54 protein-coding genes are annotated in these 56,063 nt (G+C 62.2%); 20 read left to right on the top strand and 34 right to left on the bottom strand.

Annotated features, from left to right (window positions below; translation table 11 throughout):
* Positions 1–288: 288 nt before the first annotated feature.
* Together EJV47_RS26315 and EJV47_RS26310 are read right to left on the bottom strand one after the other, a co-directional pair.
* Positions 289–762, bottom strand: coding sequence for a hypothetical protein (locus tag EJV47_RS26315; RefSeq protein ID WP_126696202.1), 474 nt, complete (start codon positions 760–762; stop codon positions 289–291).
* Complete coding sequence (locus tag EJV47_RS26310; protein WP_126696201.1) at positions 762–1,529, bottom strand: ParA family protein; 768 nt, start codon at positions 1,527–1,529, stop codon at positions 762–764. Before EJV47_RS26310 ends, EJV47_RS26315 begins: the two co-directional genes overlap by 1 nt.
* Before the next feature lie 885 nt (positions 1,530–2,414).
* On the opposite strand from EJV47_RS26310, the gene EJV47_RS26305 reads away from it, so the two are divergent.
* The 5 genes from EJV47_RS26305 (at position 2,415) to EJV47_RS26285 (ending at position 8,013) form a co-directional block, all read left to right on the top strand.
* On the top strand, positions 2,415–2,972 hold the full coding sequence (locus tag EJV47_RS26305; RefSeq protein WP_126696200.1) for a BfmA/BtgA family mobilization protein: 558 nt from the start codon (positions 2,415–2,417) through the stop codon (positions 2,970–2,972).
* 7 nt (positions 2,973–2,979) lie between these two features.
* A complete protein-coding gene (locus tag EJV47_RS26300; RefSeq protein WP_126696199.1) occupies positions 2,980–4,014 on the top strand; it encodes a DUF5712 family protein in 1,035 nt (344 codons plus the stop codon).
* A 27-nt stretch (positions 4,015–4,041) separates the two neighbouring features.
* Complete coding sequence (locus EJV47_RS26295) at positions 4,042–6,294, top strand: type IV secretory system conjugative DNA transfer family protein (RefSeq protein ID WP_126696198.1); 2,253 nt, start codon at positions 4,042–4,044, stop codon at positions 6,292–6,294.
* An 82-nt stretch (positions 6,295–6,376) separates the two neighbouring features.
* Positions 6,377–6,649: an antitoxin VbhA family protein gene (locus tag EJV47_RS26290; RefSeq protein WP_126696197.1), complete on the top strand. Its 273-nt coding sequence runs from the start codon at positions 6,377–6,379 to the stop codon at positions 6,647–6,649.
* Complete coding sequence (locus EJV47_RS26285; RefSeq protein ID WP_126696196.1) at positions 6,649–8,013, top strand: Fic/DOC family protein; 1,365 nt, start codon at positions 6,649–6,651, stop codon at positions 8,011–8,013. The genes EJV47_RS26290 and EJV47_RS26285 overlap by 1 nt, the downstream gene beginning before the upstream one ends.
* A gap of 78 nt (positions 8,014–8,091) precedes the next feature.
* Here the strand turns inward: EJV47_RS26285 and EJV47_RS26280 are convergent, their stop codons facing one another.
* From EJV47_RS26280 to EJV47_RS26265, 4 genes are read right to left on the bottom strand one after another with little or no spacing between them, the layout of a single operon-like run.
* Positions 8,092–8,370: a DUF3892 domain-containing protein gene (locus EJV47_RS26280; RefSeq protein ID WP_126696195.1), complete on the bottom strand. Its 279-nt coding sequence runs from the start codon at positions 8,368–8,370 to the stop codon at positions 8,092–8,094.
* Between the two features lie 11 nt (positions 8,371–8,381).
* Positions 8,382–8,576 (bottom strand): hypothetical protein, encoded by a 195-nt coding sequence (locus EJV47_RS26275; RefSeq protein ID WP_126696194.1) that lies wholly within the window; start codon positions 8,574–8,576, stop codon positions 8,382–8,384.
* A 20-nt stretch (positions 8,577–8,596) separates the two neighbouring features.
* Positions 8,597–10,054 carry a CBASS cGAMP synthase gene (locus EJV47_RS26270; protein WP_126696193.1) on the bottom strand — a complete coding sequence of 486 codons (1,458 nt, stop codon included), beginning with the start codon at positions 10,052–10,054 and terminating at the stop codon, positions 8,597–8,599.
* Positions 10,055–10,071: 17 nt separating this feature from the next.
* Positions 10,072–11,220, bottom strand: a complete 1,149-nt coding sequence (locus EJV47_RS26265; protein ID WP_126696192.1) for a CBASS cGAMP-activated phospholipase — start codon at positions 11,218–11,220, stop codon at positions 10,072–10,074.
* A gap of 121 nt (positions 11,221–11,341) precedes the next feature.
* Here EJV47_RS26265 and EJV47_RS26260 point away from each other — a divergent pair, with 121 nt between their 5' ends.
* Both EJV47_RS26260 and EJV47_RS26255 read left to right on the top strand, forming a co-directional pair.
* A complete protein-coding gene (locus EJV47_RS26260; RefSeq protein WP_126696191.1) occupies positions 11,342–11,710 on the top strand; it encodes a helix-turn-helix domain-containing protein in 369 nt (122 codons plus the stop codon).
* Positions 11,711–11,725: 15 nt separating this feature from the next.
* Positions 11,726–12,319, top strand: coding sequence for an ImmA/IrrE family metallo-endopeptidase (locus tag EJV47_RS26255; protein ID WP_165903945.1), 594 nt, complete (start codon positions 11,726–11,728; stop codon positions 12,317–12,319).
* A 37-nt stretch (positions 12,320–12,356) separates the two neighbouring features.
* Here the strand turns inward: EJV47_RS26255 and EJV47_RS26250 are convergent, their stop codons facing one another.
* From EJV47_RS26250 to EJV47_RS26225, 6 genes are all read right to left on the bottom strand, one after another.
* Positions 12,357–15,017 (bottom strand): DEAD/DEAH box helicase, encoded by a 2,661-nt coding sequence (locus EJV47_RS26250; protein WP_126696189.1) that lies wholly within the window; start codon positions 15,015–15,017, stop codon positions 12,357–12,359.
* 10 nt (positions 15,018–15,027) lie between these two features.
* On the bottom strand, positions 15,028–16,683 hold the full coding sequence (locus EJV47_RS26245) for a site-specific DNA-methyltransferase (protein WP_126696188.1): 1,656 nt from the start codon (positions 16,681–16,683) through the stop codon (positions 15,028–15,030).
* 110 nt (positions 16,684–16,793) lie between these two features.
* Positions 16,794–17,324, bottom strand: coding sequence for a hypothetical protein (locus EJV47_RS26240; RefSeq protein ID WP_126696187.1), 531 nt, complete (start codon positions 17,322–17,324; stop codon positions 16,794–16,796).
* Between the two features lie 23 nt (positions 17,325–17,347).
* Complete coding sequence (locus EJV47_RS26235) at positions 17,348–17,881, bottom strand: hypothetical protein (RefSeq protein ID WP_126696186.1); 534 nt, start codon at positions 17,879–17,881, stop codon at positions 17,348–17,350.
* A 6-nt stretch (positions 17,882–17,887) separates the two neighbouring features.
* A complete protein-coding gene (locus tag EJV47_RS26230) occupies positions 17,888–19,099 on the bottom strand; it encodes an ImmA/IrrE family metallo-endopeptidase (RefSeq protein ID WP_227769194.1) in 1,212 nt (403 codons plus the stop codon).
* 272 nt (positions 19,100–19,371) lie between these two features.
* Entirely contained in the window at positions 19,372–20,385 is a 1,014-nt protein-coding gene (locus EJV47_RS26225) for a tyrosine-type recombinase/integrase (protein WP_126696184.1), read from the bottom strand.
* Between the two features lie 167 nt (positions 20,386–20,552).
* Here EJV47_RS26225 and EJV47_RS26220 point away from each other — a divergent pair, with 167 nt between their 5' ends.
* A complete protein-coding gene (locus EJV47_RS26220; protein WP_126696183.1) occupies positions 20,553–21,479 on the top strand; it encodes a toxin-antitoxin system YwqK family antitoxin in 927 nt (308 codons plus the stop codon).
* Positions 21,480–21,498: 19 nt separating this feature from the next.
* Here the strand turns inward: EJV47_RS26220 and EJV47_RS26215 are convergent, their stop codons facing one another.
* The 15 genes from EJV47_RS26215 to EJV47_RS26150 form a co-directional block, all read right to left on the bottom strand.
* Positions 21,499–23,979 (bottom strand): multicopper oxidase domain-containing protein, encoded by a 2,481-nt coding sequence (locus EJV47_RS26215; RefSeq protein ID WP_165903943.1) that lies wholly within the window; start codon positions 23,977–23,979, stop codon positions 21,499–21,501.
* On the bottom strand, positions 23,966–25,117 hold the full coding sequence (locus tag EJV47_RS26210) for a DUF2231 domain-containing protein (protein ID WP_126696181.1): 1,152 nt from the start codon (positions 25,115–25,117) through the stop codon (positions 23,966–23,968). The genes EJV47_RS26215 and EJV47_RS26210 overlap by 14 nt, the downstream gene beginning before the upstream one ends.
* Before the next feature lie 289 nt (positions 25,118–25,406).
* Entirely contained in the window at positions 25,407–25,616 is a 210-nt protein-coding gene (locus EJV47_RS26205) for a heavy-metal-associated domain-containing protein (protein ID WP_110980459.1), read from the bottom strand.
* Between the two features lie 187 nt (positions 25,617–25,803).
* Positions 25,804–26,145, bottom strand: coding sequence for a four-helix bundle copper-binding protein (locus EJV47_RS26200; protein ID WP_126696180.1), 342 nt, complete (start codon positions 26,143–26,145; stop codon positions 25,804–25,806).
* Between the two features lie 146 nt (positions 26,146–26,291).
* Complete coding sequence (locus tag EJV47_RS26195) at positions 26,292–26,912, bottom strand: helix-turn-helix domain-containing protein (protein ID WP_126696179.1); 621 nt, start codon at positions 26,910–26,912, stop codon at positions 26,292–26,294.
* An 11-nt stretch (positions 26,913–26,923) separates the two neighbouring features.
* Positions 26,924–30,151: an efflux RND transporter permease subunit gene (locus tag EJV47_RS26190; protein ID WP_126696178.1), complete on the bottom strand. Its 3,228-nt coding sequence runs from the start codon at positions 30,149–30,151 to the stop codon at positions 26,924–26,926.
* An 81-nt stretch (positions 30,152–30,232) separates the two neighbouring features.
* Positions 30,233–30,721, bottom strand: coding sequence for a YybH family protein (locus EJV47_RS26185; RefSeq protein WP_126696177.1), 489 nt, complete (start codon positions 30,719–30,721; stop codon positions 30,233–30,235).
* Between the two features lie 16 nt (positions 30,722–30,737).
* Positions 30,738–31,883: an efflux RND transporter periplasmic adaptor subunit gene (locus EJV47_RS26180; RefSeq protein WP_126696176.1), complete on the bottom strand. Its 1,146-nt coding sequence runs from the start codon at positions 31,881–31,883 to the stop codon at positions 30,738–30,740.
* Positions 31,884–31,896: 13 nt separating this feature from the next.
* Positions 31,897–32,520 (bottom strand): hypothetical protein, encoded by a 624-nt coding sequence (locus tag EJV47_RS26175; protein WP_126696175.1) that lies wholly within the window; start codon positions 32,518–32,520, stop codon positions 31,897–31,899.
* Position 32,521: 1 nt separating this feature from the next.
* Complete coding sequence (locus EJV47_RS26170) at positions 32,522–33,772, bottom strand: TolC family protein (protein WP_126696174.1); 1,251 nt, start codon at positions 33,770–33,772, stop codon at positions 32,522–32,524.
* 102 nt (positions 33,773–33,874) lie between these two features.
* Positions 33,875–34,408 (bottom strand): heavy metal-binding domain-containing protein, encoded by a 534-nt coding sequence (locus EJV47_RS26165; RefSeq protein ID WP_126696173.1) that lies wholly within the window; start codon positions 34,406–34,408, stop codon positions 33,875–33,877.
* A gap of 28 nt (positions 34,409–34,436) precedes the next feature.
* Positions 34,437–35,150: a DUF305 domain-containing protein gene (locus EJV47_RS26160; protein WP_126696172.1), complete on the bottom strand. Its 714-nt coding sequence runs from the start codon at positions 35,148–35,150 to the stop codon at positions 34,437–34,439.
* 50 nt (positions 35,151–35,200) lie between these two features.
* Positions 35,201–36,166, bottom strand: coding sequence for a heavy metal-binding domain-containing protein (locus EJV47_RS26155; RefSeq protein WP_126696171.1), 966 nt, complete (start codon positions 36,164–36,166; stop codon positions 35,201–35,203).
* Between the two features lie 65 nt (positions 36,167–36,231).
* The gene (locus tag EJV47_RS28995; RefSeq protein ID WP_262510241.1) at positions 36,232–36,363 is read right to left on the bottom strand and encodes a hypothetical protein; all 132 of its coding nucleotides are present in this window, start codon (positions 36,361–36,363) and stop codon (positions 36,232–36,234) included.
* Between the two features lie 129 nt (positions 36,364–36,492).
* Positions 36,493–36,987, bottom strand: a complete 495-nt coding sequence (locus EJV47_RS26150; protein ID WP_126696170.1) for a hypothetical protein — start codon at positions 36,985–36,987, stop codon at positions 36,493–36,495.
* 395 nt (positions 36,988–37,382) lie between these two features.
* Here EJV47_RS26150 and EJV47_RS26145 point away from each other — a divergent pair, with 395 nt between their 5' ends.
* The 11 genes from EJV47_RS26145 to EJV47_RS26095 all read left to right on the top strand — a co-directional run bounded on the left by EJV47_RS26145 (position 37,383) and on the right by EJV47_RS26095 (position 51,015).
* Entirely contained in the window at positions 37,383–39,713 is a 2,331-nt protein-coding gene (locus EJV47_RS26145; RefSeq protein ID WP_341539283.1) for a heavy metal translocating P-type ATPase, read from the top strand.
* A gap of 40 nt (positions 39,714–39,753) precedes the next feature.
* Positions 39,754–40,131 (top strand): cupredoxin domain-containing protein, encoded by a 378-nt coding sequence (locus tag EJV47_RS26140; protein WP_126696168.1) that lies wholly within the window; start codon positions 39,754–39,756, stop codon positions 40,129–40,131.
* A gap of 26 nt (positions 40,132–40,157) precedes the next feature.
* On the top strand, positions 40,158–40,763 hold the full coding sequence (locus EJV47_RS26135; RefSeq protein ID WP_126696167.1) for a helix-turn-helix domain-containing protein: 606 nt from the start codon (positions 40,158–40,160) through the stop codon (positions 40,761–40,763).
* Positions 40,764–40,880: 117 nt separating this feature from the next.
* A complete protein-coding gene (locus tag EJV47_RS26130; RefSeq protein WP_126696166.1) occupies positions 40,881–41,510 on the top strand; it encodes a DUF305 domain-containing protein in 630 nt (209 codons plus the stop codon).
* A 99-nt stretch (positions 41,511–41,609) separates the two neighbouring features.
* Entirely contained in the window at positions 41,610–42,608 is a 999-nt protein-coding gene (locus EJV47_RS26125; RefSeq protein WP_126696165.1) for a DUF4396 domain-containing protein, read from the top strand.
* A 137-nt stretch (positions 42,609–42,745) separates the two neighbouring features.
* Complete coding sequence (locus tag EJV47_RS26120) at positions 42,746–43,360, top strand: DUF305 domain-containing protein (RefSeq protein WP_126696164.1); 615 nt, start codon at positions 42,746–42,748, stop codon at positions 43,358–43,360.
* A gap of 384 nt (positions 43,361–43,744) precedes the next feature.
* Entirely contained in the window at positions 43,745–44,218 is a 474-nt protein-coding gene (locus EJV47_RS26115) for a DUF6122 family protein (RefSeq protein ID WP_207896004.1), read from the top strand.
* 170 nt (positions 44,219–44,388) lie between these two features.
* Positions 44,389–45,642, top strand: a complete 1,254-nt coding sequence (locus EJV47_RS26110; protein ID WP_126696163.1) for a hypothetical protein — start codon at positions 44,389–44,391, stop codon at positions 45,640–45,642.
* Positions 45,643–45,658: 16 nt separating this feature from the next.
* Positions 45,659–48,979, top strand: a complete 3,321-nt coding sequence (locus EJV47_RS26105) for a hypothetical protein (protein WP_126696162.1) — start codon at positions 45,659–45,661, stop codon at positions 48,977–48,979.
* A 71-nt stretch (positions 48,980–49,050) separates the two neighbouring features.
* The gene (locus EJV47_RS26100) at positions 49,051–49,590 is read left to right on the top strand and encodes a TlpA family protein disulfide reductase (protein ID WP_165903942.1); all 540 of its coding nucleotides are present in this window, start codon (positions 49,051–49,053) and stop codon (positions 49,588–49,590) included.
* Between the two features lie 96 nt (positions 49,591–49,686).
* The gene (locus EJV47_RS26095; RefSeq protein ID WP_207896003.1) at positions 49,687–51,015 is read left to right on the top strand and encodes an ATP-binding protein; all 1,329 of its coding nucleotides are present in this window, start codon (positions 49,687–49,689) and stop codon (positions 51,013–51,015) included.
* A gap of 182 nt (positions 51,016–51,197) precedes the next feature.
* Here the strand turns inward: EJV47_RS26095 and EJV47_RS26090 are convergent, their stop codons facing one another.
* The 3 genes from EJV47_RS26090 to EJV47_RS26080 are packed head-to-tail and all read right to left on the bottom strand — an operon-like array spanning position 51,198 to position 52,402.
* Positions 51,198–51,575 (bottom strand): hypothetical protein, encoded by a 378-nt coding sequence (locus EJV47_RS26090; protein ID WP_126696160.1) that lies wholly within the window; start codon positions 51,573–51,575, stop codon positions 51,198–51,200.
* A 1-nt stretch (position 51,576) separates the two neighbouring features.
* On the bottom strand, positions 51,577–51,906 hold the full coding sequence (locus EJV47_RS26085; protein ID WP_126696159.1) for a hypothetical protein: 330 nt from the start codon (positions 51,904–51,906) through the stop codon (positions 51,577–51,579).
* Positions 51,907–51,958: 52 nt separating this feature from the next.
* Positions 51,959–52,402 (bottom strand): hypothetical protein, encoded by a 444-nt coding sequence (locus tag EJV47_RS26080; RefSeq protein ID WP_126696158.1) that lies wholly within the window; start codon positions 52,400–52,402, stop codon positions 51,959–51,961.
* 545 nt (positions 52,403–52,947) lie between these two features.
* Here EJV47_RS26080 and EJV47_RS26075 point away from each other — a divergent pair.
* A complete protein-coding gene (locus EJV47_RS26075; RefSeq protein WP_126696157.1) occupies positions 52,948–53,208 on the top strand; it encodes a hypothetical protein in 261 nt (86 codons plus the stop codon).
* Positions 53,209–53,346: 138 nt separating this feature from the next.
* Here the strand turns inward: EJV47_RS26075 and EJV47_RS26070 are convergent, their stop codons facing one another.
* The 4 genes from EJV47_RS26070 to traM form a co-directional block, all read right to left on the bottom strand.
* The gene (locus EJV47_RS26070; protein WP_126696156.1) at positions 53,347–53,736 is read right to left on the bottom strand and encodes a hypothetical protein; all 390 of its coding nucleotides are present in this window, start codon (positions 53,734–53,736) and stop codon (positions 53,347–53,349) included.
* Positions 53,737–53,751: 15 nt separating this feature from the next.
* Positions 53,752–54,291 carry a hypothetical protein gene (locus EJV47_RS26065; protein WP_126696155.1) on the bottom strand — a complete coding sequence of 180 codons (540 nt, stop codon included), beginning with the start codon at positions 54,289–54,291 and terminating at the stop codon, positions 53,752–53,754.
* 6 nt (positions 54,292–54,297) lie between these two features.
* Positions 54,298–55,188, bottom strand: a complete 891-nt coding sequence (locus EJV47_RS26060; RefSeq protein WP_126696154.1) for a hypothetical protein — start codon at positions 55,186–55,188, stop codon at positions 54,298–54,300.
* A 24-nt stretch (positions 55,189–55,212) separates the two neighbouring features.
* On the bottom strand, positions 55,213–56,063 hold an 851-nt coding region (gene traM / locus EJV47_RS26055; protein WP_126696153.1), incomplete at its 5' end, for a conjugative transposon protein TraM.

The raw sequence follows: 56,063 nt of genomic DNA, 5'->3' as shown, positions 1-56,063 counted from the left end.
GGGCTCTGCAGCCGCCAACTAGCACGTTTTATAAGTGCAACCCCAAGGCCTTCGCCGCAGTAAAGCCCTCCTTTTGCCCCGAGCAGGCTGTTTAGGCCATCTGACAGAAAGCAGCCGCCGCGAACGAAACTGGTAAGACCCTGACGCCCGCCAGCCACTGCTTATAAAAAGTGAGCGTAGCCGAAAGCCAGCGGCCGCAAGCCCGGGCCTCTCCCCTCCCCCACCGCCCAAAACACCAGCAGCCCCCGAAGGAGCTGCTGGTACTCGGTCGACCAAAAGGCCCTTCCCCTACTTGGCCGGCGGCAACTTGCCGGTTTTGCGCAGGTGCGCATCGTAGTGCCGATGGGCTGCCTCCAGGTAATTCTTGATGGTAGTCGGCGTATCCGGGCCGGGCGTGACCAGCAGCAAACTCATCTTAATCTCCTGCACCACGGATTTGGCGATTTGCACCGTATGCAGGGGCACTTCGGCCTCCGGGACTGGTGCTGCGGCCGCAGCGGGCTTACGGCCCCGCGTGGAGGTACGAACGGGAGCGGCAGCCGGCGCAGCTGGCTGCGAGGCCGCCGCTACGGGTTCGGGTGCAGGAGCGGCAACTGCCGGAGCAGCTGCGGGCGTGGGGGGCGCCACGGGCTCCACCGGCGCCGGCGGCGTGGTGGCCGTGCGAGTGGCCTCCCCTCCCATCCCGGCCCGGGCCTGCTGGCGGGCTTCTTCGGGTACTTCAATGCGGCGGCGCGGCGTGATTTGCGGTTTCTCGAAGCCCATTATTTCGCGGAGGTTGAAGCAGTGGATACAGTAGTCGCCGCGGCGGGACGGCGGTCAGGCAGGCCGAGACGCTCGATGAGCTCCTCGCACACGCGGCGGATTTCCTCACTTGTGTCCTTGGAGCCACCGGCGTAACGCGACCAGGCCGGATTGAGCAGGCTGTAGAGCGTCGAGGCCCGGGTGTAGGCCTTGCGGTGACCCAGGTACGAGTTGAAGCGCGACAGGCCCAGTCCGTCGATGTAGTCGTCCATCTCTTTCTCCTCCCGCTGCCCCGCCACGCGCTTGGTGGGCAGGCCGTAGTACTGGAAGTCAATCTGGGCGTCGTCGGCGGCTTTCTTGATGGCCTCCAGGATGGTCATAAATTCGGCCGTAGAGGCCCGGTCCAGGTAATCCGACACCAGGGGCACTATTACCGCGTCGCAGGCCGTCAGGGCGTTGAACACGTCGTCGCCGTCGGCGCGGCCGGGCACGTCGATGATGATGAGGTCGTAGTTGTGCTCGGGATTATCGATGAAGTCAAAAATCTGGCTCAGCTGCCAGGGGTACACGTCGTAGGGATACTGGGCATCGGGGTTGACTTCGCGCAGCTTGGCGAAGTTGGCCGCGTCCACCTGCTCGCGGGTCTTGACAATGCTCTGTTGGTAGTCGCAGTCGAGGACGGCGATGCGCAAGCCATACTCCGTTGCCAGCGGGGCAGCGAGCACCAGAGCCAGCGTGGATTTACCGGAGCCCCCCTTCTGGGTGGCAAAGCTGATAACCTTGGACATAGTGGGTGTGGGGTTGAGGCGTAGGTGGGTACCGGGGCAACGCGCCGGCAGGACAATAAACCAAAAGTAATAGAAAAGCAGAAAGCCAGAAGCGCAGAACAACACTTTTGCTGAAAAGCAGAAGTGTTTTTAGCCAGAAAATCATTTCTGCTTTTCTGGCGTCATGCGGTTCTGTTAAGTTGCAGAAAAGTTAAATAACAAAGAAGCAGAATCACATAACAACAGAAAAACAGGTTTGCAGAAGTGTGTTTTTTCAGAACCGCAGCTAGATGGGACGGGTAGTTAGTGAGTGCGTGAATTTAACAGAAATACAAAACAACAGAACAACAGATTTGCACAAAAGTAGAAAGCAGGGAGCCGACGCGTAAGGGCACAACTTGTAGAAGTGTAGAACTACAGAAAAGCAGAATTGCGGCACAAGCGACCAGTTGGAGCTAGCAGGTGTCATATTTCAGCAACAGAAATGCAGAATTGCAGAACTGTTGATTTGAATCCAGCAGCTTAAAACCCGCGTCGGCGTGCCCTTGAGCTGCAATGCGGCAAAATTGAATCAAAGCCAGCAACCAGCAATTAGCCAAAGCAGGTGTCGGAGGAGCCTGGGTGCATAGTCTGTTGCAACGGGTTCGATTCAGAACCTAGATGGCAAATGAAAGCGAAGTGCCCCGGGAGCTAACACTAATGTTCAAAGCTCCGTACTAGCTTCTTACTAACTTATTGCTAACTGTAGAATGGTCTTAGCAAGAAGAACAACTCAGGCTTAGAGCTAACGCGCTATTCCTGAGTCGTTTATAAACCAGCAGAGCTGTTTTAGCGGGCCATCTGGATGTAAGTAATTGGTTTACAAGTGTAAATGTGGGCCGCGAGCCTGCCAACAACATACATGTCATGAGCACAGCGCTTCGCAAACGGGTTACCCTCGACAGCATTGCCTACCGCAAAGCCGACGCGGCGGCCGCGGAAGTCGGCGCCAGCCTAGGGGCCTACACCAGTGCGGCCGTGGAGTACTTTGCTACCCGAGGGCTCGACCCCCGCGCCACGGAAGCGCGCGAAGGGCAGCTCATCATGCAGCAGATAAAAAAGCTGGGTGACCGGGTCTTCGGCTTCATGCAGGAGCAGGAGCGCACGCTGCTCACGGCCATGCTGGAAGAAATGCTGCGTAGCCGCATCACGCTGGAGCGGGTGCTGCGCATGAACGAAATCCTGGTGAGCAACCTGAACGCGCAGCTGGAAACGCTCAGCGAAGTGCAGCTGCAGCGGCAGCAGCAGGCGCTCCAATTGCTACGCCAGCGCAACGAAGAAGCGGTAGACAGGCAGGTAAAAGAAGCGCTGCAGACCGCCCGCAAACAGGGCCCGGGAAAGCACCAGGCGCCAGTAGAAAGCCAGGTAGAGCCGGGGCAATCGGGAGAAAATGGAGCTGCTTCCAGCGGACTTAAAGCAGGTTAAAAGGCCGATGTACGTCAAACTTATCAACCCCAAAACGCACGGCAAAGCGGCGTATACCAATACCGGCAGCTGCGCGCAAACGCTGAATTATCTGCAGCACGAAGCGGTAGGGGAGGGGCAGGAAGCAACGTTTTTCAATGCCGATTCGGACGAGCTCGGCGCCGCGCAGCTGCTGCAACGCATCTACTCCAACGTGAAAGGACTGCGGGCTGCGGAGGCTAAATTTTACTCGCTGGTGCTGAGTCCCAGCGAGCAGGAGCTGGCCCACATCGGCAACGACCCCGACAAGCTCAAGGCGTACACCCGGCAGGTTATGGACCAGTACGCGCAGAACTTCCGGCTGCCCGGGGGGCGGCAGCTGGACAGCCAAAGCCTGGTATGGGGAGCCATCCTCCACCAGGACCGCACCCACCGGGGAACGGACCCCGAGGTGGTGGCGGGCACGGCCAAGGCCGGCGCCAAGCGCGCGGGCCTGCAGACGCACGTGCACATCATTGTCAGCGCCCGCGACCGGGAGCAAAAGCTGACCCTCAACCCCGGCGGGCGCCGGCAGCGGTTTGACCTGATGCGCTGGCAAGCGGCGGCCGGCCGGCAGTTCGAGCAGCAGTTTGGCTACGAGGCCCAGGCGCACGAGAAGCTGCGGCCCCAGGCAGCCCGGCCACGCGACCCGGCTCACGATGCCGGCCGGCTGGATAAGATTGCCGGGCGCGTGGCTGCCATCAACCAGCTGGTGCCCCGGGAGCAGCACCTGGCGCCGGACCAGGTGCAGGCCATTGCCCAGGCCCGGCAGTTTGACAAGACGTTTTACCGGATGCTGCGCCGGGTGGAGGAGCGCGCCCGCGACGGCCGGCCCATCGACAACGCCCTGCAGCTGCTGCGCACCGGGCGGGAGCAGGCCCCGGCCCCGCAGCGCCAGGCGGTGACGGCCCTGCACGCGGTGCAACACCTGGTGCGCAACGCCCAAGCTACCCGGGACGAGCGCACCGAGCAGGTGGCCGAGAAGCCCGGGCGCCGCAGCGCCGAGCTGGATATCGAGATGTAAGCCCGCCCTATTCTTTTTCCTACCCCCATGCTACACCAACCTCCTCGGCCCGCGGCCGCTTCGCAATCCGTCTTGCTCATCCTGGCCCTGCTGCTGCTAGGCCTGCTGGCCGGCGAGTGGTACGTGCTGCTGCACCCGGCCGAGCTGGCCGCCGCGCGGGCCGCGCAACGCCAGGCCGCGCAGGCTCCCCGGCTGACGCCCGGGCAGCGCCTGGCGGCCCGGCTGGCCGTACTCAACCGGCAGCGGGCCGAAGCGCGGCGCACGCGGCTGCGGCGGCAAGCGGCGCCCGTGGTGGGCAAGCCGGCTGCCGAGCTGGCCACCGCTACGAGCCAGGCCGGCGACCAGGTAGTGCATACGGGCGGGGCGGCGGCCCTGCGCGTGGCCACCGCCGGGCAGGGATTTCAACAGAAGGTGCTGGTGAAGGCCGGCCGGTTCTACGACGCGGCCGGCGTGTACCTGCGGGGGCTGCTGCTGCTCGTAGCCCTGGCGCTGATATTCCTGCAACCGGCGCCGGCGCGTAAACCGGGGCAGGCCCGCCGCAAGCCGCCGCGGCCCCAGGCCGTGCGCATCGTCGTGGCCAGCTGCGCGGGCCTGGCCCTGCTCAGCGCCTACGTACTGCTCGGCATCGCCTCGTACCCGGCCGGCTTTATCCGGGTAGGCTACCCCGTGACGGCGGCGCTGGTGCTGGCCAGCGGCTTTGTGGTGGGGCTGCTGCGGGCGCTGACCAAAAGCCCGGATTTTGGGCTGAGCGTGGAGCGCAAGAAGGTAGATACACCCGATGGGTTCAGCTTGCCCACGGAAGGGGGCGGTTGGGTGAACGTACCCAATCCCTACCGGGGCGTGCTGGTGCTGGGCGGCGCCGGCGCGGGCAAAACGTACTCCATCGGGGAGCCCGTGATTGAGCAGCTGGCGGCCAAGAATTTTGCCGGGCTCATCTACGACTTCAAGTTTCCGGTGCTTGCGGAAACGGCGCAGAAGGCGCTGGAGCTGGCCGGGCGCCAGCAAGCTGCGCCGCGGCGCCTGCCCAACGGGGAGCCTGAGCCGGCGGTGGTGCTGCACGTCATCAACTTCCGCGACCTGACGCGTAGCGAGCGGGTTAACCCCTTGCGGGCCGAAGACATGCCGGTGGTGGCTTTTGCCGAGGAATACTCGCGGGCCATCATCAACAACTTAAACCCGGCCAGCATCCGCAAGATGGAATTCTTCGACATCAGCGCGGTGGCTTACCTGACGGGCATTATCTGGTTTTACAAGAAGCACTTCCCGCGCTACTGCACCATCCCCCACGTAGTGGCCACGGCCATCCACAAGGACTTCAAGCACGTGCTCTCGATGTTGGAAACCGACCCCGAGTGCGCCGGCATGGTGCGCAGCATTGTGACGGCGGTGGAGCAGCGGGCTGAGAAGCAGGTAGCCGCCGTGGTGGGCACGCTCCAGGTGATTCTGAACCGCATCAACTCCCCGGAAATTGTGTGGGTGCTCACGCCCGACGAGGCGAAAGGGGAGGGGTTCTCGCTCAACCTGAACGACCCCAAGCAGCCGGCGCTGCTCTGCATCGGCAACGACCCGACACTGAAGGAAACCTTCTCGCCGGTAGTCAGCTGCATCATCACAGTGGCCATCAAGCTCATGAATCAGCAGCACAAGCACCGCAGCTACGTGTTCCTCGACGAGGCGGCCACGGTCTACGTGCCGGGGCTGGAGCTGCTGCCCGCCACGGCCCGCAGCAACAAGGTGGCCACCATCTACATGACCCAGGATTTGGCGCAAATGACCGATGCCTATGGTCCTGAAAAGATGAAGGTTATGGTTTCCAACCTCAACAACCAGTTTTTCGGCAAGGTCAACTCGCTCGACACGGCCAAGTTCATTTCCGAGCTCGTGGGCCGCGAGGACAAGCAGATGCACAGCACCAGCACCGGCAAGAGCCAGGGCGGAGCCGGTAGCCACGGTAGTCATAGCTCCAACCTGAGCACCAGCTACCAGGAACGCAACCTGGTGCGGGTGCAGGACGCCATCAGCCTGCAGCAGGGCGAGTTTATCGGGCAGACCGTGGAAACGGAGCGCACCTTCTTCCAAGGCGTCATCTCCCGGGCCGATGCCACCCCGGAGCGTTTCCCGCTGTACCCGGTGGCCACGTTCGGCGACAGCGAAGAAGATAGCGCCGCCACGCTCTCGGTGGTGGTTCAGGAGAACTACCGGCAGGTCAGCCAGCAGGTCAAAGAAACCCTGGCCCTGCACGCAAATACTTTAGCAGGAGCCAGCAAGAATGAGGTCTAATAGCCTCGGAAACCCCGCAAAAAGGGACGTTAAGCCGCTTTTTGCTGTTGAGTAAGTACCCAACACCTAGACTTCCATTCCGATGATGAAGAGCTTTTTTACGCCGGCCCCGGCCGGCCTGGACCCCGAGCAGCTCGCGGCCCGCCAGGAGCGGGAGCGCGGCGCCAACAACTCCATTGCCATCCTGATGAGCAACGGCCCGGCGCCGAGTCCGGAGAGCGTGGCCATCATGCAGCGGTACGTGGACGGTGAGTTGAGCATTGACGAGGCCATTGAGCTCAACGACGCGCTGCTGCTGGCCCGCTACCAGCCGGGCGCTGCCTCGGCCAGCCCCGAGGACCAAGCCACCCGCTAATGGTAGCCGGCGACCGATTCAGCGACGAAAACGGCGTACGGATAAACCGGCTGGGCATTACCGACCCCCAGCAGCTGGCCCAGGCCGAAACCGACTCCTCGCTGCTGCGTCTGCAGCGGCTCAACCTGCAGGGCGGCATCCCCGGCGGGCGCTACGACCACGCCCACCTCAAACAGGTGCACCAGAAGCTGTTTGAGGGCGTCTACCAATGGGCCGGCGAAACCCGGGCCGACCGGGAGTTTCAGGGGCACAAGCCCACGTACGTTACCGGCTTCAAGGAAACGATGACCTACGCGCCCTACAAGGAGATTGAGCAGCGGCTGAACGCCATCGGCGCGCAGCTGGGCCAGGAGAACTACCTGAAGGGGCTGTCGGAGGAGAAGTTCGCCGAGCGCGCGGCCTACTACCTCGACCAGTACAACCACACCCACGCCTTTCGGGACGGCAACGGCCGCACGCTACAGGCCACGTTTGTGCAGCTGGGCCAAGAAGCCGGCTATCAGGTCGACTTTGCCCGCATTGACCCGGCCACGCTCAACCGGGCCCGTGACCTGGCCATCGTGCGCCCGCATGCTCCTGAGGAGGCAGCGAAGAACTTGCAGGCCTTGAAAGCCATGTTTGAGCAGGTCATCAGCCCGGCGCCCGGCCTCGAAGCCGAGAAACGGCGCAACCCCAGCCAGGCGCGTCCCCTGGCCGCGTTGTCCCCGGAGATGAAAGCTATGGATGCCCGGCGCGAATTGGAGGTAACCGGCTACCGGGTGATGGACATCGTGGCCAACATGCCCGGCGCTGGCAATTATGAGAAGGGCGTAGCGGTAGGGAAGGGGGTAGAGGCAACGAACTTAAACCTCGCGGCAATTCAGAGCCACTTAAAGCAGTTTCAGCAGGCAGCGGAGAAGATTACCAAGCATCCGGCGTTGCAGGGCCCAGATGCGCGGCAGGACCAAACGGATGCCAGGCGGTTTCGGGTGGCGGCTGAGCAGGTTCAAGCATTAGCCGTGATGAAAGAATCTAATGTTGAAAAGGTGCTCGGGCTGCCCAAAACTCACGAAGAGGCTCAGGCCGTTTTCAAGCAGGCTGCTGAGCAAGTAGCACTAGGCCTGCGCGAGCACGGGAAAGGGCTGGACGCGGCTAGGCTTCAGGAAGTAGCCCGGCACGTTGAGCGCACACCCTTTATCGGTGGGTTGAACCGGGAAAATGTTGGTAAGTCCATCCACGCGGCTGACCGGATTCCGGCACTGAGCGGTAGTAGTCAACTGAGCGAACTAAAAAGTGCAGTCGGAATTATGGAAAAAATGCCCCTGGAGCAGGAACGCCGGGAAGCTAGTGTTCAAAGTCGCGGGACCGGTGGCATAGACCGCTAGAGTTACAAATCAGCTTAAAATGAGTAAAGCCCTGGCCGTTTACGGCCAGAGCTTTAGAGATTAGCACCAGCAATTCAATTAAAATTGCGGCAAGCTCAACAGGTTGTCTTTTGTTGTGGAATCCGGTTCCGTTTTGATGTACTCGTTGCCGGCCGCGCTTTTCTGATGGGTTACGTTAATCGTACGTCCGGCCGCCTGCACGTGGTACTTGTAGTTGCCGGATTTGAGGTTGGCTATTACGACGGCGACGGTTGATTCAAAAACTTGCCCAGAGGTGTTTAGGCCTTTGATGTGGGTGATGTGCTCGTGAGAGCTGTTCGCGTTCGGCTTGCGAATGTGGGTAATGCGGTTAGACATAATGGCAAGGATTAGCGCTTGGTAGAGAAATAGTTGATGGCCCAGAGCAGGCCGCACACCGAGAGCAGCAGCACCAAGACGGCACGGGTGTCCCCTTTGAGCGAGCCTAAAAAGCGAAAAGCGGAGGTTGAAGCTTGCACCGCTTGCCCAATGGTATTGGTCACGGCAGCAAGCTCATTGCTGGGGGTTGGAAAATTGCGAGTCATGTAAAAAGGAAGTGAAGAAGTTAAAAAGAGGTGTTTTGATTGTGAAGGCGATGGTCCACGGCGGGGCCTTCCCATCGGCCCGTAATCTGATACAGCTCGTAGAAGACCAGCCATTCGGCAAGCCACGGAATGGTCTTGTCATACAGATGGTGTTTGTCAGACCAGGCTAGGTCGCCGGGATAGTAAAGGCACAGGCTATTGTCGGCCGGGTAAAAGTGCGTGAGGGCGTGGTGCCGGTATTCAATGTCTGGATTGAGCACGAACACTTTCGGGGGCCGGCCAGGAGTGTAGTCAATCTTGATATGGTAAGTGCCTTCGCCACCGGGCGAGGATACCTCCCCGCGGCAGGTCAATGCGTTTCGCTTCAGCTGGCACCGAAAAGCTGGATAGTGCCGCTCGACCAGTTGCTTTTCCCGATGAAACACGGCAAACCAGTCTTTGCCCTGTCGCGCCAGTGGATGAAATTGGCGCCCTCCATCGAAGCGGTGTGATTGGTTGGGCACTCCGTGGCCGCGGGTAGTGATACCAACGGCAGCTGTGGTGGCTGCGCGCCCGCTGTTGATGAGCACGGCCGAGGCGCGCAGCTTGGCTTCTTTGGCATCCACATCCTCATCGAGCCCGTCAGGGAAGCGTGGGCCCAAGTGGTGCCGCCAGAGTTTACTGGCGCTCAACTGGTTCTTTTCGTCGTCTACCGCCTCGTCGGCATCATCAATAAACTCGTCCAGCGCATCGAAGAAATTTCGCTTCAGCTCGTCGGAGTATTTGCTCAGCAAGTCATCCTGGGGCGTGGTGGGCATGGTGCACTTCCATTCCCGCTTTAGGTCGGTTCGAATGGCTTTGAGAAGGGCACGTAGGGCGCAGTCGTCGCGGTCATTAGCCACGAAGTTGCGTTCCGCCAGCACCGTCATGCACAACCCACTGGGCATTTTGTGGGCGCACCAGTCGCACCACGATTTCAGGTACTTCACCAAGCGCACCAGTTGTCCCTTGGTATCGCGCTGCTTGCGAAACCACGTGATAAACTCCTTCGGGTCGCTGTCCTGCCAGCCTTCGTTCTTCACCGCCAGATGAGGATGGTCCTCGTCTTCCAGCATGTAGTAAACAGGCAGGTCGATGTGATAATCGGCCTTGTAAGTCACCCGGATACACTTTTTCCGCCACTGGGCCGGCTCACTGGTGTGGTCTTCCACGGCTTCGTATACCCAGCGTTGCAAAGTCGTAGCTGTCACGTCGGGCTTGCACAAGAAGTACACGCCGTCGTCAAGGTCACAGGTGTCGTCGTGGATGCGAATTACTGTCCCCAGCTTCTGCGAGCCCTGCGTGAAGAACTTTGGCTTGTAGTCCGGGTGGTGCTCTTTGAAGTGGTCGGTAATTTTTCGGCGAAGCTCCTTTTTGGAAGTGCTGAGCTTGGTTTTCTTCGTGCTGAGCACGTTCAGGTTCTGGTTGAAGTCCAGAAACAGCTTGTTGCAGTTGGCCATAAAAACGGACTCAGTGGTTAAGCAGCTACCAGCGCGGGCTGGCTCAGTGAGCGGCAGGGAGCAAACGCAGCCGTTGGCTCGGCACAGAAAGTATCAATGATGCGCCGGCCCCGTTCGCGGAACTGGTTGCTGGCCCGCTCCTGCAATGCCTTGAGCTTTGCCGGGGAGGTGGTGTCTAAATCGACGTATTCCTGTTTGTTGAGAAAGTCGAACTGAACCCGCTCGTACAAAAAAGCTTGCGGAGCCTCGCGGCCGGCGCCCCGGCTGAGCACTTGGCAGACGCTATCGGTGTGGTCGGCCTGGGCATGAAGTATCATGTCCAGGATGCGCTTTTTGTTGGCCCAGTAAAACAGACCCCACCACCGCTGCTCGGGGCGCTCCGTGAAGGCCTGCCGGCCGGTGCCGATGGAGAGCAGCCGGATATTGGTCCACGGCACAGCCAAGCAGCCGTGGGCTTCGGTCAGGCCGATAAGGGCGGGGTTGTTGGCGAAAATGCCGCCGTCCACGTTGTGGCTAATGATAACCTCTTCTTCCGTTACATCGGCGAGATAACGCGGGCTATAGGGGTCAAAATAGGTAGGGGCCGCGGCCGTAGACATGCCAACTTGATAAGCCGGCATCTGGTAGTCCCGGATGAAATCTTTGTGGTGGCAGGTTTTGTACACGCTCACCTTGCCCGACACAGCGTTGAACACCGGAATGCAAACCCGGGTGCGTGCGTGTCCCAGTCGGGTATTGCCGTCTGGAGAGTAGGGGGCAAACTTCTCCTTCAGCAGCGCCTCCAGTTTCTTATTGGAGTACCGAGCTGTACCCAGCCAGGAAACGAGATTTCGGCCAGCACCGAAAATGTCCTTGGCGTGGTGCGAGTACAGGTGAACGAGTTCCCGAGCCGGCATGCCTAATGCCAGCGCCAACGCAATGATGCCGCCGGTAGACGTACCGCAGATTAAGTCGAAGTGTTGGTAGAGAGAAGTATGTTCTTGGCCGTCTCGTTGCAGTTGCGCTTCCAAGTCAGCTAAGAATCGAGCGGTATAAAGGCCACGGATTCCCCCACCATCGAGGGATAAAATGCGAAAAGGCCGGTCCGGCGAAGGAGGGGTAGAATTCATTTCAAGGGATTTAGGTTTGTTTTGTGCAGGAGAAAGGCCGCCGTTGCGTTTTGGCATGCGTATAAAAGGTACGCCTGTCTACTTTGCGAAACGACTGTTTCACGAACGAAACACCCCCAACAATTGTTCCATTGGTGAAACAAATGTTTTCTTTGCGCAACAATGTCACTAGCCCATCATGAGCGTACAACTTGACACTGACAAACTTGCCGCGATGGTGAAATCCAAGCGAGCGGGTCGCGGGCTACGAGCAGTAGCCCAGGAGATAGGCGAAGTCAGCGCCTCCACTCTCTCGCGAATTGAGCAAGGCTCCGTTCCAGACGTGAATACCTTCTTGCAGCTCTGCAAATGGTTAAACGTCCCTACCGATACATTCACCACTACCGACGAAACCGCTACGGCCGCCGAATCAGCCGCCGCTGGAAGCGATAAAATTGTGGCTCACCTGCGGGCCGACCGCGTTTTGCCCAAGGCAACGGCGCAGGCGCTGATAGAAATGATTCAGCTTGCCTATCGGCAAGTGAGCCAGGAGGCCCTTGGGCACTAATAAAGTAGCGTCCCGGTGGCAGCGAAGTCCAAACTCCCCCACGGTTTCCCCGCAGCCGCGGAGCGAAAAGCGGAATCCTTGCGCCAAGAACTTGGCTTGAAGCCGTATGAGCCCTTGTGTGCTTTCCGTCTGTGTGAGCACCTGCGCATCAAAGTCGTCGTGGCCCAGCAGTTGGTTGGGCTTTCATCGGAGAGCTTAACTACACTCTGCCATCCGAGCGGAAAGCACTGGTCGGCGCTTACTATGCCGTACCACCCGTCTCAGCAATCAACCCACCTTATTATTCACAACGGGGTGCATTCGCCGGCACGGCAGCAAAGTAATGTAATGCATGAGGTTGCGCACATTCTTTGTGGACATCAATTATCTGCCATCGATACAGGTAATGGGTTGCCCGATTACATGCGGCTTTACCCGGAGGAACAGGAGTTGGAAGCAGACTGCCTCGGGTGGACTCTACTATTGCCCCGAGCCGCGTTGCTGTACGCGTTGAGTAAAGGGTGGGATAACGCTGCCATCATGGAACACTATCAAGCCAGTGCCCAGATGGTACAACTGCGCATCAACCGAACCGGCGTTAAACGCCAATTGGCTTATATGCGGTCTTAACCTACATAGTCAAGCAGCACCCGAGGACACACGTCGTCTAAATTTCCCGTACGGTGTTCAGGAAGTCATCTAGCTTATAAGCCCCGTCTACTACTCGGCGCTCGTACACCATGAAGTAGCGGTAGGCATTACCAGCTTTTTGCGCCCAAGTGGCACCCAGCTTGATTTTCTGCTCCGCGTCCAGGTGGTCCCCCTTGGTTTCCACCACCAGCGTTTTGCCGCTTTTGGTCTGGATGATGAAATCGGGGTAGTGATTGAGGAATCCGTTGATGCGGAATCCCTTGCCGCGTTCGAGGTTGCGGGTCCAGAAGGCGATGTTGGGCAGGTTGGCTATTTCGTTGATAACCCGCTCCTCGAAGCCGTTGATTTTGCCCTCTTGCTCGTAGAGCGACTTGGTAATGTCCTTGCTGGTGTCGCCCGGCGAAATCTGCAGCGGGAAGGTGTAGGCCGGCTGGATAAAGGCCTTGTCCTGGTCCAGGAAGTCGCGAAACTTCTTGTAGGCGTAGTCTTCCGAAAGCTGCCGGATTCTGTCCTTGATTTTCTGGGTGTACGTGTATTCGTGGTTGGCGAAGTCGGTGAACTGCTCGTCGGTGAAGTCTTCCAGAATACGCTTCACGTAGCGCTCAATCTCCTTGTCGGCAATGGGGTAGAGGTTGCCGATGAGGTCGAGGATGCGGCGCGTGAAGTTCTTTACCCGGCTGTCTTTGCGGCTGGGGTCCAGAATGTAGGCCATGATGCGCTCCTTCGCGTCGCCGTCGATGCGCATGAAGGTGGGTGTGGCCTCCTTCTTGGTTTCGTCGAGGTCCACGCGGTAGAGCTCGGCCGACACGCCGTCGAACTTGATGTTGGTGTCGGCCTTGCCCAGCGGGAAGCCTTCGAGCAGGTACTCCTTTTCCAGCAGCACGGCCGGGCTGCCTTCGCCACTATCAAAAAGCGTAGCGGCGGGCTTCTTCCAGAAGAACTGGGGCAACACCAGGGCGGCGGCCTGCTCGCGGAAGATGTCCTTGATGGGATAGGTTTTCACGAGGGATTGGAGCGCAGTGGGTACGGGCGCAGCCCCGCCGGCGGTGCTGGCGGCCACGGTTTTCTCAAACTCAGCTTGCTGGGCCAGGGCGGCTTCGGCAATGGCCTGCACCGAGCCGTTAGCGGCCGGCAGGCTAGCTAGCGGCTCGGCTACTGCTACGGGCGCGGCGGCTTCGTCGGTAGTCGGTGCCAGTGGCGTGATGCGACGCATGTCGATGTCGGCCAGGTCGTCGGCCGCTGTAGGAGCTGGCGGCGCGTCGAAGTTCAGCGGGGCCTGCACGAAGGTGGCCAGCGGGTCGGGTTTGGGAGCCAGCGCTGCCGGGTCAGCCACCTTGTAGTCGCGGGCACTAAAACCGGCCTTGTTCAGGCCCACTACAATCTTGTCGAGCGTTTCCAGAAACTTGCTGGAGGCCGTCAGCACGTAGCTCATGTTGAGCATGGGCGCGGCGTGCGGAGCTACGTAGGGCTGGCGCAGCACCCGGCCCAGAATCTGCTCCACGTCCACGGCCGACGATTTATCGGCCAGGGAAGCCAGGATGTAGGCAAACGGAGCGTCCCAGCCTTCTTTTAGGGCGTTGACCGTGATGATGTAACGCACCTCACACTTCGGCGAGGCCAGGTCCTCGTTTTTGAGCTCGTTGAGGCTGGCCGTCTTGATGCGAATGTGACTTTCGGGAATTTTTAAGTCGAGGAGCTTTTTTTTCAGCTGCTCGAAGGTAGTGTTGTCGGCCGTTTTGGGCTGGGCCTGAAACAGCACGATGGGCCGGATGTAGCGCCCGCCGGCCTTCTGCTCCTGCTTAGCCTGCAGCTCCAGGTTGCGCTGCAGCTGCAGGGCCGAATTGATGACTTCCGTCCGGTCGTTGTGGTTGTAGACGATGACGGGCAGCTTCACCATGTGCTCTTTTTTGAGCGCCAGGGCGTCCACGAAGCTGATGATGTTGCTGTTTTTGCGCGGGGTGGCCGTCAGGTCGAGGATAAAGGCGGGGTTGAGGTTCTTGAGCATATCCACGCTCAGCTCGCTCTCGGCGTTGTGGCTTTCATCGACCACCACCACCGGGTTCAGGGCCTGAATCACCCGCATCAGCGTAATGTCTTCCTCATCGCCCAGCAGCGAGCCGAAAGATTGCAGGTTGCCGTTTTCCTGGTACACCTTGCGGTCTTCCTTGTTGCGGGCGCGCAGCGAGTCAAAGCTGAGCACCACCAGGCTTACCTGCTCCTGCACAGAGCTGGCCGAGAAGCCGCTGCCCTGCAACAGGGCCGCTTTGTCGTACACCTCCACCCGGCCGGCGAAGTGGGTGTTGATTTTCTGCCGGTAGGGGTGGCCGGGGTCTTTCAGGTTGCGCAGCGTCTGCTCCAGAATGGTGACGGAAGGCACCAACCACACTACCGCCTTGGGGCGGTCGGGCGGAAATGCCCCGAAGATGGTGCGCAGGGCGTTGGCAGCCAGGAAGGTTTTGCCGCCGGCCGTGGGCACTTTTATGGTGACGTGGGGCACCCCCGGCACCGTGTTTTTGTAGGGCTCAATGGCCGTGCCCGGAAACGGCTTCACCGGCGTGCGCGGATGCGTGGCCCAGAAATCGTGAAAGGCGTCGGGGAGGCGCTTGGTAGCCTGCACGCAGTCGAGGAAGCGGGCGAGGTCGGTGATGACCTCCTGTTGGTAGGGTTTGAGCTCCATCGGCAGGGGGCTAGAAGCGCGAAATGTCGCGGGGGATTTTCTTGAAAATAATGCCGTGCTGGGTCATGAACTCAGGCGTAAGCAGGCAGTTATCGGCGTAGATGATGTACTGGCTGGCCCGGGTACGCATAGTGGCCAGGAAGTCGTGGCCGAGGGTAGTGACTTCGTCGGGCGCGTAGTGGAAATAGTAGGCCGTATCGTCGTACAGGGCCAGAAAGGCAGCATTGTCTTCGGCCGAGAGGGCCGGCAAAGGCTGCTTGGTTTCGGCGTAGTAGATATACTGGCGCAGGCCCGGCAGGCCGGCCTGCTCGTTCAGCTCGCCGGTTTCGGTGAAAACGGCCGCGCCCAGGGTGTAGTAGTCAAAGCTGCCGCCGGTGCCGGGCTGGCCGGCGTAGCCATTTATCACGCGCTTTACTCGCTCGGCCGTGATGGTTTCGGCGTAGTCTTCCATTTCCGTCAGGATGAAGCGGCGGTTGCCGCCGTCCTGCTGGTTGAGCTTGAGCACGGCGTGGGCCGTAGTTCCGCTGCCGGCAAAGGAGTCGAGGACGATGGAGTCTTTGTCGGTGGCGATATGTATAATCTGCTGAATCAAATCAACCGGTTTGGGCGTGTCAAAGGCTGCTTTCTCACCGAATATTTTCTCTATATCTCCTGAACCGTGCTGATTGAGCGCAATGTCGTACCAGATGGAAGGAATGGTCATTCCTTGCCGGGTTTCAGACAGATACAGCTTACGCATGGGAGTTTTTGCTTCTCCTTTCACCCCCCAGTACAGCCGGTTCTCCTTTTCCAGCCGTTTCATTTCTTCCTGATTATGACGCCAGCAAGTGCCCTGCCGTGGAAAGACTTCTTCTTTGGTGTAGGGATTGATGATTCCATAAAATAAGCTTGCTACAAAGCGTCCGCCCTTTCCGTTGGCCGTTGTATCGATTTTTCGGAAGGGTCCTTTAGGGTCGGGGCCATTGGGCTCAGCAAATACCTTATAATCTGCATTCGACTTTTCGGTACGTTGGAGCAGGTTGAAATGCTCTTCTGCTAACGTCTTCTTGCCCGGTCCTGCTTTCGCCTTACCGTACACCAAAATGTGTTCATGGATAGAACCAATGGTTCTATCGTTTGGTGGACTGTCCCGCTTCTTCCAGATGATGTCTGCAATGAAATTATCAAGCCCAAAGATTTCGTCGAGCGTCATCTTCAGGTTGAAGCATTCAGTATCGTCAATTGAAATCCACAAGCTTCCATCCTCGCTGAGCAGTTTATGAAGCAGCTTTAGGCGTGGATATATCATGCAAAGCCATTTGTCATGACGCGAGAGGTCATCGACTCCAATGCCAGCATCCTTGCCTGCGGACTTTGCTTGCAGCGTAACCTCCAGCCATTTGCGAAGCTTCGGGTCCGAGACGTTGTCGTTATAAGTCCACCCTTCCTTCCCGGTATTGTAGGGCGGGTCGATGTAGATGCACTTCACCCGGCCCTCGTACTCGGGCAGCAGAGCTTTCAGGGCTTCGAGGTTGTCGCCGTGGATGATGCGGTTGCCGCTGCCGGCGGGCTCTGCGGTTTGCGAGCCGTCGACACGGGCACCGTACTGGTGGTCAAGAAGTCGGAACGGAACGTCCTGGTGGTGATTGATGACTTTGTCTTTACCAATCCAGTGGAGGGTAGGCATGGGGCAGGCGTAAGGCGAGTAAGCAAACAAAGCCACCCGAGACCGGGCGTTGCGCTTTGCAACTGGTGGTAAAAATTGCAGCGGCTAGGGCTGCGGGGTAAAGATGGGCGCTAGGTTGGAAGCTGTTTGCGGCGGCTGTCGAGGTCCTTTTTCATCTTGGCGTTCAGCTTGTGCAGCTCGTCGTTGAGCAAGGGCCGCAGTTCTCGCGCTTTTTCCTGATGCGGAAAGTCCTGCGTCGATACCATCGCAAGACCTGTATTGCCTACCAAGAGCGGTAAGCCTTGCCGGTATTCCGACGACCAAGCCGATAAAGCGTCGCAGGCTAGCTGCAGCTGCTCAAGCACTTCTTCAGGTGCCTTCAGCATGGCCCGTGACAGCAGCGACGACATCGACTGATAGTACTCGTCATAGTTCAGCCGGGCTTCCGTGTAGCGAATACCCTCGTGCATCATTTCCAGTAGGCTGGCATACAGGTCCTCCATGGACTTGTAGTGCTGCATCTGCTGTTCCTGCCGGAGCTTCAGCCGCTCGCGACGCCCGGTCAGCTTCCACGTAAGCACGGCTACTACGGCACCGAACAGCCCCGTTATTACCGCTACAACCAGTGGTACTGCTGTTTTAAATTCTTCCTGGCTCCACATGGTGGCCTACGAAGCGGTACCGACTAGCGGAAGCGCATTTGCTTATTGAGGTCGTAGTATTCCAGGAAGATGTCGTAGGCGCTGCCGCCCCGGTTGGCCCAGGCCTGGGTTTTCTCGTAGGCCGACCGCGCGAGCGAAGGTTTGCCTTGCCGGCTATCGGCCCCGATGGTGCCGCCACCTGCCGGGCGGTCCACGCCGTCGCGCAGCAGCAGGTTTTTCTCGTCGTACACCATTTGGCGCAGGTCCTTGTTTTCTTCGCCGCGCGGCAGTCCCTGCATCAGCAGACGCCGAATAGCGTAGTACAAGTCGTAAGACTCCTGCTGGTTATGCATGTCGCCGGCAAACTCAGCCCCGAAAGGCTCGTCTTCGGCCTCTTCCTCGGGCGAGAAAGCAAAAGCGCCCTGCCGCCCTTCGGCCTCCTGCTGCGCGTCGTCCGACAATTGTTTTAGTCGGGCCAGAAAATCTAGCTCCTGGGCGTCGCTTTCCTGTTTTTCCGAATCATGCGGACGGTTCTCGTCAAACTCGTCTTCGCTGGGAAGTTCGTAATGGTCTTGCATAAAAAGTTAGGCAATGGGTTGCGTGGTGGGGTGAGAAGTAGGCGCCAGAATGGTGCGTACCTCTTCGCTTTCGGCCGCGAGTGAGGTATCGGGCGTCAGCCAGGGGGCCCGGCTCAGTCCTGCGGCGCACACATCGGACTTGGGCATGAAGCGGCCGTAATACTGCCAACCGGTTTTGTCCTGTCGGTCGCTCAGCTCGCGGGCGTAGCGGTGGTAGATGATGGACGGGTGCACGTTGTTCTGCGCCGCGTAGCGCTCCACGAACGACTCCACGTTGATGTAGTTCTTGATGTACTCGTACTTCTCGCGGGGCAGCAGCAGCTCGTCGGCAAACTGGTTGGCCTGGTCCTCAATCAGAAACAGGTCTTCTACACCCTCGGTGAGGTGGTATTTGACAACCGCCAGCTTATCGAGGTGGAAAATGACGTGCCCCAACTCGTGCAGCAGCGTATGCCAGAGTAGCGGATAACTCTTGAAGTGGTCAGTAATAACGATGCACGGCTTCTTGTTGACAATGAACGTCCCGCCCTGCACCGCCGTGCTGGGCAGCGCTTTCTGCATAATCACCGTAACGCCGGCCTCGTACAGCGCCCGCATCACCGTCAGCATACCCGCCCGCTCCTGCCGGGTGTAGCGGCGAATCTGGGTCACCAGCTTCTCTACTTGCCGCGGGTCGAACGGATTCGGATTTTCTACGCGCTGGAACTGCTGATAGGCCGACATAATCCAGAAGGCCTTCATCTTGTCCTCCACGCGCGTGTTGGACTTCTGAAAAAGTACGGCGGCCATTTCGGTGCCGTACTCATACAAAGAATTCAGCCCGAAGTAGTGCAGTATCCGGTCCCGGATGTGCCCATAGTCCATCGACTCGATAAAGCCGAGTTTGCGCAAGCGCGCAACATCGAAATTCCGCACGATGAAGGACGCTTCTTTCACGCGCTCCACCGTTTTGTAGTCTTCTGCCGGCATTACCGACGCCGCCACCAGCTTCATGACCTGCTCGATGCTCACGTCCAGGAAGTGCGCGAGCTTGAGGGCTGTCAGCACGTCCAGCTTTTGCAAAGCCCCCGTTACTAGCCGCTCATACGAGGTACGCGTCATGCTCAGAATTTCGCTGGCGGCTTTCGTTGACAAACCAAGTTCCTCGCGTCGCCGCTCAATCAAGCTCGCCAACGAAGGGGCATCGGACGACGCCAGCAACTTGAGCACCTCATCCATTAAATCGGATGGGAGGTCGGGGCTATTTGCAAAGTTGTCGCTCATGGGGAAATGCCAATTCTTTTGGCAAATGTAGTTCACTGCACAAAATTGTGCAACTTGATTTTGGCCTATTTTTATCGGGTTTTCGTAATGCGGTGCTTATCTTATCATTAATGACCGCCTCTGCTTTGCCATCTAAGCCTTGGCTGCATACATGCTCCGCAAAACAGGTTTGCTAATGAATCTGTCAATGGGTAGAACCGAAAGCGGATAAAACGGTAGGGTTTGAATTATAGCCCTAGATTCTGCGCTGCATTAAAGCTCACCACGTCATCCAGTCGCGAGTAGCGGTCAATCATGGCATCGGTCTTTTGCTTCGTCTGGTTCTTAATGAATCGGTTTGATTGCCCGCGTAGCACTGACACCGTAATAAAGGAGACGCGCAGCGAGTGAGCCGAGTAGTTCTTCTCGGGAATCTTGTGGCCTTCCTCGTCATGGTTCAGGTGGAGCTGCACCAGCCCGTTGACACGCAGGGCAGACAGACGCTTTTGCGTAGGCAGCGCTTCACCTTTAACCTTGCCCCGTTTAAGAGACACAAACAATGGCCCCGTGCTGCGGCCCAGTTGCTGCACCCATGCGCGGGTACAGCGCACCGGGCAGAAACTGGCCGTAGAAGCATAGAACACGGCCTTATCTTCGGCCTCGCCGGCTTGGTTGGTTTTGCTTTTGGGCAGGTGCACAATCAGCGCCCGCTCGGTAAACTCCAGGTGCTCCACATTCAGGGCCACGAGCTCGGAGCGGCGGAAGGCCCCGGCGAAGCCCAGCAGCAGCAGGGCCCGGTCACGCAGCCCGGCCGTGGTCGTCACGTCCAGGCGGCGGATGCTTTCCTTGAGCTCGTCGACGGTAAAGGCCGGCGCCTGCTTCTGGCGCTTGCCCAGGGCGCGGGTGATGCCTTCGAGTACCAGCGCCAGCTCCTCGGAATGCACCGGCGACGGGTAGCCGCGCAACTGGTGGTGCTTGTGAATGGCCGCTAGGTGGCGCTTGATGGTGGAGAGCTTGCGCGGAATGTCAGCCAGGTCCGCGGCGTACCGGGCCACGGTGGCCACGTCGGCCGGCAGCGGGCACAGGCCGTTCGCTTCGCAGTATTCGCCGAAGCTTTTCAGGTCGGCCGAGTAAGCGAGCACCGTGTTGTCGGCGCCCTCCAGGCCGAGCTTGAGGTAACGGGCGACGTTGTCGGCGGCGGTGGCGAGTTGCGAGCCGAGAGCTTGTGGCTGGTCGGAGATTCGGGCGAGTTCGGTGCTCATGCGGGTAAAAGTAACCGCAAATACTTTAGGCATCATAATTAAAAGTTATGATGCCTAAAGTTTGAGGAAGAAGCTTCGGAAAGACGGACCGGTTCCGGTTGAGCTTCGTCAATCTTCGCGTTACATTTACCTGGCGCCTTCCCACTCACCTCATCAGTTTTTATCCTATGGCCAAAAATTACTCGCTGCTTTTTCTACTCCTTATTATATGTACCACAGCGCTGGCCCAGCGCCCCAAGCCGGCGGCAGTGAGCTTGCCACCGGCCGATACCGTTTATTTTGACCGCGACTGGGAACGTACCGAAACGCTGGAAGAAGTGGCTTACGCCCGCATTGCCCGCCACGACGCGGCCGGCAAAGCCATCGGTACCGTGCGCGACTACTACTTTCCGTCGTGGAAAAAGCAGTGGGAGGGCAAACTGGCGTCGGAGAATCCCGACAAGCCCATGGGCTTGTGCTGCGGCTGGCACGAGAACGGCCAAGTCAGCTTCCGCGGCACCTACGTGAACGGCGTGCAGCAAGCCGACTTTCGGAGCTGGCACGACGACGGGCGCGAAATCAAGTGCGCTTCCGTCATGCAGGACGCGCTGCCGCTGAGCAACGCCACCATTCACTGCAGCAACTGCATGCACTCCAGCCGGAAGGTGTTCACCGTGGACCTGCCCGTGGGCACGGTGGGTATTGTCTACAAGCTCGACGTACGCGACGAAGGCCAGCCGCCCATTTCCTGGTCGACGGCGCTGGCGGTGGCCGCCGTGGCCGGCAGTGGGGGCGCGGCCGCCCCAGCCCTGCTGAGCACCGCGGCCACGGCCCTGAACAAGCAGGGCAACAACGCGCCGCCTACGGTCAGCACCAAGTGCCACTGGTACATCACCCCCGATGAAAACGCTGCCCAGCAGTTTCTAGCTACCAAAGGCACCATCAGCCGGGATAAGCTTTGCTTTCGGGCAGCAGAGAACACGCCCCAGGAAACCCGGCCCATGGCGGTGCCGGCGGGTACCCGGCGCCTGTACGTGTGCGTGAACAACGACAACTACACCACCGATGCCACGGCTACGCTGAGCGTAAGTGCCTTGGTGCAGGACTGTAAGTAAGCCAGCTAGCAAGCCGGCATTAATAGTGGAACGTCAGCCCGGCGCCCCAGCCGTACTGGTTGTCGTAGTTGGTGCTTAAGGAGGCGTATTTGCTGACCATGTAGCGAAAGCCCAGGGTGAACTCGCGGTCGGTGTTGGCGCTGATGTCCATGAACACGTTGTTGCTCAGCGGCAGGTCGCGCCGCTCCAGACGCAGGCGCACTTGGCCGGTCAGGTCCGTGCGCAGCTCGGCGCGCACGAGCATGGGCAGCAGGTAGTACACGCCGACTTCGGCCTGCCGGCGAAAGTTGCGGTTGTTTTCCGGGGTGCGGCGGTTGCCCCCCTCGGCGTCTTTGGCCGAGCGCAGGGTTTTGTTGTAGCGGAAGTCGTAGCCGACGAAACCCGCGAGAAACTGCCGCTTGTCGAGGTAGCGCAGCAGGTGGGTTTCGGTTTCGTAGTTACCTTGGTAGTTGACGCGGCCCTCGAATTCGAGCGCGTTGCGGTTATTGGAAAGGTTGCCTTCCAGGTACGCCCCTTGGGAATGCACCGATAAGTCAAACCACGGGTACACGGCGTTGTCCTCCCGCTTGAGCATGTTGTAGTTCTCGCGGGCAAACTCGTTCTGCGGGCTGGCCTCGTAGCTGATGATGCGGGCCATGCCGGCCATCATGTGGTAGAGGATGTGGCAGTGAAAAAACCAGTCCTGCTGCTCGTTGGCATCGAATTCGATGGTTACCGTGCCCATGGCCGGCACGTCAAAGGTGTGCTTCATGGGCGAGTAGGCGCCCTGGGCGTTGACCAGGCGGAAAAAGTGCCCATGCAGGTGCAGCGGGTGGCGCATCATGGTCAGGTTGGTGAAGGTCATGCGCACGTTTTCGCCCCGGCGGATGGGGATTTTGTCGGCTTCCGACAAGGTTTTGTTGTCGAACGACCAGACGTAGCGCAGCATGTTGCCGGTGAGCGTGAGCTTGATGTCGCGCCACTGCCGGGTGGAGTCCAGCGTGGTCGGGTTCAGGGCCCGCAGCTGGTTGTAGTTGAAGTCGCCGCCCGCGCCGCCCATGTTCATGCCGCTCATTCCGCTCATGTTCATGCCCCCCATATCCTGCATGGTGCCCATGCTCTTGCCGCTCTTTTCCTGCATGTTCATGGGCCGGTTTTGGGGAGAGGGGGCCGTGCTGGCGGGCATGGTTCCGTTTTTCATATCCATCCCTTTCATGGTATGGTCCGCGGGCTGCGTGGATTGCCGGCCGGCTGGCATGTTCATGCCTTTCATCTCCCCACTGCCCCCTTTCATGTCCATGCCCTTCATCCCGCCGCCGTTGGGGTCCATCTGGCCGTTGCCGCCCATGTCCATACCGGTCATGCCCGCCATGCTGCCCATTTCCCGCATCATCTGGAAGTAATTGATGCGGGGCAGGTCGGGGGCTTTCAGTGGCTCGCCCGCGCCGAAGTAGCTGGAGGAGTAGCCCGTGATGTCGTTGGCCGTGGCCCGCAGCTCGGCCGCGCCCGCGGCCGGTACCTGCACCAGCAGGTCGTAGGTCTCGGCCGTGGCAATTTCCAGCTTCGACACCGGAAAGGGCTCCACGTTGATGCCGTCGGCGGCGATGACCTGCATGGGCCCGCCGGCGTACTGCAGGTAGAAGTAGGACGAGGCGCTGCCGTTGATGACGCGCAGGCGCACCACTTCCCCGGGCTTGGCGTCGCGGTAGTAGCTCTGCTCGCGGCCGTTGGTGAGAAACTCGTTGTAGTAGATGTCCGTCAGGTCCATGGCCGGCATGCGGCCCCACTCCTGCCGCACCTTGTCCTTGAAGTAGCCGGCGGCAATGGCCTCGCCGTAGCTCTGGGTGGCGCCCTTCTGCACGGCAAACCATTCGCCGGCCCGCTTGAGGTAGCGCAGCACTTCCTTGGGCGGGTGGTCGGTCCAGTCGGAGAGCACCAGCACGTACTCCTTCAGCTCGTACTTCACTTGCCTGGGCTGAATGACGATGGAGCCGTAGAGCCCGTTCTGCTCCTGCAGCATCGTGTGGGAGTGGTACCAGTAGGTACCGCTCTGAATCAGGGGAAACGTGAAGGTGTGGGTGCCGCCGGGCTCGATGGGGGCCGTGTTGAGGTAGGGCACCCCGTCCTGGTCGTTGGGCAGCAGCAGGCCGTGCCAGTGGATGCTGGTTTCGACGCTCATCTGGTTGTGCACCCGGACGACGGCCGTGTCGCCTTCCGTGAAGCGCAGCGTGGGGGCCGGAATCTGGCCGTTGATGGCAATGGCCAGCCGGGTGCGGCCTGTGAAGTTGACCTTGCGCTCGTCCACGTACAGGTCGTACTCGACGCGGTGGCCGGCGTGGGTAGTGCGGGGCGCCACCACGTGGCCGCGCAACTCCGCGTCCGGGGGCGCCGAGGCCGTCGCGTTGGCGTCTTTTCCCTTGGGCATGGCCTGGTGCTGCGGCGTCTGGGCTGCAAGCGGCAGCGTGGCCAGCCACCACAGGAACAGGGAGACGGCTCGCCCCACTACGCTAGTGCTTCGCATTCTTGTTCGCATGCTGGGGGGTGTTGCGGGCCGGGTTGTTGTCTTCAAAGCGGTACTTATCCAGCGGGTTAGCGGGCATGTCCATGCCCGGTATCGTGCCGGTCGCGGGCATGTTCATGCCCTTCTCCATGCCGGGCATGTTGCTCATGTCGCCCATCGCAGGCGCGGCCGGCTTTGCGTGCGTGGCTGCCGGCGCCTGCATGCCGGGCATGTTGCCCATACCGCTCATGCCGTCCATGCTGCCGGTAGTGGGGCTGGCGTTGGCTGGGCTTTTCCTTGCGGAGGATGGCCGCCGCATGCCGGGCATGTTGTCCATTCCCGGCATGGCGCCCATGGGTTGTTGGCCAGCTGCCCCGCCCATTTCCATGCCCGGGGCCATGCGTGACGAACCCTTGGCGGCGGGCATGTTCATGCCCGGCATGGCTGCTGGGCGGGTGGAAGCCCGCGGCTTTTCGACGGGCCGGGTACCGGACATATCCATGGTGCCCATTTCGTTGCCGGCCGAAGCCGGGGTGTTGCTGCGGTCGGGGGTGGCCTGACCCCGCATGTCCATGCCGGGCATTTCGGGTGCGTTGGCCGCCGCGGACGGGCTACTTTGAGCGGGGGCAGTTGGGGAAGAAGCAGTGACCGGGTGCTCATCCGCGCCCATCTCCATGCCGGACATCGCGCTTCCTCCGCCGTGGCCATGACTTTTGTCGAGCAGACGCCCCTGGGGCCCAACCCCTTCCACGTACACGAGCTGCGCGCCCCGGTGCCCGGCCACGGAGAGTACGCCCGCCGTGGCCACCGCCGCTACCAGCACCAGGATTTCGTAGGGCCGGCCCTGCACCTTGAAAAACACGCCGATGCCCGCCAGCAGCAGGGTGATACCCGAGAGCCACAGGGTGTAGCCCGCAAACTTCTCGTGGGCCTCGAACACGGCCGCCGCCCGGGGCGACAGCCCCAGGGGCATGGCGTGGAACACCGTGCTGGCGGCCACGGCTCCGAGAAAGCCGCCGGCCAGTACCCCGATGGTTATCCACCTGACCGCGGGCCAGTCCCGGTACACGCGCAATGCCTGCAAGGCGGCGCCGAGCAGGAGCAGTACGATGGGCAAATGCACCACCAGCGGGTGCAGGTTGGGAAAATCTGAAAACATAGCGGCGGGTGCGAATCGGCGGGCGGAAGCGCCAACAGCGCCGCATCCCGTTTCTGGAACGCGGCGGGCTGAGGGTTTCCCGATAGCAAGGGCCCTGCCCGCTTCGGTGCCGAGGCAGCGGAGCCGGCAGATTACGGGCCGTACGGTGCTCTACGCGCGTCGGCTGCTGAAATGTTTGCTGCGATTACGCGCGGGGCCTACATAATTTCCATGGTCCAGCGCGCCGGCAAGGGGCACCAACAAAAACGCCCGGCTGGGCCGGGCGTTTAGCAGGAGTGCAAGGCGAAACCTACGCGGCCTCAATCTTGAAGCCGGCCTGTTCGACGGCTTGCACCACTTGCTCCGCAGTGAGCTTGTCGGTGGTGACGGTCAAAATCTTGTCGGGGTTGGCCGTGTCCACCTGCCAGTTGCCGGCGCCGGCTTCCTGGTTCAGGGTGGGAGTTACGGCTTTGATGCAGCCGCCGCAGTTGATATTGGTCTTAAACTGAAGGGTTTTCATGGGAGTGACGCTTAGGTGAGCCGACCGGGTCGGGTTCAGGTGTAGAACGCACAAAGCTAGCCCTACGTGCGCCGTTGGGGGTACAGGATTGTGCTGGGCGCTTACATGATTCGTATCACGCCGCCGGGCTAATAAGCCAAAAAGCCAGCTTGCGCGAAACAAGCTGGCTTCTTTCGAGAAGGCTGAACTACGCCGTGACGCTCACGGCCTGGCGGCAGGCCTCTTCGCAGCGGCGGCAGGCTTCGGCGCACTCGCGGCAATGCTCAATGTGGGCGGCGTGCTTTTCGCACTCGTCGCCGCAGGCTTTGCAGACCTCGGCGCACTCGCGCAGCAGGTGTTGGGCGTGCTCGGAACCGCGGGCCAGCAGGCGGGCCGTGAGGGCACAGATGTCGGCGCAGTCGCGGTCGAGCTGAATACAGCGGGCCATCATCTGCACGTTCGGCTCCTGCAGGCAGGCCGAGGCGCAGTGTTCGCACGAGGCGATGCAGGCATTGAGGGCGTCAAGCAGGCTTTGGTTTTGTGCGTGCATGGGAACGGAGGGTTAAGTGAAAGATGCTACCCTGGCTGTACTCGGCCCCGGAGTCGCTGGTTTTGCACGATTGCCCGGGATGCCCTGCATAATTCAACTGTTCCTTCAGTTACTGCCAGACCGGCTACTGCTTACCCGGGCCTGGTTTACAGCGGCAGCTCACCAGGGCTGGGCACGGGACTCGCTTGCAGCGTGGGCGCGGACAATTCGGTTTCTTCCCGGCACCGGCGCCGGTAGTCGCGGGGGGAGATGCCCGTTTCGCGCTGGAACTGCCGCGACAGGTGCCCCAGGTTGCTGTAGCCCAGCAGGCGCGCCACCCGGCCCACGGGCAGGGTGCCGTCCCGCAGCAGCATGCGGGCGGCTTCCACCCGCTGGCGTATCACGTACTGTTCCAGGCTCAGGCCTTCGGTGGCCGAAAACACGTCGCTCAGGTAGGCAAAGCGTCGCTGCAGCCGCGCGCTCAGCCGCCGCGAGAAGTGGCCGCTGCGCAGCGCGGCTGGCTCGTCGCGCAGCAGCTCGGCAATCAATTCCTTGACGTGGGCGACCAAGCGCTGCTGCGGGGAAAGCTGGTCCAGCAGGGCGAAGCCTTCCGCTTCCAGGGCCTGGCGCAGCCGGTCCCACTCCACGGCAGCGGCTTCGCCCAGCAACTCGACCTCGCCCAGCTCCACGCGCAGCGGCACCAGCCCCAGGTCCACCAGGAGCTCGCGCACCACCAGGATGCACTTCGCGCAGACCATGTGCCGGATGTAAAGAAGCGTGGAGGCCATGGGCTAGGGGCTTACAGGGCCGGAGATGGAGACAAGGTGTCCTGGTCTGACGGGGGCGTGAGCGGCTGGGCGTCGATTTCTTGCGGGTGCTCGTCGAGGCCGACTTCCCGGTGCGCGGCGAAATACTGGGCCAGGGCTTTCTCCCCGACCAGCCAGAACACCACCGGCGTCACGATGATGTCGAGGAAAGTGGAGGAGAGCAGGCCACCCAGGATGACGGTGGCCACCGGGTAGAGGATTTCCTTGCCCGGCGCGTCTTTGGCCAGCGTGAGCGGCACCAGGGCCAGCGCGGCCACCAGGGCCGTCATCAGCACCGGCACCAGGCGCTCCAGCGAGCCGCGAATAATCATCGGCTTGCCGAACTGCTCGCCCTCGTGCTCGACCAGGTGGATGTAGTGGGAAATCATCATGATGCCGTTGCGCGAGGCGATGCCGGTGAGCGTGATGAAGCCCACCAGCGAGGCAATGCTGAAGGTGCCGCCGGTGAGCAGCACGGCCACCACCGAGCCGATGAGGGCCAGCGGAATGTTGAGCATGATTTGCCCCACCATGTAGGTGGACCTGAAGTGCGAGTAGAGCACCAGGAAGATGCCGGCCAGCGAAAACAGGCTCAGCCACAGAATCTTCTGCGAGGCCGACTGCTGGCTCTCGAACTGCCCGCCGTAGGTCAGGTAGTAGCCCGGGGGCAGCTTCACTTGCTGGCCGATGTTGGCTTGAATCTCCTTCACCGTGGAGCCCAGGTCGCGCCCGGCCACGTTGAGCGAGATGGTGATGCGGCGCTGGGTGTTTTCGTGGTTGACGGTGTTGGGACCCGGCTCGTAGCTGATGTCGGCCACCTGGCTCACGGGAATCATGGCCCCGGAAGGGGTTTCGATGCGGGTCTGGCCGATGGCGGCCATGTCGTTGCGCTGGGCCTCGGGCAGCTTCACGACCAGGTCAAAGCGCTTCTGCCCGTCGAGCATCTGCGACACGACCGTGCCCTGAAACAGCGTTTCCAAGTCCTTTACTACCTCGCCGCGGGCCATGCCGTACGCCTGCAGGGCCTGGTCGCGCGGGCGGATGAGCAGCTGCGGAATCTGCACCTGCTTTTCCACCTGCAGGTCCACCACGCCGGGCACGGCGCCGGCCGCCGCGCGGATTTCGTTGGCGTAGCGGCGCAGCTCCAGCAAGTCGTTGCCGAACACCTTGATGGCCACCTGCGCCCGCACGCCCGACAAGAGGTGGTCGAGGCGGTGCGAGATGGGCTGGCCGATGTTCACGTTCACGCCGGTAATCAGGCTGAGCTTCTGGCGCATGTCGGCCAAAATCTCCTCGCGGCTGCGCATCTGCTTGCCCTCCTTTTCCAACTCCTCTTCGGTCTTAAAGGCCACTTCGATTTCCGAGTTGTTGACCGACTCGGCGTGCTCGTCCAGCTCGGCGCGGCCGGTGCGGCGGGCGGTGTAGGCCACTTCCGGAATCTTGAGCATCTGCTGCTCGCCCAGCGTGCCCAGCTTGTTGGACTCGGTCAGCGAGGTGCCGGCCGGGGCCGAGAAGTTGACCGTCAGCGAGCCTTCGTTGAAAGGCGGCAGGAATTCGGTGCCGAAGAAGGGGACCATGGCCGCGGCCATCGTGAACAGCAGGGCCGTGGAAGCCAGAATCAGCTTGGGGTGGGTCAGGCCCCAACCCAGCAGGCGCGTGTCCTTCTTTTTCAGCCAGCGCACCAGCCCGCCGTCGGTCTCGGGGTGGTCCATCTGCTTCATCTTGGGCAGCAGGTAGTAGCAGAGCACCGGCGTGACCGTCAGCGACACGAAGAGCGAGGCTACGATGCTGGTGATGTAGGCAATGCCGAGCGGGGCGAAAATGCGGCCTTCCATGCCTTCCAGGGCAAACAGCGGCAAAAACACCAGCACCACGATGATGGTGGCGTACACGATGGAGTTGCGCACTTCCGAGGAGGCCGCGTAAATCACCTTGAGCACCGGCTGCGGGTTGGCCCGCTGCTTGTTCTCGCGCAGGCGCCGGTACACGTTCTCCACATCCACGATGGCGTCGTCCACGAGCTCCCCGATGGCGATGGCCAAGCCGCCCAGCGTCATGGTGTTGATGCTGATGCCGGCCACCCGGAACACCAGCGCGGTGACCAGCAGCGACAGCGGAATGGCCACCAGCGAAATGAAGGTGGTGCGCACGTTCAGCAGGAAGGCAAACAGCACGATGACCACCAGGATGGCCCCGTCGCGCAACGCCTCTTCCACGTTGGTAATCGAGGACTCGATGAACTCCGACTGCTTGAACAGGCGGGTGTTCACCTGCACGTCCTTGGGCAGGGACGGCTTGAGCTCCACCAGGGCCTTTTCCACGGCTTCGGTCAGGCCTACGGTGGCCGCGCCGGGCTGCTTTTCGATGCTCAGAATCACGGCCGGCTTGCCGTTCACGCTGCCGTCGCCGCGCTTGAAGCGGGCCCCAAACTCCACCTGGGCAATGTCGGCCACCCGAATGGGGGACTGCTCGCGGTAGCCCACGATGATGTTCTCGATGTCGGCCACCGAGCGCAGGCGGCCCAGGTTGCGAATCAGCACTTCCGAGCCGTTGCGGTCAAAGAAGTTGCCGGTGGTGTTCAAATTGGATTGGCGCAGGGCTTCTTCCACCTGGTTCACGGTCAGCCCGGTGGCGTTGAGCCGGGGCATGTCCAGCAGCACCTGGTACTGCAGGTTGTCGCCGCCGATGGGGATGACCTGCGCCACGCCGGGAATGGACAAGAGGCGCTGCCGCACGGTGTAGTTGGCCAGCGTGCGCAAGTCGGCCGCGTTGGTCTGCGGCCCGCCCGACAGCCCGACGAGCATAATCTGGCCCATGACCGAGGAAATAGGGCCCAGCACCGGGGTGATACCGGTAGGCAACTGCTCCCCGGTGGTCTGCAGCTTCTCGCTCACAATCTGGCGGGCCGTGAAAATGTCGGTGCCGTAGTCGAACTCCACGAACACCATGCCCAGGCCGATGGCCGAGTTGGAGCGCACGGCCGCCACCCCGGTGGCCCCGTTCAGGGCCGTTTCCACGGGCAGCGTTACCAGGGCCTCTACTTCCTCGGGGGCCATACCGGGCGCTTCCAGAAACACGGTCACGCGGGGCCGGTCCAGGTCGGGCAGCACGTCCACCGGGAGCTGGCGCGCGGTGTAGGTGCCGGCAATGAGCAGGCCCACGGCAAAGGCCAGCATCAGCAGCCGGTTCTGCAGGGCAAAGCGAATTATCTTGTCAAGCATGGTTGAAAAAGCAAAGTCGGGCCGGGCGCCTCGGCGGCGCCTGGTCGGGTAAGGGGTAGCCCCAGGGGGCCGGGGCCGGCGCTACTTGCGCGCCGAGGAGTGGGTGACCACGAACTGCCACTGGCCGGCCGCGTTTTTGCGCAGCACGCTGGTGGCTACCCCGCGCCGCTTGATGGGCGCCGGCGCGGCAGCCTCTTTGGGGCCTTTCTTGAGCCCGATGGTGTAGGTGTAGCTTTCCGTGGCGAAGGCGTAGGGCCCGTCCACCGTCACGTCGGCTTGGTAGTCGCTGAACGTGAACGAGCTGAACTCCTTGAGCTCCGGCCCGAGGTGGTGGTCCCGGTAGTGGGCGTAGGTACCTTCCCGACTGCCCGATTCCACGACCACGGAGGTGGGCACGAACAGCCGGGTGGTGCCGGTGGTATCGAGCCGCTGCACTGCCCGCTGGTATTGCTGCAGCACGGCCCGCACGGCCGCTTCGTCCGCCGAAGGCGTCGCCGCCGCAGGTGGCGTGGTCTGGGCCAGGGCCGGCAGAGCCGGCGCGGCAAACAGGGCAAGGAAGAAACGGCGCATGGCAGGCAGAAAAACGTTACTGGTTGAGGTAGATGGATTTAAGCTGGTAAGTGCCCTGGGTTACGACCCGGTCGTTTTCGTTAACCTGGCCCTGCACCAACACGGTCTGCTGACCACTGGCGGCGCCGGGCTGCACGTAGCGAATCTTGAAGTGCTCGGGCTCGGTGTGCACGAACACCACCGGCTTGCCGTTCAAATCGGTAATAGCTGAAGTGGGCACCACCAACTGGGGCTTGCCGCCCCCGGCCTGGCCCACCACCTGCACGTTCACGGCCTGGCCGGGGCGGTAGTCACTGCCCTGCTGCGCGTCGAGCTCCAAAATGAGCTGGCGGGCCTGGTTGACGGGGTTGACCACGTTGCTGAACACCACCAGCCGGGCGGGCACGCCGGCCTGGCCCTGCAGGCCCTCCACCCGAAACTGGGCGCCGGGCGTGACCGTGGCCAAGTCCTGGGCAAACACCTGGGCTTCCACGCGCAGCTTCCCCGGGTTGAGGACCCGAAACAGCTCGTCGCCTTGGTTCACTTGCTGGCCCACGGCCAGGTTGAACACATCCACCGTGCCGCTCACCGGCGAGGTAATGGGCACGCGCCGCTGCCGGGCCTGCCCGTTGAGGATGGCCGCGTTCTGGCGGGCCTGGCGCAGGCGCAGCTCGGCGGCCACCACGTCCTTGCGGGCGGCGATGTCGGCGATGCTCTGCAGGCGGGCGTAGTCCTGCTGGGCGGCGCGCAGCTCGGCCTGGGCGTTGGCCCGCTCAGTGCTGAGCCCAATCTGCTGGGTGGCGTCGAGGGTTTGCTCCAGCACGGCCAGGGTCTGTCCGGCCCGCACGGGCTGGCCTACCTGGGCCGTGAGGCTCACGATGCGCCCGGTTTGGGGCACCACGATGCGGCCCTCCCCGCCGGCGGCGGCCGACACGGTGCCGTAGAGCGTGGCGCGGCTGTAGGTCGAGGAGTAGCTGGCCAGGCTGGTGCGCACCTCAAACAGGAACTGGCTTTCCTTGGGCAGCAGCACCTCGTCGGTCAGCGCCACGCCGGTGCTGGCTTTGGCCGTGCCGCCGTGGTCTTCGCCGCCGTGGGCCTGCAACGGGGCCGGGGGCGGCAGCAGCACGGTCAGCACCGCGCCGGCCGCGGCCGTGAGGGCCAAAAGCTTGTGCTTGGTTTTCATATCCTTGAATGCGTTAAGAGATGGGGGTGCGGCGGCCGGCGGTATAAGCTGGTTCCGTGGACGGGGCCGCCGGCACCGGGCGGCGCCGGCGCAGCAGCAGGGCCGTCACCCCAATGCCGAGGGCAAAGGCGCCCACCAGGGCCAGGATGGTTTTCCAGGACGCAAAGGGCGAAGGCGCCGCGGCCGGGGCGGTGGCCGGCACCGGCAGCTTCTCCCCCACCTTGATGCCGTCGAGCAGCAGCAGGTCGGCCTTGTCGCCGGCCACCACGTTCAGGGCGAAGCTGTAGGCCTTGTTGGCCGGAAACGCGCCCTCCACCAGGTAGATGCCCGGCTCCTTTTCCGTCACCGCCCACTTCAGCGAAGCGTCCTCCGGGTTGGTGAGCGTGAGTTTGGCCCCTTTGATGGGCGCGTTGGTAGCGTAGTCGGAGAGAAACAGGCGCAGGTCGGCCGGCTGACCGCCTTCCAGCGGCTCGTAGCGCAGCAGCACCTCGAACTGCTCCGACAGCGCCGCCACCGAGAACGAGGTGGCGCCGGCCGGGGTCGAGGCCTTGGCGCCGTCGCCGTGGTCTTCGCCCCCGTGGGCGGTGGCCGCGCCCGCGAGCAGCAGGCCCAGCAGCAGAATCAGGAGTTGTTTCATGTTATTCACCCCGCAGGTAGTTGAGTTCGATGAGGGCCTGACGGTAATCGCGGATGGTGGTCAGGTAAGTGTTCTGGATGGTAAAGGCCTGATTGAGGCTTTGAATCAGCACCAGATAGCTGATTTCGCCTGCCTTGAAAAGTCGTTGGGATTGGCTGATGATGGCCCGCGACTGGGGCACACCGGTCTGCTCGTAGTAGCCCAGCGAGGCCGAGAATTTGCGCGTGTCGGCCAGGGCCTGCTGGTATTGGGTGCCCAGCTCCAGGCGCTGGGTTTGCAGCTGGTAGCCGGCCGCCTGGCTGCGGGCCGTGGCGGCCTGCAGCTGCGAGCGGTAGGTCCAGAACCAGATGGGCACGGACACGCCGAACTGAAAGCGGTACTTGATTTGGGAATTCTCAAACGCCTGGTTCTGATACCCCAGCGTTAGCGCGGGCGTGCGCCGGGCGCGCACCAGGCTAATGCCCGATTGGCTGAGCGCTACGTTCTGCTGGGCGGCGGCCAGCGTGGGGCTGCGCACCAAGGCGGCGCTGTCGGCCGCGGGCAAGCTGCCCAGCAGGGTCCCACCCGCCTGGGCCAGCTCCGGGCCGCTGCGGCGCAGGTCGGTGCTGGTGGCCAGGGCCTCGTCGGGGCGGCCCAGCAGCAAGCCCAGGCGGCGCTGGGCGGCGCGCTGGTCTTCCGTGGCCTGCTGCAGCTGCACGGTGACCTGCCGGGCCTCGGCATCGGTGCTGATGCGCTGCAGGGAGGTGACTTCGCCGGCGGCAAAAAGGCGCTCGGTGGCCAGCCGCAGGGCACGGAACAAACTGTCCTGGTAGGTGAGCTGCCGCACCTGCGCCTCGGCGAATTGCAGGTTCAGGTAGGCCAGGCGGGTGTCGCGCAGCACCGTGGCCCGGCTTACCTCCCGGTTGCGTTCGGCCAAGCTCACGCCGGCCTGGGCCACCTGGCGCTGGCGCCGGTACACGTTGGGCAGGTCAATGGTTTGCACCACGCCCGGGGCCCACATTTCCCCCGTGGGGGCCGAAAACAGAAAGTCCGGGTTGGCGGGCGCGAACGAACCGCGCTTGAGGGCGCGTTGCTCCTCAATTTCCCGCTCCGCCTGCCGCAGCCGTGGGTGGCGGCGCAGGCTCTGGGCTTCGGCGCTGTCGAGGCGGATGGGGGTTTGCGCGCGCGCTGCTTCCCGGCCCGGCCCCAGCAGCAGGAGCCAGGCCAGCACCAGCACGCTACTCACCGCGCTTCTCATGGTCAGATACTTCATAGGTTCAGGTTAGGGCCCGTCAGGGGGCCGCCCGCCGGGGCAGCGGCGGACGGCCCGGACGGAGAGGGCCCGGACGCCGGGCGTCCGAAAAACAGGCTCCGCCTACGCTTTTTTCACCAGGGCCATGCCGCACGTGGGGCAGGAGCCGGGCTTGTCGCTGGCGCTGCCCGCGCACTTCATGGGGCACTCGTAGGCCGCGGCTTTGGCTTTGGCGCTCGTGCTGGCCAGCTTGTCGAAGCGGGCACTGATGGTTTCGCCGCCGCGGCGCAGCGTAATAATGGCCGTGGTGGGCGTCGCCCCGGCCGGCAGTGCGCCGCGCAGCTGGTCATCGCCGTACGCCGCCAGCGCAGCGGTGGTGGTTTTGCCGCCCTGCTGGACCATGGCCGTGCCCGTCAGGCCCTTGTTGGCTTGGGTCTGCTCCTTGCCGTCGAGCAGGTACACGGTCATCTGGCCGCCTTGGAGCACCAGTTCCACGTGGTACTTGCCCGCCGTGCGCACGATGCCCCCGTGCGGAGCCTTATGGGCGTGGGTTTCGCCGGCGGCGTTGTGTCCTTGACCGTGGCCGTGCTGGGCCGAAAGGGAGAGGGGAGCCAGCAGCAGGAGGGTGCCGGCCAGCAGGAAATCAGAGAACTTCATAAAAAGGGGGTAGGAGAAAAAGAAAGGGTTATTGCTGGGTGCCGTTTTTGGTCTGCCAGTCCTTGAACTGCTGGATTTCTTGCTGCTGGGCATCAATCATCTTCTGCGCCATTTCCTTGAGCTTGGTGTCCTTACCATGAGCCACTTCGGCTTTGGCCATGTCGACGGCGCTCTGGTGGTGAGGAATCATCATGCCCACGAAGTCCTGGTCCACGTTGCCTGTTGCCTTGGGCATGTTCTGCATCATGCCGTCCATCGAGGCCTTCATCTGGCTGGTGAACGGGTCGCTCGGGTCCTGGGGCTTGTAGTTGGTGGGCGCCGCATCCAAGCGCTCGGCGATGGGCTCCATCTCGGCAATTTCCCGCTGCTGGTCGGCCTTGATTTTTTTGGCCATCTGGCGCAGGGTGGCGTCCTTGCCGTCGCGCAGCTCGATGTCGGCCATGGCCACGGCGCCGCGGTGGTGCTCCATCATGTGGTGGGCGAAGTCGTGGTCGGTGTTGCCCTTGGGCTTCATGGCGTGCATCTTGGCCATCATGTCGTTCATGGCCGCCATCATGGGCGAGTCGCCGTTGGCGGCGGGCGCGTCGTGGTTCATGCCGGCCATGTCCCCGGAAGCCGTGGCGTCCGTCGACGTGGTTTCCGTCGTCGTGGCCGTCGAGTCAGCGGATTTGTCGCTGTTGCAGCTGCCCAGCAGCAGGGTGCCCGAACAGAGGGCGGCGAGGAAGAAAGCGGGCTTTTTCATGGGGTTGGTTTGGTTGGAGGGGTTGGAAAAGGAATCGAAAACAGCTGGTCTTAGCTGGCGGCCGGGCCCTTCACGTTGATGGTAAAGTCGCCGGTGTGAATCTTGCCGCCGTGGTTGAACTGCAGGAAGACGCGGTAAAGGCCGGGGGCCTCGAAGTTGGTGTTGAAGCCAATGGCCGGGCCCTTGTCGGCCTGGTCGTTGGGATGCACGTGCAGGTAGCGCTCGGTGTCTTCGCTGATGACCACCACGTGGCCCAGCGCGCCGAGGTAGTTGTCGAGGTCCGTCACCGGCTGCCCGTCTTTGGTGATGTTGATTTTCATGCCCAGCAGCTGGCCGGTCTGCAGGGGCTTGTCAAAGCTGAGCGTGGCCTGGTAGCCGTCGCCGGTCCACTGCATGTCGTCGTTTTTGAACTTTACCGGGGCATAAGCTGGCCCCTTCACCGTGAGGGGCTGGCGGCCCAGCTGGTGGCCGGCACCGGTGGGCGTGTAGTCCTGAAACAGCACGTAGTCGCCGCCCTTGGGGAAGGTGTAGTTGACTTTGTAGTTGCCCTCGGCCGTGTACTCGGGGTGCTCGTGGTAGAACTGGCCCAGGTCCTTGCTGACGATGATGAGGTGAATCTTCTTCTCGTGTACCACGGCCAGGGGTACGGGCGCGGCCTCATTGCCTACTTCCTGGGGAGTGAACAGCAGCTGCGCAGGCTGGCCGGCCGTGGGCGGGGCAGGCGCCGCCGCAAACTGCATGGCGTAGGTCTTGCCGTTGCCGGCCGCCTGGTCGTTGTGTTCGAGCTTCATGCCGCACTTGGGGCACTTCTCGCCCGCCTTGGTGCTGGTGACTTCCGGGTGCATGGGGCAGGCGTAGGTGTGGCCGCCGCTGTGCTCGGCCGTGCCTTCGGCCGGCCCCTCGGTCGGCGTGGTCACGGTGTTGGTGGCGCTGCTCGACGCGGAGTCGGAGGAGCAGCCGGCGGTGATGGTCAGGGCGCTGGCTACGGCCAGCAGGGTAACGGGTACGCGAAACATGGTGTGGGAAATGGGTGATACACATCGGGGCCGTAACAGGACGGCGGGGGGGCTCTCGCGTGCGCTTAGGCCTGCCACTGTTGCCAGAGCACGAAGCCCAGGGCGGCGGCCAGCACGGCGTAGAGCAGGTAAGCGAGCAGGCGGCGGCCCGGCCCCCGCGGGGGCGGCGCACCGGCTTCTTCGCAACAACTCTTCATTGCCGGGAAGCTAAAACCAGGAAAATGGGGGAGGTGGGGGGCCGGAACACCGGCGCGACGGGCAAACGAAAAGGCCCGCCCCGGACACAGCAAAGCCGTGCCGGCGCGAGCCGTAGCGCGTCGGAGCAATCAGACCGTCAGGGACCGAATGAAAATGCGGATGTCGGGTATTTTGGGCTTCAGGTGCCGGCGGGCCACCAGCAGCACCGGCTGCGTGCGGTCCCACTGCTGAAAGCGAACGACCACGCCCTGGGGGGCCGGCGGCAAGGCCACCGGCATAAAGGTCATCTTCTCAATGCCGGCCTTGGGCGGGTGGCCCAGCGCCGCCCACACGGCCGCGGCGTCGTCCTGGCAGCAGGCGCCCTTGGGGCCGTGCTGGTGCGAGCCCGGGACTTTATCGTCGTGGTGGTGCGTGCTAGCCGCGTCGTGGCCCTTGCCGTGCGCGTGAGTCGCCGAATGCTGGTGCCCGGAGCCGTGCTTGTGCCCGTGCCCGTGCTGATGGGCCGGGGTGCCGGCCGGGTGCTTGTGGGCGGCGACCGGCGCCGGGGCGGCCGGCATCGCCAGCGCGCACACGACTTGCCCAAAGAACACGTTGAGGAAGACCACCAGCAAGGAGGCCGCCACAGCGCGTCTAGAATGGGTCTTGAGTCGGAACATTGGTCTGAAGCAACGGCAAAATTATTCGAAAGGTTTAAATAGTACTTCACCGCGACGCGGGGCCGGCTTGCGGCCTCTGCTACCTCCTTTCGCCGCCTGAACCCGAAAAAGGGGGCTGCGTGGCGTTTACGCGCCGAATCAGGCGTACGCCTTTGCCTGCGGAGCCGGTTTGTCGGCTGGCCGGCGTAGAAATTATGTAAGCCCCGGGCAGAATTGTACACGTGCGAGGCGTCAGGCCCCGGGCAAGTACAAATCTTGCAAGCGCCAGGCGCAATTCTGCACATCCAATGGGTACCGAACCGAGTTTACTTCGTGTTCCCATTGCAAGCGGCGGCACCGCCGCCTTTTTAACGCGACATCCCGTGGAAACCATACCGCATCACCACCCCGCGCCGGCGGAGCCGGCCCTGCCCGCGGCCCCCGCCGGCGGGACCCAGACGGCTACCCTCAACATCGAGGGCATGACCTGCGCCTCCTGCTCCAACTTCGTGGAGAAGGCCCTCAACCGCACGCCCGGCGTGCAGCGGGCCACCGTCAACCTGGCCAGTGAAAAGGCCACCATTGAATACCTGCCGGGCCAGATTGACCGCGCGGGCCTCAAGGCCGCCGTGGAACAGGCCGGCTACGGCGTGCACGAGCCCGCGGCCCCGGCGTCGCCGGGCGTGCTGGCCTCCGACCAGGAACTGGACGCGCGCAAAGCCCAGGCTTACCAGAAGCTGAAGCGCCGCTTTCAGGTGGCCGTGACGCTGGCCGTGGTCATCATGCCGCTGAGCATGCTCATGCTCTGGCCGTCGCTGATGAGCCGCATTTCGACGCCGCTGCTGAACTACGTGCTGCTGGCCCTGACCCTGCCGGTGCTCTTCTACAGCGGCCGCGAGTTTTACGTGTCGGCCTGGAACGGCTTCAAGCACCGCACCGCCAGCATGGACACGCTCATTGCCGTGGGCACGGGCGCGGCCTTTGGCTACAGCCTGGCCGCCACGCTGATTCCGCACTGGTTCATGCAGCACGGCCTCATGCCCGAGGTCTACTACGACACCACGGCCACCATCATTGCCCTCATTCTGCTGGGCAAGGTGCTGGAGAGCCGGGCCAAGTCCAAGACGTCGGCGGCTATTAAAGCCCTGATGGGCCTGCAGGCCAAGACGGCCCGCGTGGTGCGGGGCGGTCAGGAAGTGGACGTGCCGATTGAAGACGTGGTGATTGGCGACGAGGTGCTGGTGCGGCCTGGCGAGAAGGTGGCCACCGACGGCGTGCTGCTCGCCGGCCACTCGGCCGTGGACGAGAGCATGCTCACGGGCGAGAGCCTGCCGGTGGAAAAGAAGGAAGGCGACCCGGTGTTCGGGGCCACGCTCAACAAAACCGGCTCGTTCCGCTTCCGCGTCAGCAGGGTGGGCTCGGAGACGATGCTGGCCCAGATTGTGAAACTGGTGGAGGAAGCCCAGGGCAGCCGCGCCCCCATCCAGCAGCTGGCCGACAAGGTCAGCGCCGTGTTTGTGCCGGTGGTCATCATGATTGCCATCAGCACGTTCATCCTCTGGTTTGACTTCGCCCCCGACGCCTCGCGCCTGCCGCTGGCGCTGGTCAACTTCGTGGCCGTGCTCATCATTGCCTGCCCCTGCGCGCTGGGCTTGGCCACGCCCACGGCCATCATGGTGGGCACCGGCAAGGGCGCCGAGCACGGCGTGCTGATTCGCAACGCTGAAGCGCTGGAAAAAGCCGAGAAGGTAACCACCGTGCTGCTCGACAAAACCGGCACCATTACCCGCGGCGAGCCCAGCGTAACCGACTTCTTGCCCACCGCCGGCGTCAACCCCGCCCAGCTGCTGCCGCGGCTGGCCGCCGTGGAGCGGCAGAGCGAGCACCCGCTGGCCGAAGCCGTGGTGCGCTACGCCGACGCGCAGGGCGCCGCGCCGCTGCCGGCCACGGGCTTCCGCGCGTTTGAGGGACGGGGCGCCGGCGCCACCGTGGACGGCCAACCCTACCTGCTGGGCAACCGCCGCTTGCTCGACGAGCACCAGGTAGCCGTATCGGCCGCCACCGAGCAGGCCGCCACCCGGCTGCTCAGCGAGGCCAAGACGGTGCTCTATGCCGCCACCGGCGGACAGGTCGTGGCCCTGATTGGGGTCGCCGACACCGTGCGCGAGTCCAGCCGGGCCGCCATCCAGGCCCTGCAGGCCGAGGGCATCGAGGTGGTGATGATGACCGGCGACAACCCGCAGACCGCCGCCAAGGTGGCCGAGCAGGTGGGCATCACGCGCTACTTCGCCGAGGTGCTGCCCGCTGACAAGGCCGGCAAGGTGAAGCAGCTGCAGGCCGAGGGCCGCACCGTGGCCATGGTGGGCGACGGCATCAACGACGCCCCGGCGCTGGCCCAGGCCGACATTGGCTTAGCGATGGGCGGCGGCACGGACGTGGCCATGGAAGCGGCCGGCATTACCCTCATGCGCTCCGACCTGCAGGGCGTGGTCACGGCCATGGACCTCTCGCGCCAGACCATGCGCACCATCAAGCAGAACCTGTTCTTCGCCTTCATCTACAACACGCTGGGCATTCCCATTGCGGCCGGCTTGCTGTACCCGCTCACCGGCTGGCTGCTCTCGCCCATGCTGGCCGCCGGCGCCATGGCCCTGAGCTCGGTGTCGGTGCTGACCAACTCCTTGCGCCTGCGCGGCTACAAGCGGACGGCCTAGGTCTGGCGGTAATGTTCTTTCCCTTTTGTTTCTTCTTCTGATGGATACGACGCAGATAATCGTGACCTTGGTGGGCGTGGGCCTGCTGGGCTTCGTGGGCTGGTTTTTCTTTCTGGCCCCGCACCGGGTGGCCGCGGCCGTTTCGACGTCGGCCGGCATTCAGCAGGTCGACATCGTGGTGAAGGGCGGCTACTCGCCCAACGTTATTGAGGTGGAGCACGGCAAGCCCGTGCAGCTCAACTTCTACCGCGACGAGGAAAACTCCTGCTCCGAGGAGCTGCTGCTGCCCGACTTCAACATCCGGCGCGAGCTGGCGCCGTTTAAAACCACGGCCATTGAGTTGTTGCCCCAGCAAGCGGGTACCTTTGAGTTTACCTGCGGCATGCACATGCTGCGGGGTAGTCTGGTCGTAAAATGATGACGATGCCGCAGTCCGCCACGTCCGTGTTGCCCGCTCCCGCGGCCGGGGGCGTGCGCCTGTCCATCCGGAACATGGTATGCCCCCGCTGCCTGCGCGTGGTGCAGCGCGAACTGGAAAAGGCCGGGTTGCTGGTGGACGCCGTGGCCCTGGGCGCGGCCAACGTGCGCACCGCCGACGGTAGCCCCGTGGACGAGCAGCGGGTGCAGGAGGCGCTGCAGGCGTACGGCTTCGCCCTGGTCGAAGACCCGCGCGACCAACTCATCGAGCAGGTAAAAGCCGTGGTGGTGGAGCTGGTGCACTACACGCCGGCTGAGCAGCAGCCGTTTCACACCTACTCCCACTACATCAGCGAGCGGGTGGGCCGCTCGTACGCGTACCTGTCGCACCAGTTCTCCGTGCGCGAGGGGCTCACGCTGGAGAAATACATCATCCGCCAAAAGGTGGAGCGGGCCAAGGAGTTGCTCAGCTACCAGGACGAAAACGTGGCCAGCGTGGCCAAGCGGCTCGGCTACAGCAGCGCGGCCCACCTGACGAACCAGTTTCGGCAGGTCACGGGCATGTCGCCCTCGGACTACCAGCGGCTGGGGCCGGGCAGCGCCGGGCGCCTGAGCCTGGCCGAGCTCACGTAAGGCGCCGGGCTGGAAACTTTGCAAGGGTTTCGGGCCAATCGTGCGCAAACGGACACTGTACTCTGCCGTTTAGCCTGGGTAACGCTTTTGTTGCCGACGCTTTAACCCCCCGTTGCTATGCTTCGCTCCCTTCGCTTCCCCCTGTTTGCTTGTCTGCTTGCCTTCACTACCCTGACCGCGTGTAACAAGGACGATTCCGACGGCCTGAAAGTGCAGGCCCACGACGACAACGTCTTCATGCGCATGATGCACGATATGATGACGCAGATGATGGCCATGACCAAGACCCAGGACCCGGACAACGACTTCGCCATGATGATGAAGATGCACCACCAGGGCGCCATCACCATGAGCCAGGAGGAACTGCGCAGCGGCAAGGACGCCGACATGAAGCGGATGGCCCAGACCATCATCACCAAGCAGCAGGCCGAGATTCAGCAGCTCGACGCGTTTCTCAGCAGCCACCCCGCCCACGCCCCGGCCGTGCCCGCGTTCAACACGAAGCAGATGGAGAGCATGGAGCGCATGATGCAGGCCAACGACCTGCGGCCGCTTACCGGCGACATTGACTACGACTTCGCCCAGCTCATGGTCGACCACCACCGCAGCGCCATGGAAAACTCCCAGGCGGAAATCGAGTACGGCCGCGAGAATGCCATGAAAACGCTGGCCCACAACATCATCGACGACCAGGAAATGGAAATCAAGGACCTGCAGGCTTGGCTGCTGGCCCACAAGAAGTTCTAATCGGCCTTCCGCCCCCACCAGCAACAGAGCGGCTTTCCCCAAAGCCGCTCTTTTCTGTTCCCGCCCCCTTTCTACCCTACTGCCCCGCTGCTACACGCCATGAATACGCCCCTGTTTCCCGATTACCTGCTGTGGGTGTGGTTTGGCCTGACGGCCCTGTCCGTGGCCTACGTGGCCTGGGACCTGTTTACCAGCACCCCGGAAATGAAGGTGATGAAGTACGGCTGGGTGCTGGTGACGCTCTATACCGGCCCCGTGGGGCTGCTGATTTACTGGTTTTCCTGCCGGGAGCCGGCGCCCGGGACGCACGAGCAGTTCGTGGCCCCCATGTGGAAGCAAGCGGTGGGCTCCACCATTCACTGCGCGGCCGGCGACGCCACGGGCATCATCGTGGCCGCGGCCATCACCGGCTACTTTCGGCTGCGCATGGGCGTGGACATCTGGGTGGAGTACCTGGCCGGCTTCGTCTTCGGCTTGTTCATTTTCCAGGCCCTGTTCATGAAGGACATGATGCGCATGAGCTACGGCCAGGCCTTGCGCGAATCCTTTCTGCCGGAGTGGATGTCGATGAACGCCATGATGGCCGGCATGCTGCCCACGATGGTCATCCTGATGAGCCGCGACATGCGGGCCATGGAAGCCACCTCGCCCTGGTTCTGGGCGGTGATGTCGGCCGCGACGCTGGTGGGCGTGGTCGTGTCGTACCCGGTGAACTACTGGCTGGTCAAAAACCAGCTCAAGCACGGCATGGGCACCGAGCGGGCCTTGGGCAAAGGCGGGGCCTCCCGGGAAGAGGTAAGTCCGGCTGCGCCTGCAGGGCATCCAATGGCCGGTATGCACCACGCGGCGCCCGCTGTTCCAGCTGCTTCCCTTCACGCCGGGCACACGATGGCCGCGTCCGCCCACGATATGCCGGGTATGGCGATGGGCGGTGGGCGCCACGTGTCCAGCGGGCGCAAGGCCGTGGTCACGGTGCTTACCCTGCTGATGCTGGCGGTGGGCTACTGGCTGGCGACGCGCTACGGCGACTTGTCCATGCGCCCCGGCGAGCCCATGATGGACATGCCCGGCATGTCGATGCCCGGGCACCAGATGTGACAGTGCCGCAGCGGCCCGCCAGTTGCCCTGGCTAGCGTTACACTGGAAATTATGCAAGCAAATGGCGGTTTTGATGTAAAAACAAGCGTGCTCAGCTCGACGTTTCTGAGGTGTTATTTCCACCTCGCACTCTCCCCATGACCCGTTACCTACGCCTGCCCCTGCTGTGCCTCCTCGCGCTGGGACTCTTCTTGACCGCCTGCAAGAAGGACCACGACATGGACGACATGAAACACGAGAGTCCGTACATGAAAATCATGATGGACATGATGACGCAGATGGACGCGCAGGCCAAGACCCAGGACCCGGACCACGACTTTGCCGCGCAGATGGTGCTGCACCACGAGGCCGCCATCAAGATGGCCCAGGAAGAGCTGCGCACCGGCTCGAACCAGGAAATGAAAACCCTTGCCCAGGACATTATTACCAAGCAGCAGGGAGAGATTGGCCAGTTCAACGCCTTTCTGAGCAGCCACCAGCCGCAAACCCCGCTGGTGCCGCAGTTCAACCAGCTGCAGAAAACCAACATGGACCGCATGATGGCCGCCAGTGACGCGCGCACGATGACGGGCCGGCCGGATTACGACTTCGCCCAGCTCATGGTCGACCACCACCAGGCGGCCATTGACAACTCCGAAGCCCTGCTGCAGCACGGCCGCAACAGCACGACCCGCGCCCTGGCCCAGGCCATCATTACCGACCAGCGCCAGGAAATTGCAACCCTGCAGAATTGGCTGACCCGCAACCGGTAAGCGCCGGCCGGTTTGGGGAAAGGCAGCTCCGCCCGAGCTGCCTTTTTCGTTTTCGTCCTATTGTACTGCGCCCCCATGTATCCTTTCCCCGTGCTTTGCCTGCTCCGGTGTATCGCCGCCGGCCTGGCCCTGCTACTCGGTGGGTGCCGTTCTGCCGCACTCGTGCCCCGGTTTGCCGGCGTGGCCGGAGCCGCCCCACCGCGGTCGAGACCGCGCCCAGATTCGGCACAGGTGGTCGGCCCTGCGTTGCCTGCCAGCGCACCACGCCCGGTAGCGGTGCCAGCGCGGCCCCAGACCCAGGTTGCGGACACGGGGAACTCCCGTTCCCTTACCCAGAAGCAGCAGGCAAGCCGAGTAGCCGAAAGGCCGTCTGACACCAGCACGGTGGCCGGCGATACCGCCACCCGGGCGGCGGCGTTGCGCGAGCCTCATCAGCCACCCGCCCGTCGGTTTTTCCGGGCGCAAACGCTGGTGCACTACAGCTTGCACTTTCTGTTTCCGGCGGTGTTGGCCCTGGTGCTGTTCCCCGCGATGTGGTCCGGCGCCTACCTCATCCTGCTGGCCACGATGCTCATCGACCTGGACCACTTGCTGGCGACCCCTGTCTTCGACCCCGGGCGCTGCAGTGTGGGGTATCATCCGTTGCATTCGTTTTATGCCATCCCGGTGTATGCCCTGATGCTGCTGCTGCCCCCACCGACGAATATTATCGCCGTGGGCGTGCTCTTCCACCTGTTCACGGATACGGTGGACTGCTTGTGGTCTTTTCGCTACTGCCGCGAGTGTTATCTCAACGCCCGTATTCGGCCAGTGGTCGACTGGGTTCGGAAGCTGCTGAGTCGTAAGCAGGACGGGTGACGCCGCTTTGGGAGCTGCGCCCCGACTTTGCGTCCGGAAGCATCCCTGCCGGTGCTACGGGCACCGTTTTGTTAAGCGTTAAGGTGCCTGAATAGCTGGGGTTTTTGGCCTCTGGTTGGGCGGTCCGCGGGTTCTGCCCATCTTAGGGTTTTAATTCACCGTTCCGCGTTATGTCCGCTGCGCTGCCGCCTCTTATCCAGCAATACAAGGCCGATTCCGAGTCCGTTTACAACACCTGGTTCATCAACAACGAGGAGCGCCTGAAGGCCTTTCGCTCCATCCGGCGCGGGGTGCAACAGGTGGTCAAGGACATCAAGGCGGGCAGCTTCGGCAACGACTTCAAGGGCACCTCGCTGGAATTCGTGCTCAGCGTCATCAGCGAGCAGAAGCAGGTGTTTCAGGGCGCGGCCCACCCCTTCTATTGGAAGCCCAAGCTGCGCATTCCCGACATCTACGAGCACGAGGAAAACAAGCGCGCTTTCGGCCAGTTTCTGGAAAGCTGCCTGGCGGCCACCACCGAGCAGCAGCTGCTCAAGGAAATTGACCTGCTTGACCGCCGCAAAATCAAGGGGCTGGGCCCGGCCGTGGCCAGCATCCTGTATTTCCTGCACCCCACCCTGATGCCGCCCTTTAACACCGCCATCGTCAACGGCTTCAACGCGCTGTTCGGGGAGAAAATCAAGCTGGGCTCCTGGTCGGAATACCTGCGCATGCGTGACCGGCTGCGCGACCTCAACCAGGAGCACCGCCAGCACCTAAGCCTCGACTACGGCGCCCTGAGCGGCCTGCTCTTCGACGTGGGCGTGAAGAAGATGATTGCCGGCGACCAGCAGTTTGCCAGCGACGAAGACCGCGACAAGTACCAGCAGCAGGCCCGCAAGCGCCACCAGGAGGTGCAGACTGAGGCCCAGGAGGAAAACCAGCACACCGAGATGCAGCACCACCTGCTGCGCGTGGGCAAGGCCTTGGGCTGCGACGTGACGACGGCCATCAACGACCGCAACCGGATATGCGCCGGGCAGAAGCTCTCGTTTTTGTGCCTCGACCAGCACCCCGAACTGCCCGTGTCGGCCGAGGTGGCCACCACCATTCGCCTGATTGATGTGGTGTGGTTTGCGCCCGGCACCAACCGCGTGGTGGCCGCCTTCGAGGTAGAGAAAAGCACCAGCATCTACTCGGGCATCCTGCGCCTGACTGACCTGGCTTTCTCCATGCCCGAGCACGAGACGGCCCTCTATCTGGTCGTGCCTGACGCCCGCGAAAAGGAAGTGCAGGCCCAACTCTCGCGCCCGGCCATCCGCGCCGCCGGCGCCACGATTCGCTATATCCTGTTCTCGGAGCTGCGCCAGCACTGCGAGGCGCTGTGCAAGTTTGGCCATTCGCCGGAGGCCTTGCTCAAGATTGCGCGGGCAGTTAATCACTAGGCCTTCTACCCTCTACATGAGTATTTCTAAGCTTTTTCTCTTTGCGAAGAACACGGACGCCAGCGCCTCAATGCGTGGCTACCAATACCAAGTGTTCAAAACGGTTGAAACGTGGTTGGAAAACTATCTCAACCAGGTTGACGAGGCCATTTACTGTGATTACGAGGAGGATATCTTCCAGCACAATGAACTGACCCAAGCGGCCACGTTCCGGCAATTAAAGCTCTACTCTACGCCGTTCTCTTTTCGAAGTGAGGAGATTCAGAAGGCGGTGGCCCACTTCTTCATGCTCCACGTCAAAACCGATTATGCGGCCAAGGACAAAGAGTTTGTTTTTGAAGCGAACAGCCGAGTTGCGGAGCACCGTGAGGGCAATGAGGCTGATTTGCTGCGTACCTGGGTTGCGAACCAGGACACGCTTCCCGACGCGTTGCTTTCCCAATGCGCCCTCAAGGTAAAGTCGCTGGTAACGGAATACGTGGACGAGCGCACGAGCCAGCTCGCGGAACAGTTGGCCGATAAACTGAAGAAAAAGGCGGAGGATGCCCCGGCACTGCTGGCACTGCAGGCCGATAGCCAAGCCTTGCAGGAGGCCGTAGCCGTTTTTCAACAACTTACCGACCAGGATTGGGAGGACTTCACGCGCCGGATTAAGTGGCGCTTTGATGGGGTGAGCCCTGATAGCGCATTTAAAGGGACCATCGCCCGTTTAGAGGAGTTGGTAGCAATGCTACCTGATATGCCCAAGGAGCGACGCAAGGGGTTCCTGGGCATGCTCTGCATGCGGGTGGACATAAAAGCGTCTGAGCAAGCCCCGGAAGACCGGAAGCTTGTCAACGGAGAGCTAACCAATCTGTTGTTGCAGGCGGGCACTTTGGAAGACCTGTGGTACCACGAAGTCTTTACCAAGTGGAACGACCTGGGCCAGCCGGAAGACGTTCGCCTCGGTGAATTTTACGAGGTGTTGCAGGCCGTGTCGTATTGCCGCAACGCTAAGAATTTGCAGGCGCACGACGCGTTCTGGATTGGGCTACTAAACTGGTACGTTGCCAACTTGGCCCAGCAGCCAGCGGAGCGAAAGCAGGCGCTTTACGAGCTCATCTGGCTTCGGATGCGGCCGACGGAGTACTTGGAGCCCGCCGCCGGTGACCTGTTCGGGTGCGAAGAGTATGTGCGGGAGTATTTCAGCGACTTCTCCTCGTTTACCGTCGCGGCAGAGTTTGAGGATATTCAGAGCCTGCTGTTTCTGGTTACGGCCTCGTCCTTGAACGGCAAATCCGCTTTGACACCAGCTGAAACAGCTGGCTGGCTTCGGCAATTCAAGCAACAACTGGACCTGCTCATCAGCCAACCGCGCAATCCTTCCGACTTATGTCGGCTGTTGGAGTGTTCCGCGAATCTGTACTTTTTTGCGGGCAGCCAAGACCGTAGCGAGGAGAACGTAGCTAAAATCATGGCTCCATTAGAACAGCTACTGGCTGTGCTGGACCAAGCCCCGCTCTACAACGCAACGCAACTAAGCAGCCGAATTCATACCCACATTCGTCTCCTGATTAAGCTGGATGAGGAAGGGAACGAGACGCTAATAGATGCGTTCAAGGATTATGCGGGGCGGCTGGACGCGGTGGTTGAGAAAAAGAAGGGCGCCCATGAGCGGGCACGTCGTCTGGTAGCATCTGGCGCTACCTACCTGGAGTCTAAAAACCCGTCTTCCCTGCTGAAGGCCCTGCGCGACTTTCACGAGGCCAAAGCACTGTGGCTCCAAGAGGAAACCTTTGAGGGTTATACCCTCGCGTTGTTGAATATTGCCCAAGTCTATAGCGCCTTGGACATGCATTTCGCAGCCAAGTACTACGGGTTATGGGCTGCCTGGGTAAGCTGGCAGAAAGGGAGCCGGAAACTTGCGAAGCGAATTGCCCAGGGGTATGGCATGGCCTTCCACGCCGATTTTGTCCAAGGGGCCTGGCTGAGTGCGCTGCTGGATTTCGAGTACTACTTCAGGACACGGGAGCAGTTTGATACGCAGCCCATTGATGCAGAGGAGGCCGACATGCCTCGTAAAATCATCATGAACTATGGGTTCCTTTTGTACGCTGCGCCCCTGCTTGCGCCTGGTTTGCAGCAGATGGCTCAGGAGAAACTGACCGCTGCCGGGTACCTCAAAGACGACTACTTAGACGACGTGTTGGCTATGCTGCAGGTCGAACTACCGGAGCCTAAACTCCTGGCTGGCCTGACGCGGAATTTTGCCGACGCACCGCTCAATGACATGGGACCAGAGCGGACTGTTCGATTTCACGCCTTGGGCATAGAGTGGCACGTGCGCTTCCCTAACACGTACGGGTCTACCGCCTTAGGAGAAGACTTCTGTGCCATGCTGCAGGTGTTGCTCGCCGAAATTGCGCTAGCCAAGACGGACTTCCATTTGCCTGGCACCGTAGTGGACTTCACCCTTGAGCAAACCGCTGCACCACGTGAACCAGAGCAATTGCCGGATAACAGCAAAGCCAAATGGAAGGTATTTGTGCAGCCCGTCGACAGCGCTGACTACGAAGAAGTCAAAATGGGGGCGGCATTCGTGAGCACTACCTTGAAAGCCGTGCTGCAGGACCTCAGCTTGTTGCCAACCGCTGAATTTGAGCAAGCATTTTTGGGCCTTTTCACGGAAAGTAACCTAGGCGCGAAGTCCTTGCAAGCAACCTCTTACCAACGAATGTATCGCTCCTTGTTCTCAGAGGAGCGATTTAATGACTATCGCCGCGATATTTTCAGCCCGTTACCTACGCGAGCTGATTTCCCCTTGCCAAACCCGATGATGCATGCCAAGGAGGGGCTGAGCAAAAAGTATAACCAAGCAAGCGCCTTGCAAAGCATTGCGAATCGCTTTGAGAAAGCGACGCACAACATTCATCAGACCTTGGCCCATTTGAAGCAGGAAGCCGGGTACAGCGCTTGGTTGCAAGGGTTGCGTGCAGAAGGGTGGCCGGATTGGCAAATAGTTGTTGCCATGATGAATTTCATGGGCTCGTACAAAGCCAACCGAATGCTAGAAGGAAAAAGCTTTGCATCGGAAGCGGAGCACCAAGCTGCGCTGCAAAATGAGTTTAAGCAGCTCTTGCAGCGCGATGAAGTGGAAAAGCAGGCATTCTTCCCTTTAGAGGCATTCCAGTCCAGGGATTTCAGAGTGAGCTTGGAACAGATGCCACTTATCTCCTTAAACTCATTCAGACTACAGAGTAACGCTCGTTTTCCGAATCCAAGCGCGGTCCGCCAGTTTATGAATGAGCGCTTCAACGTGCAGCTGGATGTCAATGACACTAATAATCCCTTGCTATGAGCCGTCGCGGGAATGAGGAAAAAAAACAACCTCCTCACACGGTCCGCCACTGGCTTCGCCCAGCCCTCTACGTGCTCATTCCGCTCGCGCTGTATCTCACGGGCTGGCATACCGAAGTTCTAGGCCGGGCGCAGCAGGCCCTGCTGGCAACCGGGCTGTTCCACCGGAGTGCAGCGCTGCCCACCAAGCCGGTGCCCAAAGCGGATTATGGCCTGCCGCTACGGACGTTAGACGGCCAGGTGGTATCGTTGGCGCAGCTGCGCGGCAAGGTGATTCTGCTGAATCTGTGGGCTACCTGGTGCCCGCCGTGCGTTGCCGAGATGCCCGGCCTGCAGCGGCTGCACGAGAAGACCAAGAGCGACAACATAGTGCTGGTGTTGCTCTCGCTCGATGAAAACCCGGAGAAGGCCCGGCGCTTTGTTGCCCGCCGCGGGTTCACCATGCCGGTGTACACGCTCGCGGGGCCCGTACCGGCCGTGTTCGACACCGAGTCCATTCCCACGACCTTCCTCATTGCACCCAACGGCGACATCGTGGACCGCCACGAGGGCATGGGCGACTACAACAACGAGCAGATGGTGGGCTTCCTGCGGCAGCTGCAGGGCCGCTAACGACGGGCTGTTTCGTGCTGTTTGCCGCCTTAGAATTGGGTAACTTGCCCAACTATTAGCCAGCCTGTTCCTTTACCAGTCGCCCCTCCTTTATCCATGAGCACTATCCGCGAGCAGCAAAACATCGAGTGGAAGGAATCGTGGCGGCCGGAGTACTTCCAGTGGATTTGCGGCTTTGCCAATGCCCAGGGCGGCCGCATCTTCATCGGCAAAAACGACGACGGGCAGGTGGTGGGCCTGCCGGGCATTCGCAAGCTGCTGGAAGATTTACCGAACCAGGTGCGCGATTTGATGGGCATCCTGGTGGAAGTCAACCGCCACGAGGAAGGTGGGCTGGAGTATCTGGAAATTGTCGTTGAGCCTTACCCCTACCCCATCAGCTACCGCGGCCAGTACCACTTTCGCAGCGGCAGCACCAAGCAGGAGCTACGCGGACCGGCGCTGAGCGCGTTTCTGCTGCAGAAGCAGGGCAAGCGCTGGGACGGCGTGCCGGTGCCGGGCGTCGCGGCGGCGGATTTGTCGGCGGAAGCCTTTGACTTGTTTCGCCAGCGCGCGGCCAAAAGCGGGCGGGTGGACGAGCAGGTACTGCACGACGGCAACGAAGCCCTGCTCGACAACCTGAACCTCATCGACGGGGAGTACCTGAAGCGGGCCGCCGTGCTGCTGTTTCACCCCACGCCCGAGCGGTTCGTTACCGGCGCCTACGTCAAGATTGGCTTCTTTGCCACGGACGACGATTTGCGCTACCAGGACGAGGTGCACGGGCCGCTGCTCGTGCAGGTGGAGCGCACCTTGGATTTGTTGCAAACCAAGTACGCCCGGGCCCAGGTGCGCTACGAAGGCGCCGGCCGGGTCGAGGAGCCGCCCTTCCCGGCGGCGGCCCTGCGCGAAGCGCTGCTCAACGCACTGGCCCACAAAGATTACAGCGGCGGCACGCCCGTGCAGATTAGCGTGTACCAGGACCGCCTGCAGTTCTGGAACGAGGGCCACCTTCCCGACAGCTGGACCGTGGAGAACCTGCTGCGCAAGCACCCTTCCAAGCCCTTCAATCCGGACGTGGCCAACACCCTGTTCCGGGCCGGCTACATCGAATCCTGGGGCCGCGGCACCATCAAGATGTTGAACGAGTGCCGCGCGGCGCACCTGCCGGCCCCGCGCTTCTACTTCGAGGCCTCGGGGTTTGTGGTGGCGTTTGCCGCCTACTCGGTGGCCTACTGGCAGGCCCAGGGCGTGCGCGCCGACCTGGCGCCGGTGCTCCTCTACGCCGGGCAGCATGGCAGCATCACCAACACCGTGGTGCAGCAGCAGCTGGGCGTCAGCAAGCCCACCGCCACCCGCTACCTGAGCGAGCTGGAAAAAGGCGGCTGGCTGCAGAAGTCCGGCAAAACGGGGGTGGGCACACAGTACACGCTCACCGAACCCTAAAGGGCTCACAAAGGGCTCACCACTCGCGGGTAGGAATTGCTAAAAGTGCCTAGGAGGCGTAAAAACGCCGTTTTCGGCAGATTTACGTGCCATCGCAATGGGCTCAGCATGGGCTCACGGGGCTGCTAACATGGCCACCTAGAGGCACGGCTAATGCGCTGCCGGGCGCAGCTGAAGCCGAGCTACAAGCCAGCAGCTGCGCGCTGTTGCTGCTCAAAGGCCCAGTCCTCCGGGGAGAGAATAGCCTGCATGAACGCGGCGTAGCCCACGTCGCGCCGCTCCAGCGCGTGCCGACGCAGGGCCAGGCTGCGCTTGGCGCTTTCAAAGCCGTCCCGCTCCATGGCCTGGCGAAAGCGCTCGGGTAGCCCTTCCAGCCAGTGCTGGTAATCCGCTTCCGTTACCTCCCCGTCGGCCAGCTGCTGGTAGCGGTAGGTGGCGTTGCCCAGGCGGAACAGCCGGGCCATTTCGGCCCGCTGGCTTTCAGGCAGCTGCTGCAGGGCCTGCAGCTGGGCCTGGTGGTGCTTGTCAAGCGGGTGGCGGGGCTGGAGCAGTTCTTCCATCTTACTGGGGCAGGCCCTGCCGGGCAAAGGCCGAGAGGGCACTGGTGTTTTCGTAGAGCAGGTCTTCCGGATTATCCCCGTCAAACTGAGGGCCGTCGCCTTGCATGACCTGCCAGACCTGGTCAAAGGACACCCGGATGGGCGAGCGGTGCTGGAGGTCGGTGGAGTCAAGCAGCACTTCGCAGGTGAAGTCTTCCGCGCCGATGACCAGCTGCCAGACCGTACTCTGATGCAGGTGCAGGGTACCGAGCATCACGGGCCCGCTTTCGGTCTGAAAGTAGTTCGTGCACACCAGGTAATGGTGCTGCGGGTTGGCAAGGCCGGCTTGCACGTGGTGCAGAACGGCGACTAACGCATGCGGCTCGCGGGGCATAAGGCAGTAATCAGGGCTGGTTAATGGTCCACGGGGTCGGGTAATACTCGCGGTGAACCCGCTCGTTGTAGTACACCGCCTCGGTCGGCAGAAAGGCAAGCGTTTCGCCTACTGCCTCCCCGGCGGGCACGACTTTGCGCAGCAGTTGGTAGAGCTGCGCGAAGGGAATGGTCGCGCGAAAGCGGTCAACCCAGGGGCCGGGCGCGTGCGGCTCGTCGTCTTCCGGGTAGCGCACCAATTCCGCGTCGAAGGCCACGAAGTCCGGCCCGACCTCCAGGTTGGCAACCTCACCGTGGTGCAGGGAAAACACGGCCGGGTAGTGCCGGCGCTGCGGGTGGTTGTCGCGGTCGTAGTAGTGCCCGCCCAGTAAGTAATACACGGCCGGGTCGCTGAGGTCCGCTTCGAGCTGGTGCAGAAGCTCCGGCAGGTTGGCCCAGGTGTTCGGTTGTTCCATGGACGAAGCTCTAGGGGTAGCTGATGAGGATAAAACCTAAGGTAGAAGCTGAAATTGGCAAATAATTTCCAATAAGGAGCGAGTGTCGGCGTTCTAACGAGGCGTGCGACTGGCGCTCAAGCTCGGCTTCACCCGAGTAAGGCACCGACCGTAACGAGCGCCGGCCATCCTCATGGCAACTTTGGGGCCCGATTACTAACAATTTTACAGGCGAGAATGCCAAACTCACGTCCAGTATGGGCGTAATGGCTAGCTTTGCCTGACAAACTGATTGCCGAGTATGCTGGCTTTGAAATCCTACGCTTTGCATAGTTGCCCCTCGTCAGCAGGCCTTGCCGCAGACTGGCTGAGCTGGGCTCGCCGGCAGCCGCTGCCCATCCAGCAGCGGCCCGCCCTGTTTGTGGGCTCCCTCGCGTAACGCTTCCTCGTCGCAGCTGTCCCCGCGCCCTCCCGGGTGGCCAGGTGGCTGCTGCCCCATCTCCTGCCCGGCCCCCAAGTTGGCCGTAGGCAAGGCGTTTTCATTCCTTTCCGTTGACGTTACTGTTATGGCTGCGAGCCCCTATCGCCGCTTTTCCAGCCTCTGCCCGACCGTGCAGGCGCTGGTGATTCGGCTTATCCAAGAAGAGTTCACCCCGTTGCTACCCCTTTCCGCGGAAGTACCCGCAGCTGCCTGGGCCCGTGCCGTAGCGCTGGCCGACCCCACCTTGCTGTACTGCACCGCCCAGGAGCCGGTCATTCGGTTGTGCCCGGAAGCCTACGAGCAGCTGCGGACATGCCTGCAGCGCGAGCTGGTCGAAGCGGAGTAATCAAGCCCCAAGAACAAAGGCCGACCAGGAAACCTGGTCGGCCTTTGTTGGGACCTCTGGTTGGGGCCAGCCGCACCCACGGCGGGAGGCCGGCAGCGCCCGGGGCAGCCCGTGGGCAGGACGGGGTACAATTCTTCCCTACTGCCCTATTACATACACCGGTACGGCCTGCGCATTGGCGCCACGCCCGGTTTCCTTCTTCACTTCCTTGCCATCAAGCAGGATAGCGGCGGTGATTTCCGAAGCGGCCGTGCCGCCGTCGAGGCTGGCCAGCAAGCCAACATGGTCGCCTTGCTTCAGGGTGCGCTTGAAGCGGTAGGTCGCCGGCAGCGGCACGTTGTTGACCGTGGTCGTGCCGCCGCTTTCGTTGTCGTAGCTGATGTAGTCCGATTGCGGGGCCGTGGTGGAGGAAATGCGGTACTCTACCTGGTATTCTTTGGGCCCGGTGGGCATCGCGTCGTCCTTGGCGCAGCTGCTGGCCGTGGCCAGGGCGGCGCAGCTCAGGAGTAGGGTGGCAAGTCGTTTCATAGCGCAGAAAGAGAGTTAGCGGAAATGATACCGCAGGCCGGCGCTGGCGTAGCCGGGCCATTGGTCGAGCAGGGGATTGTTGAAGAGGTAGCCCTTGGTGGCGGTGGCCACCAGCGAGAAGCGGTTGCCCAGGAACACGTCCGCCTCGGCCCCGGCCTGCGGGCCGTAGGTGAAGCGCTGGGGTTGCTGTGCGTCGGTCGCGGGCTCGCCGGTGCCATGCTCGCCCGTGCGCTCGTAGCCGGCCCCGGCCCCGAGCAGCAGGTGCACGTAGACGACTTCGCCCAGGCGAAACAGTTGCGGCGCGAGCAGCACCCGCCCCGCGTAGCTGGCGTAGTCGCCGCGGCCGCTGAGGGTGCCCGTCTCGCGCAGGCCGCTGGCGCGCAGGGCCAGGCGGTTGGTCAGCATGCTGGTGTAGCTCAACTCGTAGTAGTCGCCTTGTTCGGAGCGGCCCCGGTGGGCGCCCCAGCTGGCCATGTGTTGAACGTGGCGCTGGGCGAAGGCCGGCACGGCGCCGGCCCCCGCCAGCAGCAGGGCCACTAGCAAGATATTCTTCATAAGGGGTTAGTGGCGGGGACGGGCCCGGTCCGCTTTGATAAGGGCGTTTTGCACCAGAATGTCGGAGTAGACCATTTCGGCGGCCTGCCGCGAAGGGCCGGGCTGGGCGGCTTCGGCCAGCAGCCGGTCGGCTTCCTGGCGCAGCTGCATGGCCTTAATCATGTTGTCGTTCGAGGTGTTCAGGGCCACCATCCGCTCGCCTTCGGTCATGGCGTAGCGGCCGGGGTTCTTGAGCGTCGCGTTCATCTCGATGCTCTGCTGGGTCATCTCGTCGGCAATCTTGTAGTAGCCGAAAGCGGTGGCAATCTTCTTTTTCTGCATCATCTCCTCGTAGGCAAAGGTGGAGACGGCCGCTTCTTCGCGCTTGAGCTGGTACTCGCGGGAGCTCATGCGGTTGTTGCCCGCCGTGGCGCCGGAGCCGAAGCGCGAAAACACGTCGTACACCGTGTTCAAATCCTGCTGGGGGTTGTTGAGCTGCAGGGCCTGGCGCAGGCGCTCGGCTTTCTGAAACACGGGCATGTACTGGTTGCTCTGCCCCCGGCCCGACATGGCCAGGGCACGGGCAAAAAGCTCCTGGGGGTTGGAGAGGCGCAAATCCTGAATGCTCTGTACCTTGCGCAGGTCGGCCTGCACCTGGCGCTGCAGCTGCAGGGTCTGGTCGGTGATGTCCTTCACCTGCCCGGTGATGTCCTTGGTAACGCCGGCAATCTGCTTGGCATCTTTGATAACCTGGTAGTTTTTGACCGTTTCAGTCCACTGCTTGAGGTGCTTGGCAAACTCGCCGATGTGCACGCCCATGTGCAGCGGGTCGTTCACGACGGCCTGCGCCGCGGCGTCCGCGCTCGGAACCAGAATCAGGGCCAGGGCCACAAGGGCCGGCAAAAGCGTCTTTTTCATCGTCGTATCGGTTAGGTGGAAGAATTAGCGCACGGCCGCTTCCGGGCCGAGCTGGCCAGCTGCTGCGGTGGTAATCAGGATGGGGTAGCCGTCGGGCAGCAGCACGTCGCGCAGCTTGGTGCGGGTCTTGGGCCGCGAGAGCAGCGAGGCCGCCACCCGGCCGCCCACGCCTACCACGGAGTTGGCGGCCGAGGCCGAGCGGTCGATGGCCGTGCTGATTTCCTGGGTGGTCTGTTGCTGCAGCTCGTTGCCAGCCATGCCGGCTTCGCGGGCCACGCGCTTCACCGGGTCAATCATGATGCCCGGCATGTAGTTGAAGTCGTAGATGTCGGCCTGCACCCGCGTGGGGCCAAGGCGGTTGACTTCCAGTGTCACGTTGTTGGTGCCCACGGTGGCCACGCCGGCAAAGACCATGTTTTTGGGAAAGGTCACCCCGGACACCACGGCGTCTTCGAGCAGGCGCAGGATGACCACCGAGCCGGTACGCACCTTCTGCTCGCCGTTGATGACGCACTTGAAAAACACGTCCGGGGCCAGCTGCTGCTCGCGCTGGCTGCCCTGAGCCATCATCCGGCTGGCATTGCCCACTTTCACGGTGTTGAAGCCATCCAGGCCGGGGGCGCTCCCGCGGGTGGCCAGCAGCTGCGCGGTCTGGTTGGGGTCGCGGTAGCGCTTGCCGGTCATGCGCTCGTAGGCCGCGCGGGTTTCCGGCGGCGAGGAGCCCAGCATGGCCAGCACGTCCGGGTCGGTTTCAAACGGGGTGCCGTCCACATCGCGGGCCGGTACCAGGCCACGGCCCGCGCGGCCGGAACCGGTGCCCGCCCGGCGGCCGGCGCCACCCCCGGCCGTCAGGCGCCGGCGCGGCACCACCAGGG

The sequence above is a fragment of the Hymenobacter gummosus genome, assembly GCF_003970915.1.
GTDB classification, from domain to species: domain Bacteria; phylum Bacteroidota; class Bacteroidia; order Cytophagales; family Hymenobacteraceae; genus Solirubrum; species Solirubrum gummosum.
This window is presented reverse-complemented; position numbering and strand designations above follow the sequence as displayed.

Excerpts from the sequence above, each read along its gene's own strand:
- EJV47_RS26315 (WP_126696202.1), bottom strand. The coding sequence starts at position 762 with ATGGGCTTCGAGAAACCGCAAATCACGCCGCGCCGCCGCATTGAAGTA.
- EJV47_RS26310 (WP_126696201.1), bottom strand. The coding sequence starts at position 1,529 with ATGTCCAAGGTTATCAGCTTTGCCACCCAGAAGGGGGGCTCCGGTAAA.
- EJV47_RS26305 (WP_126696200.1), top strand. The coding sequence starts at position 2,415 with ATGAGCACAGCGCTTCGCAAACGGGTTACCCTCGACAGCATTGCCTAC.
- EJV47_RS26300 (WP_126696199.1), top strand. The coding sequence starts at position 2,980 with ATGTACGTCAAACTTATCAACCCCAAAACGCACGGCAAAGCGGCGTAT.
- EJV47_RS26295 (WP_126696198.1), top strand. The coding sequence starts at position 4,042 with ATGCTACACCAACCTCCTCGGCCCGCGGCCGCTTCGCAATCCGTCTTG.
- EJV47_RS26290 (WP_126696197.1), top strand. The coding sequence starts at position 6,377 with ATGATGAAGAGCTTTTTTACGCCGGCCCCGGCCGGCCTGGACCCCGAG.
- EJV47_RS26285 (WP_126696196.1), top strand. The coding sequence starts at position 6,649 with ATGGTAGCCGGCGACCGATTCAGCGACGAAAACGGCGTACGGATAAAC.
- EJV47_RS26280 (WP_126696195.1), bottom strand. The coding sequence starts at position 8,370 with ATGTCTAACCGCATTACCCACATTCGCAAGCCGAACGCGAACAGCTCT.
- EJV47_RS26275 (WP_126696194.1), bottom strand. The coding sequence starts at position 8,576 with ATGACTCGCAATTTTCCAACCCCCAGCAATGAGCTTGCTGCCGTGACC.
- EJV47_RS26270 (WP_126696193.1), bottom strand. The coding sequence starts at position 10,054 with ATGGCCAACTGCAACAAGCTGTTTCTGGACTTCAACCAGAACCTGAAC.
- EJV47_RS26265 (WP_126696192.1), bottom strand. The coding sequence starts at position 11,220 with ATGCCAAAACGCAACGGCGGCCTTTCTCCTGCACAAAACAAACCTAAA.
- EJV47_RS26260 (WP_126696191.1), top strand. The coding sequence starts at position 11,342 with ATGAGCGTACAACTTGACACTGACAAACTTGCCGCGATGGTGAAATCC.
- EJV47_RS26250 (WP_126696189.1), bottom strand. The coding sequence starts at position 15,017 with ATGGAGCTCAAACCCTACCAACAGGAGGTCATCACCGACCTCGCCCGC.
- EJV47_RS26245 (WP_126696188.1), bottom strand. The coding sequence starts at position 16,683 with ATGCCTACCCTCCACTGGATTGGTAAAGACAAAGTCATCAATCACCAC.
- EJV47_RS26240 (WP_126696187.1), bottom strand. The coding sequence starts at position 17,324 with ATGTGGAGCCAGGAAGAATTTAAAACAGCAGTACCACTGGTTGTAGCG.
- EJV47_RS26235 (WP_126696186.1), bottom strand. The coding sequence starts at position 17,881 with ATGCAAGACCATTACGAACTTCCCAGCGAAGACGAGTTTGACGAGAAC.
- EJV47_RS26230 (WP_227769194.1), bottom strand. The coding sequence starts at position 19,099 with ATGGATGAGGTGCTCAAGTTGCTGGCGTCGTCCGATGCCCCTTCGTTG.
- EJV47_RS26225 (WP_126696184.1), bottom strand. The coding sequence starts at position 20,385 with ATGAGCACCGAACTCGCCCGAATCTCCGACCAGCCACAAGCTCTCGGC.
- EJV47_RS26220 (WP_126696183.1), top strand. The coding sequence starts at position 20,553 with ATGGCCAAAAATTACTCGCTGCTTTTTCTACTCCTTATTATATGTACC.
- EJV47_RS26215 (WP_165903943.1), bottom strand. The coding sequence starts at position 23,979 with ATGCGAAGCACTAGCGTAGTGGGGCGAGCCGTCTCCCTGTTCCTGTGG.
- EJV47_RS26210 (WP_126696181.1), bottom strand. The coding sequence starts at position 25,117 with ATGTTTTCAGATTTTCCCAACCTGCACCCGCTGGTGGTGCATTTGCCC.
- EJV47_RS26205 (WP_110980459.1), bottom strand. The coding sequence starts at position 25,616 with ATGAAAACCCTTCAGTTTAAGACCAATATCAACTGCGGCGGCTGCATC.
- EJV47_RS26200 (WP_126696180.1), bottom strand. The coding sequence starts at position 26,145 with ATGCACGCACAAAACCAAAGCCTGCTTGACGCCCTCAATGCCTGCATC.
- EJV47_RS26195 (WP_126696179.1), bottom strand. The coding sequence starts at position 26,912 with ATGGCCTCCACGCTTCTTTACATCCGGCACATGGTCTGCGCGAAGTGC.
- EJV47_RS26190 (WP_126696178.1), bottom strand. The coding sequence starts at position 30,151 with ATGCTTGACAAGATAATTCGCTTTGCCCTGCAGAACCGGCTGCTGATG.
- EJV47_RS26185 (WP_126696177.1), bottom strand. The coding sequence starts at position 30,721 with ATGCGCCGTTTCTTCCTTGCCCTGTTTGCCGCGCCGGCTCTGCCGGCC.
- EJV47_RS26180 (WP_126696176.1), bottom strand. The coding sequence starts at position 31,883 with ATGAAAACCAAGCACAAGCTTTTGGCCCTCACGGCCGCGGCCGGCGCG.
- EJV47_RS26175 (WP_126696175.1), bottom strand. The coding sequence starts at position 32,520 with ATGAAACAACTCCTGATTCTGCTGCTGGGCCTGCTGCTCGCGGGCGCG.
- EJV47_RS26170 (WP_126696174.1), bottom strand. The coding sequence starts at position 33,772 with ATGAAGTATCTGACCATGAGAAGCGCGGTGAGTAGCGTGCTGGTGCTG.
- EJV47_RS26165 (WP_126696173.1), bottom strand. The coding sequence starts at position 34,408 with ATGAAGTTCTCTGATTTCCTGCTGGCCGGCACCCTCCTGCTGCTGGCT.
- EJV47_RS26160 (WP_126696172.1), bottom strand. The coding sequence starts at position 35,150 with ATGAAAAAGCCCGCTTTCTTCCTCGCCGCCCTCTGTTCGGGCACCCTG.
- EJV47_RS26155 (WP_126696171.1), bottom strand. The coding sequence starts at position 36,166 with ATGTTTCGCGTACCCGTTACCCTGCTGGCCGTAGCCAGCGCCCTGACC.
- EJV47_RS28995 (WP_262510241.1), bottom strand. The coding sequence starts at position 36,363 with ATGAAGAGTTGTTGCGAAGAAGCCGGTGCGCCGCCCCCGCGGGGGCCG.
- EJV47_RS26140 (WP_126696168.1), top strand. The coding sequence starts at position 39,754 with ATGGATACGACGCAGATAATCGTGACCTTGGTGGGCGTGGGCCTGCTG.
- EJV47_RS26130 (WP_126696166.1), top strand. The coding sequence starts at position 40,881 with ATGCTTCGCTCCCTTCGCTTCCCCCTGTTTGCTTGTCTGCTTGCCTTC.
- EJV47_RS26125 (WP_126696165.1), top strand. The coding sequence starts at position 41,610 with ATGAATACGCCCCTGTTTCCCGATTACCTGCTGTGGGTGTGGTTTGGC.
- EJV47_RS26120 (WP_126696164.1), top strand. The coding sequence starts at position 42,746 with ATGACCCGTTACCTACGCCTGCCCCTGCTGTGCCTCCTCGCGCTGGGA.
- EJV47_RS26110 (WP_126696163.1), top strand. The coding sequence starts at position 44,389 with ATGTCCGCTGCGCTGCCGCCTCTTATCCAGCAATACAAGGCCGATTCC.
- EJV47_RS26105 (WP_126696162.1), top strand. The coding sequence starts at position 45,659 with ATGAGTATTTCTAAGCTTTTTCTCTTTGCGAAGAACACGGACGCCAGC.
- EJV47_RS26095 (WP_207896003.1), top strand. The coding sequence starts at position 49,687 with ATGAGCACTATCCGCGAGCAGCAAAACATCGAGTGGAAGGAATCGTGG.
- EJV47_RS26090 (WP_126696160.1), bottom strand. The coding sequence starts at position 51,575 with ATGGAAGAACTGCTCCAGCCCCGCCACCCGCTTGACAAGCACCACCAG.
- EJV47_RS26080 (WP_126696158.1), bottom strand. The coding sequence starts at position 52,402 with ATGGAACAACCGAACACCTGGGCCAACCTGCCGGAGCTTCTGCACCAG.
- EJV47_RS26075 (WP_126696157.1), top strand. The coding sequence starts at position 52,948 with ATGGCTGCGAGCCCCTATCGCCGCTTTTCCAGCCTCTGCCCGACCGTG.
- EJV47_RS26070 (WP_126696156.1), bottom strand. The coding sequence starts at position 53,736 with ATGAAACGACTTGCCACCCTACTCCTGAGCTGCGCCGCCCTGGCCACG.
- EJV47_RS26065 (WP_126696155.1), bottom strand. The coding sequence starts at position 54,291 with ATGAAGAATATCTTGCTAGTGGCCCTGCTGCTGGCGGGGGCCGGCGCC.
- EJV47_RS26060 (WP_126696154.1), bottom strand. The coding sequence starts at position 55,188 with ATGAAAAAGACGCTTTTGCCGGCCCTTGTGGCCCTGGCCCTGATTCTG.